This window comes from [Erwinia] mediterraneensis, assembly GCF_900604315.1.
GTDB classification, from domain to species: domain Bacteria; phylum Pseudomonadota; class Gammaproteobacteria; order Enterobacterales; family Enterobacteriaceae; genus Pantoea; species Pantoea mediterraneensis_A.
This window is the reverse complement of sequence record NZ_LR026978.1, coordinates 3,636,821-3,693,174: the sequence shown is the minus strand read 5'-3', so window position 1 is coordinate 3,693,174 and position 56,354 is coordinate 3,636,821. Positions and strand designations below refer to the sequence as shown.

56 protein-coding genes and 1 tRNA gene (2 of these 57 running past the window's edge) are annotated in these 56,354 nt (G+C 54.3%); 34 read left to right on the top strand and 23 right to left on the bottom strand.

What is annotated here, in order from left to right; all coding sequences use genetic code 11:
* The 3 genes from cmoB to E0E17_RS17405 form a co-directional block, all read right to left on the bottom strand.
* Window positions 1-381, bottom strand: the beginning of a protein-coding gene (gene cmoB, locus E0E17_RS17415; protein ID WP_130835253.1) for a tRNA 5-methoxyuridine(34)/uridine 5-oxyacetic acid(34) synthase CmoB. 588 nt of this gene lie to the left of the window's left edge; 381 of the gene's 969 nt are visible here — the first part of the coding sequence; it begins with the start codon at window positions 379-381; the stop codon falls past the left edge of the window.
* On the bottom strand, window positions 378-1,106 hold the full coding sequence (gene cmoA, locus E0E17_RS17410; protein ID WP_130835252.1) for a carboxy-S-adenosyl-L-methionine synthase CmoA: 729 nt from the start codon (window positions 1,104-1,106) through the stop codon (window positions 378-380). Before cmoA ends, cmoB begins: the two co-directional genes overlap by 4 nt.
* Window positions 1,107-1,297: 191 nt before the next feature.
* Window positions 1,298-2,119, bottom strand: a complete 822-nt coding sequence (locus E0E17_RS17405) for a DUF72 domain-containing protein (protein ID WP_130835251.1) — start codon at window positions 2,117-2,119, stop codon at window positions 1,298-1,300.
* A gap of 234 nt (window positions 2,120-2,353) precedes the next feature.
* Here E0E17_RS17405 and aspS point away from each other — a divergent pair, with 234 nt between their 5' ends.
* From aspS to ruvB, 6 genes are all read left to right on the top strand, one after another.
* Entirely contained in the window at window positions 2,354-4,144 is a 1,791-nt protein-coding gene (gene aspS, locus E0E17_RS17400) for an aspartate--tRNA ligase (protein ID WP_130835250.1), read from the top strand.
* Window positions 4,144-4,575 (top strand): dihydroneopterin triphosphate diphosphatase, encoded by a 432-nt coding sequence (gene nudB, locus E0E17_RS17395; RefSeq protein ID WP_130835249.1) that lies wholly within the window; start codon window positions 4,144-4,146, stop codon window positions 4,573-4,575. Before aspS ends, nudB begins: the two co-directional genes overlap by 1 nt.
* Window positions 4,576-4,792: 217 nt before the next feature.
* Window positions 4,793-5,536, top strand: coding sequence for a YebC/PmpR family DNA-binding transcriptional regulator (locus tag E0E17_RS17390; RefSeq protein WP_130835248.1), 744 nt, complete (start codon window positions 4,793-4,795; stop codon window positions 5,534-5,536).
* A gap of 43 nt (window positions 5,537-5,579) precedes the next feature.
* Window positions 5,580-6,107, top strand: a complete 528-nt coding sequence (gene ruvC / locus E0E17_RS17385) for a crossover junction endodeoxyribonuclease RuvC (RefSeq protein ID WP_130835247.1) — start codon at window positions 5,580-5,582, stop codon at window positions 6,105-6,107.
* 99 nt (window positions 6,108-6,206) lie between these two features.
* A complete protein-coding gene (ruvA, locus tag E0E17_RS17380; protein WP_130835246.1) occupies window positions 6,207-6,821 on the top strand; it encodes a Holliday junction branch migration protein RuvA in 615 nt (204 codons plus the stop codon).
* Window positions 6,822-6,829: 8 nt separating this feature from the next.
* Window positions 6,830-7,834 (top strand): Holliday junction branch migration DNA helicase RuvB, encoded by a 1,005-nt coding sequence (gene ruvB, locus E0E17_RS17375; protein ID WP_130835245.1) that lies wholly within the window; start codon window positions 6,830-6,832, stop codon window positions 7,832-7,834.
* Window positions 7,835-7,840: 6 nt separating this feature from the next.
* On the opposite strand, the gene znuB is transcribed toward ruvB, so the two are convergent.
* Both znuB and znuC read right to left on the bottom strand, forming a co-directional pair.
* A complete protein-coding gene (znuB, locus tag E0E17_RS17370) occupies window positions 7,841-8,626 on the bottom strand; it encodes a zinc ABC transporter permease subunit ZnuB (RefSeq protein WP_130835244.1) in 786 nt (261 codons plus the stop codon).
* Window positions 8,623-9,378: a zinc ABC transporter ATP-binding protein ZnuC gene (znuC, locus tag E0E17_RS17365; RefSeq protein ID WP_130835243.1), complete on the bottom strand. Its 756-nt coding sequence runs from the start codon at window positions 9,376-9,378 to the stop codon at window positions 8,623-8,625. Before znuC ends, znuB begins: the two co-directional genes overlap by 4 nt.
* A 77-nt stretch (window positions 9,379-9,455) precedes the next feature.
* On the opposite strand from znuC, the gene znuA reads away from it, so the two are divergent.
* The 3 genes from znuA to lpxM all read left to right on the top strand — a co-directional run bounded on the left by znuA (window position 9,456) and on the right by lpxM (window position 12,853).
* Window positions 9,456-10,415, top strand: coding sequence for a zinc ABC transporter substrate-binding protein ZnuA (gene znuA / locus E0E17_RS17360; RefSeq protein WP_130835242.1), 960 nt, complete (start codon window positions 9,456-9,458; stop codon window positions 10,413-10,415).
* Window positions 10,416-10,429: 14 nt separating this feature from the next.
* A complete protein-coding gene (gene mepM / locus E0E17_RS17355) occupies window positions 10,430-11,758 on the top strand; it encodes a murein DD-endopeptidase MepM (RefSeq protein WP_130835241.1) in 1,329 nt (442 codons plus the stop codon).
* A 123-nt stretch (window positions 11,759-11,881) separates the two neighbouring features.
* A complete protein-coding gene (lpxM, locus tag E0E17_RS17350) occupies window positions 11,882-12,853 on the top strand; it encodes a lauroyl-Kdo(2)-lipid IV(A) myristoyltransferase (protein WP_130835240.1) in 972 nt (323 codons plus the stop codon).
* A gap of 36 nt (window positions 12,854-12,889) precedes the next feature.
* Here lpxM and E0E17_RS17345 read toward each other — a convergent pair whose 3' ends face one another.
* The 3 genes from E0E17_RS17345 to E0E17_RS17335 all read right to left on the bottom strand — a co-directional run bounded on the left by E0E17_RS17345 (window position 12,890) and on the right by E0E17_RS17335 (window position 16,636).
* On the bottom strand, window positions 12,890-14,122 hold the full coding sequence (locus E0E17_RS17345) for an MFS transporter (protein ID WP_130835239.1): 1,233 nt from the start codon (window positions 14,120-14,122) through the stop codon (window positions 12,890-12,892).
* Window positions 14,123-14,206: 84 nt separating this feature from the next.
* A complete protein-coding gene (gene pyk / locus E0E17_RS17340; protein ID WP_130835238.1) occupies window positions 14,207-15,649 on the bottom strand; it encodes a pyruvate kinase in 1,443 nt (480 codons plus the stop codon).
* Window positions 15,650-15,757: 108 nt separating this feature from the next.
* The gene (locus tag E0E17_RS17335; RefSeq protein ID WP_207302096.1) at window positions 15,758-16,636 is read right to left on the bottom strand and encodes a MurR/RpiR family transcriptional regulator; all 879 of its coding nucleotides are present in this window, start codon (window positions 16,634-16,636) and stop codon (window positions 15,758-15,760) included.
* Between the two features lie 373 nt (window positions 16,637-17,009).
* Here E0E17_RS17335 and zwf point away from each other — a divergent pair, with 373 nt between their 5' ends.
* A complete protein-coding gene (zwf, locus tag E0E17_RS17330) occupies window positions 17,010-18,485 on the top strand; it encodes a glucose-6-phosphate dehydrogenase (RefSeq protein ID WP_130835237.1) in 1,476 nt (491 codons plus the stop codon).
* A 206-nt stretch (window positions 18,486-18,691) separates the two neighbouring features.
* The gene (locus E0E17_RS17325; RefSeq protein WP_130835236.1) at window positions 18,692-19,330 is read left to right on the top strand and encodes a bifunctional 4-hydroxy-2-oxoglutarate aldolase/2-dehydro-3-deoxy-phosphogluconate aldolase; all 639 of its coding nucleotides are present in this window, start codon (window positions 18,692-18,694) and stop codon (window positions 19,328-19,330) included.
* A gap of 38 nt (window positions 19,331-19,368) precedes the next feature.
* On the opposite strand, the gene purT is transcribed toward E0E17_RS17325, so the two are convergent.
* Complete coding sequence (gene purT, locus E0E17_RS17320) at window positions 19,369-20,547, bottom strand: formate-dependent phosphoribosylglycinamide formyltransferase (protein ID WP_130835235.1); 1,179 nt, start codon at window positions 20,545-20,547, stop codon at window positions 19,369-19,371.
* Between the two features lie 164 nt (window positions 20,548-20,711).
* Between purT and E0E17_RS17315 the strand changes: the two genes are divergently transcribed.
* The gene (locus E0E17_RS17315; protein ID WP_130835234.1) at window positions 20,712-21,374 is read left to right on the top strand and encodes a tellurite resistance TerB family protein; all 663 of its coding nucleotides are present in this window, start codon (window positions 20,712-20,714) and stop codon (window positions 21,372-21,374) included.
* A 114-nt stretch (window positions 21,375-21,488) separates the two neighbouring features.
* Entirely contained in the window at window positions 21,489-23,552 is a 2,064-nt protein-coding gene (locus tag E0E17_RS17310) for a prolyl oligopeptidase family serine peptidase (RefSeq protein ID WP_130835233.1), read from the top strand.
* Here the strand turns inward: E0E17_RS17310 and exoX are convergent.
* Window positions 23,546-24,214: an exodeoxyribonuclease X gene (gene exoX / locus E0E17_RS17305; RefSeq protein WP_130835232.1), complete on the bottom strand. Its 669-nt coding sequence runs from the start codon at window positions 24,212-24,214 to the stop codon at window positions 23,546-23,548. The two genes, E0E17_RS17310 and exoX, sit on opposite strands and share 7 nt — an antisense overlap.
* A 3-nt stretch (window positions 24,215-24,217) precedes the next feature.
* The gene (locus E0E17_RS17300; protein ID WP_130835231.1) at window positions 24,218-24,448 is read right to left on the bottom strand and encodes a DNA polymerase III subunit theta; all 231 of its coding nucleotides are present in this window, start codon (window positions 24,446-24,448) and stop codon (window positions 24,218-24,220) included.
* Between the two features lie 152 nt (window positions 24,449-24,600).
* Here E0E17_RS17300 and yobA point away from each other — a divergent pair, with 152 nt between their 5' ends.
* The 3 genes from yobA to E0E17_RS17285 are packed head-to-tail and all read left to right on the top strand — an operon-like array spanning window position 24,601 to window position 26,246.
* Complete coding sequence (gene yobA / locus E0E17_RS17295) at window positions 24,601-24,978, top strand: CopC domain-containing protein YobA (protein WP_130835230.1); 378 nt, start codon at window positions 24,601-24,603, stop codon at window positions 24,976-24,978.
* Window positions 24,978-25,859, top strand: a complete 882-nt coding sequence (gene copD / locus E0E17_RS17290; protein ID WP_130835229.1) for a copper homeostasis membrane protein CopD — start codon at window positions 24,978-24,980, stop codon at window positions 25,857-25,859. The genes yobA and copD overlap by 1 nt, the downstream gene beginning before the upstream one ends.
* A gap of 45 nt (window positions 25,860-25,904) precedes the next feature.
* Complete coding sequence (locus E0E17_RS17285) at window positions 25,905-26,246, top strand: YebY family protein (RefSeq protein WP_130835228.1); 342 nt, start codon at window positions 25,905-25,907, stop codon at window positions 26,244-26,246.
* Window positions 26,247-26,865: 619 nt separating this feature from the next.
* Here E0E17_RS17285 and E0E17_RS17275 read toward each other — a convergent pair.
* Entirely contained in the window at window positions 26,866-27,627 is a 762-nt protein-coding gene (locus E0E17_RS17275) for a glycosyltransferase family 25 protein (protein ID WP_130835226.1), read from the bottom strand.
* A gap of 1,422 nt (window positions 27,628-29,049) precedes the next feature.
* Between E0E17_RS17275 and E0E17_RS17270 the strand changes: the two genes are divergently transcribed.
* A complete protein-coding gene (locus E0E17_RS17270; protein WP_130835225.1) occupies window positions 29,050-29,307 on the top strand; it encodes a hypothetical protein in 258 nt (85 codons plus the stop codon).
* A gap of 232 nt (window positions 29,308-29,539) precedes the next feature.
* Here E0E17_RS17270 and E0E17_RS17265 read toward each other — a convergent pair whose 3' ends face one another.
* Complete coding sequence (locus tag E0E17_RS17265) at window positions 29,540-30,169, bottom strand: diguanylate cyclase (protein ID WP_207302064.1); 630 nt, start codon at window positions 30,167-30,169, stop codon at window positions 29,540-29,542.
* 190 nt (window positions 30,170-30,359) lie between these two features.
* Here E0E17_RS17265 and E0E17_RS17260 point away from each other — a divergent pair, with 190 nt between their 5' ends.
* The 6 genes from E0E17_RS17260 (at window position 30,360) to E0E17_RS17230 (ending at window position 33,401) form a co-directional block, all read left to right on the top strand.
* Window positions 30,360-30,572 carry a hypothetical protein gene (locus E0E17_RS17260; RefSeq protein ID WP_130835224.1) on the top strand — a complete coding sequence of 71 codons (213 nt, stop codon included), beginning with the start codon at window positions 30,360-30,362 and terminating at the stop codon, window positions 30,570-30,572.
* A 64-nt stretch (window positions 30,573-30,636) separates the two neighbouring features.
* Window positions 30,637-30,709, top strand: a tRNA-Ser gene (locus tag E0E17_RS17255).
* Window positions 30,710-30,934: 225 nt separating this feature from the next.
* On the top strand, window positions 30,935-31,150 hold the full coding sequence (locus E0E17_RS17250) for a YciX family protein (protein ID WP_130835223.1): 216 nt from the start codon (window positions 30,935-30,937) through the stop codon (window positions 31,148-31,150).
* Between the two features lie 534 nt (window positions 31,151-31,684).
* A complete protein-coding gene (locus E0E17_RS17245) occupies window positions 31,685-31,912 on the top strand; it encodes a YgdI/YgdR family lipoprotein (protein ID WP_130835222.1) in 228 nt (75 codons plus the stop codon).
* Window positions 31,913-32,269: 357 nt separating this feature from the next.
* Window positions 32,270-32,476, top strand: coding sequence for a hypothetical protein (locus E0E17_RS17240; protein ID WP_130835221.1), 207 nt, complete (start codon window positions 32,270-32,272; stop codon window positions 32,474-32,476).
* A gap of 277 nt (window positions 32,477-32,753) precedes the next feature.
* Complete coding sequence (locus tag E0E17_RS17230; protein WP_130835220.1) at window positions 32,754-33,401, top strand: metallophosphoesterase; 648 nt, start codon at window positions 32,754-32,756, stop codon at window positions 33,399-33,401.
* A gap of 5 nt (window positions 33,402-33,406) precedes the next feature.
* On the opposite strand, the gene rsmF is transcribed toward E0E17_RS17230, so the two are convergent.
* From rsmF to yebS, 3 genes are all read right to left on the bottom strand, one after another.
* On the bottom strand, window positions 33,407-34,834 hold the full coding sequence (gene rsmF, locus E0E17_RS17225) for a 16S rRNA (cytosine(1407)-C(5))-methyltransferase RsmF (RefSeq protein WP_130835219.1): 1,428 nt from the start codon (window positions 34,832-34,834) through the stop codon (window positions 33,407-33,409).
* Window positions 34,835-34,911: 77 nt separating this feature from the next.
* Window positions 34,912-37,551, bottom strand: a complete 2,640-nt coding sequence (locus E0E17_RS17220) for a PqiB family protein (RefSeq protein WP_130835218.1) — start codon at window positions 37,549-37,551, stop codon at window positions 34,912-34,914.
* A complete protein-coding gene (yebS, locus tag E0E17_RS17215; RefSeq protein WP_130835217.1) occupies window positions 37,520-38,764 on the bottom strand; it encodes a membrane integrity lipid transport subunit YebS in 1,245 nt (414 codons plus the stop codon). The genes E0E17_RS17220 and yebS overlap by 32 nt, the downstream gene beginning before the upstream one ends.
* Window positions 38,765-38,995: 231 nt before the next feature.
* Here yebS and E0E17_RS17210 point away from each other — a divergent pair, with 231 nt between their 5' ends.
* The 4 genes from E0E17_RS17210 (at window position 38,996) to htpX (ending at window position 43,469) form a co-directional block, all read left to right on the top strand.
* The gene (locus E0E17_RS17210; RefSeq protein WP_130835216.1) at window positions 38,996-39,496 is read left to right on the top strand and encodes a free L-methionine (R)-S-oxide reductase MsrC; all 501 of its coding nucleotides are present in this window, start codon (window positions 38,996-38,998) and stop codon (window positions 39,494-39,496) included.
* 96 nt (window positions 39,497-39,592) lie between these two features.
* Window positions 39,593-40,267, top strand: a complete 675-nt coding sequence (gene proQ, locus E0E17_RS17205) for an RNA chaperone ProQ (RefSeq protein WP_130835215.1) — start codon at window positions 39,593-39,595, stop codon at window positions 40,265-40,267.
* Window positions 40,268-40,286: 19 nt separating this feature from the next.
* Window positions 40,287-42,332, top strand: a complete 2,046-nt coding sequence (prc, locus tag E0E17_RS17200) for a carboxy terminal-processing peptidase (RefSeq protein ID WP_130835214.1) — start codon at window positions 40,287-40,289, stop codon at window positions 42,330-42,332.
* A gap of 255 nt (window positions 42,333-42,587) precedes the next feature.
* Window positions 42,588-43,469 carry a protease HtpX gene (gene htpX / locus E0E17_RS17195; RefSeq protein WP_130835213.1) on the top strand — a complete coding sequence of 294 codons (882 nt, stop codon included), beginning with the start codon at window positions 42,588-42,590 and terminating at the stop codon, window positions 43,467-43,469.
* Window positions 43,470-43,699: 230 nt separating this feature from the next.
* On the opposite strand, the gene E0E17_RS17190 is transcribed toward htpX, so the two are convergent.
* The gene (locus E0E17_RS17190; RefSeq protein ID WP_130835597.1) at window positions 43,700-45,079 is read right to left on the bottom strand and encodes an MFS transporter; all 1,380 of its coding nucleotides are present in this window, start codon (window positions 45,077-45,079) and stop codon (window positions 43,700-43,702) included.
* Between the two features lie 195 nt (window positions 45,080-45,274).
* Here E0E17_RS17190 and kdgR point away from each other — a divergent pair, with 195 nt between their 5' ends.
* Entirely contained in the window at window positions 45,275-46,066 is a 792-nt protein-coding gene (kdgR, locus tag E0E17_RS17185) for a DNA-binding transcriptional regulator KdgR (RefSeq protein ID WP_130835212.1), read from the top strand.
* A 35-nt stretch (window positions 46,067-46,101) separates the two neighbouring features.
* Here kdgR and E0E17_RS17180 read toward each other — a convergent pair whose 3' ends face one another.
* Window positions 46,102-46,338 (bottom strand): YobH family protein, encoded by a 237-nt coding sequence (locus E0E17_RS17180; protein ID WP_130835211.1) that lies wholly within the window; start codon window positions 46,336-46,338, stop codon window positions 46,102-46,104.
* Between the two features lie 220 nt (window positions 46,339-46,558).
* Here E0E17_RS17180 and E0E17_RS17175 point away from each other — a divergent pair, with 220 nt between their 5' ends.
* The 5 genes from E0E17_RS17175 to rlmA all read left to right on the top strand — a co-directional run bounded on the left by E0E17_RS17175 (window position 46,559) and on the right by rlmA (window position 49,712).
* A complete protein-coding gene (locus E0E17_RS17175) occupies window positions 46,559-46,834 on the top strand; it encodes a YebO family protein (protein ID WP_130835210.1) in 276 nt (91 codons plus the stop codon).
* A gap of 20 nt (window positions 46,835-46,854) precedes the next feature.
* Complete coding sequence (locus E0E17_RS17170) at window positions 46,855-47,859, top strand: MBL fold metallo-hydrolase (protein ID WP_130835209.1); 1,005 nt, start codon at window positions 46,855-46,857, stop codon at window positions 47,857-47,859.
* A gap of 530 nt (window positions 47,860-48,389) precedes the next feature.
* A complete protein-coding gene (locus tag E0E17_RS17165) occupies window positions 48,390-48,464 on the top strand; it encodes a DUF2627 domain-containing protein (RefSeq protein WP_130835596.1) in 75 nt (24 codons plus the stop codon).
* Window positions 48,465-48,546: 82 nt separating this feature from the next.
* A complete protein-coding gene (cspE, locus tag E0E17_RS17160) occupies window positions 48,547-48,756 on the top strand; it encodes a transcription antiterminator/RNA stability regulator CspE (RefSeq protein ID WP_130835208.1) in 210 nt (69 codons plus the stop codon).
* A 140-nt stretch (window positions 48,757-48,896) separates the two neighbouring features.
* Window positions 48,897-49,712, top strand: a complete 816-nt coding sequence (rlmA, locus tag E0E17_RS17155; RefSeq protein WP_130835207.1) for a 23S rRNA (guanine(745)-N(1))-methyltransferase — start codon at window positions 48,897-48,899, stop codon at window positions 49,710-49,712.
* On the opposite strand, the gene E0E17_RS17150 is transcribed toward rlmA, so the two are convergent.
* The 4 genes from E0E17_RS17150 to manX all read right to left on the bottom strand — a co-directional run bounded on the left by E0E17_RS17150 (window position 49,709) and on the right by manX (window position 52,928).
* The gene (locus tag E0E17_RS17150; RefSeq protein WP_130835206.1) at window positions 49,709-50,167 is read right to left on the bottom strand and encodes a DUF986 family protein; all 459 of its coding nucleotides are present in this window, start codon (window positions 50,165-50,167) and stop codon (window positions 49,709-49,711) included. The genes rlmA and E0E17_RS17150 overlap by 4 nt on opposite strands.
* 81 nt (window positions 50,168-50,248) lie before the next feature.
* Entirely contained in the window at window positions 50,249-51,094 is an 846-nt protein-coding gene (locus tag E0E17_RS17145) for a PTS mannose transporter subunit IID (RefSeq protein WP_130835205.1), read from the bottom strand.
* A gap of 15 nt (window positions 51,095-51,109) precedes the next feature.
* On the bottom strand, window positions 51,110-51,910 hold the full coding sequence (locus E0E17_RS17140; protein WP_130835204.1) for a PTS mannose/fructose/sorbose transporter subunit IIC: 801 nt from the start codon (window positions 51,908-51,910) through the stop codon (window positions 51,110-51,112).
* Window positions 51,911-51,971: 61 nt separating this feature from the next.
* A complete protein-coding gene (gene manX, locus E0E17_RS17135) occupies window positions 51,972-52,928 on the bottom strand; it encodes a PTS mannose transporter subunit IIAB (RefSeq protein WP_130835203.1) in 957 nt (318 codons plus the stop codon).
* A gap of 495 nt (window positions 52,929-53,423) precedes the next feature.
* Between manX and E0E17_RS17130 the strand changes: the two genes are divergently transcribed.
* Window positions 53,424-54,983 carry a TerC family protein gene (locus E0E17_RS17130; protein WP_130835202.1) on the top strand — a complete coding sequence of 520 codons (1,560 nt, stop codon included), beginning with the start codon at window positions 53,424-53,426 and terminating at the stop codon, window positions 54,981-54,983.
* A gap of 29 nt (window positions 54,984-55,012) precedes the next feature.
* On the opposite strand, the gene pdeD is transcribed toward E0E17_RS17130, so the two are convergent.
* Window positions 55,013-56,354: the 3' portion of a cyclic di-3',5'-guanosine monophosphate phosphodiesterase PdeD gene (pdeD, locus tag E0E17_RS17125; RefSeq protein ID WP_130835201.1), read on the bottom strand. 221 nt of this gene lie beyond the right edge of the window; only the last 1,342 of its 1,563 coding nucleotides appear in the window; the start codon falls outside the window, past its right edge; the stop codon is at window positions 55,013-55,015.

Sequence of the window (56,354 nt, the reverse complement as noted above, 5' to 3'; positions counted from 1 at the left end):
ATCCAGCACCAGACGACCCTCCAGCGGAGAGATATGCGGCAGTACCCGTTGCCATTTCCAGTCGGAGCGCCATTCGGTATCGATATGGGTGCCATACAGAGAAAAGGGGCCTTTACGCCACGGCATCAGATTGCGCAGCAGCTTCTCAATTCCCTGACGCTGACGATCACTCAGATCGTCGCGATCGGCGCTGACGCTGTGCAGCAGATCGAACTGCACGGGCGTGAGATCGGGCAGGTGATCCAGGGTTTTTTGCCACAGACGAAAGTGGCCGTGCAGGTTTTCCCGCTGCCAGGTGGCGATCTGCGCGGGCAACACTTCCAGCCAGCTGGCGAGCGGGCCGGTGGCGATCTGCTGATAAAATTTGCCAAAGTCGATCATTTCAACGCCACCAGAGAACCAAAGTTAAAGCACTGAAACCAGAGTTCAGCATGGGTAAAACCGGCCTGCTTCAGGCGCGCCTTATGGGTTTCCACGCTGTCAGTCAGCATCACGTTTTCCAGCATGCTGCGTTTCTGACTGATCTCCAGTTCGCTGTAGCCGTTAGCGCGTTTAAAATCGTGATGCATATTGAACAGCAGCTCGCCGACCTCGCCATCCTCAAAACTGAACTTCTCCGACAGCACCAGCGCGCCGCCGGGGTTCAGCCCCTGCCAGATTTTACTCAGCAACTGCAGGCGTGCGGCAGGCTCCAGAAACTGGAGCGTAAAGTTCAATACCACCAGCGAGGCGTTTTCGATGGGGATATCACGAATATCGGCTTCGAGCACATCAACCGGCGTATCGGCGCGAAAAGCATCAATATGAAGGCGGCAGCGCTCCACCATCGCCGGGGAGTTATCAACAGCAACAATGGTACAGCCCGGAACATGGATATTGCGGCGCACCGACAGGGTAGCGGCACCCAGCGAGCAGCCGAGGTCGTAAACGCGGCTGTTGGGTTGCACAAAGCGCTCGGCCAGCATGCCAATCATCGAAATGATATTGGAGTAACCGGGAACAGAGCGCTGAATCATGTCAGGAAAGACTTCAGCCACGCGCTCATCAAATGTCCAGTCACCCAGTCTGGCTATGGGGGCGGAAAATAGCGTATCGCGATCAGACATAACAAAAGATCCGAAGAGATGACGGAAAGGGCGCTATTCTGGCAGAAAGTGCCTGTTGCTGCACCCTTTCATCAGTGTAGCGTGAAGCCCCGTTGCCGGGGCCGTCCGACAGATTAAAACTTACCCGGCCGCGCAGGGCAATCCGCATCAGTCTGACGTGCTGTTAATACGGGGCTATCGGAAAGCCGTGGTCAGAACAGCGCGCTTTGCTGCGGCCAGGTGGGCGGCGCGCCGAGGTCAGGCACGATTTGCTGCAGCTGTGGCCAGAGCGCCTGCACCAGCGGGAATACCTGGCCCATATCGGGCGTATGAATAAACAGCATTGGGATGCACGCCTGTTGCCAGGCATCCAGCTTACTCAGCCAGGGCTGAAACAGCGGCACGCTCTCGTCAACACTGTCACTGCCGATAAAACGCACCATCGGCTGGCTGCCGGTGCGCACTACATGAGGCGGCACGCGCGGTTTTTTATTGCGCGCATCGATGGCTGCCGGACTCAGAGAGCGCGAAGCGTGTACCGGGCGGCTGTCGAGAATCACGCGATTGATGCCTCGCGCCAGCAGCCCGCGATTCAGCGCCTGTTCCGCTTCGCCCCTGGCGAAGAACTGCGCATGACGCACCTCCACGCCATAGGCGAAGCGGCGCGGCAGCGTATCCAGGAACGCCCAGAGCGCCGGCAGCTGGGCTGGCGCGAAGGTGGCGGGCAGCTGTAACCAGTATTGCCCGATGCGATCGGCGAGCGGATCGAGAGCGCGGAAGAAATCCGTCACCAGATCATCGGTATGTTGCAACCCGGACTGATGACTGATGGTGGCGGGAAACTTAAAGCAGAAGCGGAAATTGTCGTCCGTCATGTCGCGCCAGCGCTGCACCGTTTCCGCTTTGGGCACGGAATAGAGCGTGGTGTTGCCTTCCACACAGTTGAAATAACGCGCATAGTCAGCGAGGCTCTCCAGCCCCAGGCGTTTCCAGTGCGGGTGCTGCCACTGGGGTAAACCGATGCGGATTGTCAAAACCTTCCTCCTGGCGCCTCTCTGACCGGCAAGTTACCTTGTAAATACGTCGTTTTATTATGGCGATGCGGCAGGCGCGGCGCAAACGGCGATGAAATAGGCGCTTTGGCGCGCCTCTACTTATCCTTACCTGGTTTTTCCATTATAATGGCCGCCATTTTTGCGGCAGCATCTCAAAAGGTTATGCGGCCCGACGCGGCCAGGCTGCAGCGGCGAAGTTAAAAGGATAGCGTTATGCGTACAGAATATTGCGGACAGCTCAATCTGTCTCATGTAGGTCAACAAGTCACTCTTTGCGGCTGGGTCAACCGCCGTCGCGATCTGGGCAGCCTGATATTTATCGATATGCGCGACCGTGAAGGCATCGTGCAGGTCTTTTTCGATCCCGATCGCCAGGAGGCGTTTCAGCTGGCCTCGGAGTTGCGTAACGAATTCTGTATTCAGATCAGCGGAACGGTACGTGCGCGTGAAGAGCGTAACAAAAACCCGGAGATGGCCACCGGCGAGATTGAAGTATTCGCCACCGATCTCACCATCATTAACCGCGCGGAGCCGCTGCCGCTGGACTCAAACCAGAACAACAGCGAAGAAGCGCGTCTGAAATATCGTTACCTCGATCTGCGTCGTCCGGAAATGGCTCAGCGCCTCAAAGCACGTGCGCGCATCACCAGCTTTGTGCGCCGCTTTATGGACAGCGAAGGCTTCCTGGATATTGAAACGCCGATGCTGACCAAAGCCACGCCGGAAGGGGCGCGCGACTATCTGGTCCCGAGCCGCGTTCACAAAGGCAAGTTCTACGCGCTGCCGCAGTCACCACAGCTGTTTAAACAACTGCTGATGATGTCAGGTTTCGACCGCTACTATCAGATTGTGAAGTGCTTCCGCGATGAAGACCTGCGAGCTGACCGTCAGCCGGAATTTACTCAAATCGATGTGGAAACCTCGTTCATGAGCGCGCCGCAAGTGCGCGAAGTGATGGAACGGATGATCCGTGAACTGTGGCTGGAAGTGAAAGGAGTTGATCTCGGCGCTTTCCCGCAGATGACTTTTGAAGAAGCGATGCGTCGTTACGGTTCCGACAAGCCTGATCTGCGTAACCCGATGGAACTGGTGGATGTCGGCGACCTGCTGAAAACGGTAGAATTTCAGGTCTTCTCCGGCCCGGCGAACGATGCCAAAGGGCGCGTGGCGGCCTTGCGCGTACCAGGCGGTGCGCAACTGAGCCGTAAGCAGATCGATGAGTACGGCAAATTTGTCGAAATCTACGGCGCGAAAGGTCTGGCCTGGATGAAGGTCAACGTGCGCGCTCAGGGCCTGGAAGGCGTACAGAGCCCGGTGGCGAAGTTCCTGACAGGCGAGATTGTTGAAGCGATCCTCGCCCGTACTGGCGCGCAGGATGGCGATATCATTTTCTTCGGTGCCGATCGGGCAAAAGTGGTCGCGGACGCGCTGGGCGCGCTGCGTCTGAAAGTGGGCCGCGATCTGCAGATCACCAACGATAAAGCCTGGGCACCGCTCTGGGTGATCGATTTCCCGATGTTTGAAGGCGACGATCAGGGCGGCCTGACGGCGATGCATCATCCGTTTACCGCGCCGCGCGATATGAGCCCGGAAGAGCTGACCCAGGCGCCGGAAAACGCCATTGCGAATGCTTACGACATGGTGATTAACGGTTATGAAGTAGGCGGGGGGTCGGTGCGTATCCACAATGGCAAAATGCAGCAGGCGGTGTTCTCCATTTTAGGCATCAATGAACACGAGCAGCGTGAGAAGTTCGGCTTCCTGCTGGACGCACTGAAATACGGTACGCCGCCGCACGCCGGTCTGGCCTTTGGCCTCGATCGTCTGGTGATGCTGCTGACCGGTACCGATAATATCCGTGACGTTATCGCTTTCCCGAAAACCACGGCGGCCGCCTGTCTGATGACGGAAGCGCCGAGCTTTGCCAATCCGGCCGCGCTGGAGGAACTGGCTCTGCAGGTGGTGAAAAAAGAGAAAGCGGACGACAACAGCGGAAAGCAATAATGGCTTATAAGTACCCTGTGTCGGTATTGGTCGTGATTTATGCGCGCGATACGGGCCGGGTGCTGATGCTGCAGCGGCGCGATGATGCGGCGTTCTGGCAGTCTGTGACCGGCAGCCTGGAAGCGGGAGAGACGCCGCACCAGGCCGCACAGCGGGAAGTGATGGAAGAGCTGGCCATTGATGTACAGGCTGAGCAACTGGTGATTGAAGATTGCGGACGGCAGATTGAGTTCGAAATCTTTGCTCACTATCGTCATCGCTATGCGCCGGGCGTCACCCATAATCGTGAACACTGGTTTCGGCTGGCGTTACCCGCCGAGCGCGAGGTAACGCTGACGGAACACCTGGCAGCACGCTGGCTGCCCCCGGCAGAGGCCGCAGCATTAACCAAGTCCTGGAGTAATCGCCAGGCAATTGAGGAATTTATCTGACAGGAGATCGCGGCGCGCTTTTACCGCCCCGATGCCGGATAGCTTCCTTCTGCACGAACGGCGCAGGAACAACATGGCTGTTCACTACCTGAAACGGACGTTAACGCTCCCCGAAAAGGCGTTAACGTCGCACTTATAAAAGTCAGGGCAACCCGCGCAGCGACCCTTGTCTTGCGCAGGCCAGCCTGAACGATGCCAGGATCGGAGAAAATATCAGATGGCGGGACACAGTAAATGGGCAAATACCAAGCACCGTAAAGCAGCACAGGATGCGCGGCGCGGTAAAATCTTCACCAAAATCATTCGTGAGCTGGTCACAGCGGCGAAGCTGGGCGGCGGCGATCCCAACTCCAACCCGCGTCTGCGTGCGGCAATGGACAAAGCGCTGTCAAACAACATGACGCGTGACACCATGGATCGCGCTATCGCCCGTGGCGTAGGCGGTGAAGATAACGCCAACATGGAAACCATTATTTATGAAGGTTATGGCCCGGGCGGCTCTGCCATTATGGTGGAATGCCTGAGCGACAACCGTAACCGTACCGTGTCTGAAGTGCGTCACGCCTTCACCAAAACCGGCGGCAACCTGGGCACTGATGGCTCCGTCAGCTATCTGTTCAGCAAAAAAGGGGTGATCTCTTTTGCGCCGGGTCAGGATGAAGACAGCGTGATGGAAGCGGCGCTGGAAGCGGGGGCGGAAGATGTGGTCAGCTACGACGATGGCGCAATCGACGTCTTTACCGCCTGGGAAGAGCTGGGTGCGGTCAGAGATGCGCTGGCGGCGGCGGGTCTGAAAGCGGAAAGCGCAGAGGTGTCGATGATCCCTTCCACCAAAGCGGAAATGGATGCGGAAACGGCGCCGAAGCTGCTGCGTCTGATCGACATGCTGGAAGATTGTGACGACGTGCAGGAAGTTTACCATAACGGTGAAATTTCTGACGAGGTGGCGGCGACGCTGTAATGGCGCTGACCTGCACATCAGAAGTAACCCGTGGAGGCGCAGCATGGCCATAATTCTCGGCATCGATCCCGGCTCGCGCATCACCGGTTATGGTGTGATCCGACAAACCGGCCGCCAGCTGACCTATCTCGGCAGCGGCTGTATACGCACCAACGTGGCAGATTTGCCGTCACGCCTGAAGCTGATTTACGCGGGCGTAACGGAGATTATCACCCAGTTCTCGCCTGACTATTTTGCTATTGAGCAGGTATTTATGGCGAAAAACGCCGACTCGGCGTTGAAGCTGGGGCAGGCACGAGGGGCGGCCATCGTGGCGGCGGTGAATCTGGCGCTGCCGGTGTTTGAATACGCGGCGCGTCAGGTCAAGCAGACGGTGGTCGGTATCGGCAGCGCAGAGAAAAGTCAGGTGCAGCACATGGTGCGTACCCTGCTGAAACTGCCCGCCAACCCGCAGGCGGATGCGGCGGATGCGCTGGCGATCGCCATCACCCATTGCCATGTCAGCCAGAACGCTACGCGTCTGAGCGACAACAAACTGACCCTGGCGCGTGGACGACTGCGTTCCGGCTGATACCCCGTCAGGTAATCGCTTGTTTTCAGGCTGGATATTCATCCAGCCTTTTTTATGTTATAAATCGGGCCTCATATATCGTTTTAAGGAAGCCATCAGGTGATAGGTCGTTTACGTGGCAACATTCTTGAGAAGCAGCCGCCGCTGGTATTAATTGAAGCGAATGGCGTCGGATACGAAGTGCATATGCCGATGACCTGTTTCTATGAGCTGCCTGAACTGCACCAGGAAGCGGTGATTTTTACCCAGTTTGTGGTACGTGAAGATGCGCAACTGCTGTTTGGCTTTAACAGCAAACAGGAGCGCGCGCTGTTTCGCGAGCTGATCAAAGTGAACGGGGTCGGTCCCAAGCTGGCGCTGGCGATCCTTTCCGGCATGTCGGCGCAGCAGTTTGTCACGGCCGTGGAACGCGAAGAGGTCTCTACGCTGGTGAAACTGCCAGGCGTTGGCAAAAAAACCGCTGAGCGTCTGGTGGTGGAGATGAAAGACCGTTTTAAAGGCATGCATGGCGATCTGTTTGGCGGCGACGCGCCCTTTACCCTGAGCGCGCCTTCTGCCACCTCAGGAGCCAATGACGCGGAAGGCGAGGCGGTTGCGGCGCTGGTCGCGCTGGGTTATAAACCGCAGGAAGCCAGCCGGATGGTCAGTAAAATTGGTCGTCCCGACGCAGACTGTGAGACATTGATTCGCGAAGCGCTGCGCGCCGCCATCTGAGGTAAAACATGATTGAAGCCGATCGCCTGGTCTCCGCCGGCACCATTAATGAAGAAGAGAGTCTGGATCGCGCCATCCGGCCTAAATTCCTCGAAGAGTACGTTGGTCAGCCGCAGGTGCGCGAGCAGATGGAGATCTTCATCAAAGCGGCCAAAATGCGCGGCGATGCGCTGGATCATCTGCTGATTTTCGGCCCGCCGGGGCTGGGGAAAACTACCCTGGCGAATATCGTCGCCAATGAAATGGGGGTGAATCTGCGCACCACGTCAGGCCCGGTGCTGGAAAAGGCGGGCGATCTCGCCGCCATGCTTACCAACCTTGAGCCGCACGACGTGCTGTTTATTGACGAGATCCATCGTCTGTCACCGGTGGTGGAAGAGGTGCTCTATCCGGCGATGGAAGATTATCAGCTGGATATTATGATTGGCGAAGGTCCGGCGGCACGTTCGATTAAGCTTGATCTGCCCCCCTTTACCCTGATTGGTGCCACCACCCGCGCCGGTTCCCTGACATCACCGCTGCGCGATCGCTTTGGCATCGTACAGCGGCTCGAATTCTATAACGTGGCCGATCTGCAGCATATTGTCAGCCGCAGCGCCGCCTGTCTTGGCCTGACTCTGAGCACGGAAGGGGCGCGTGAAGTGGCGCGTCGCGCACGCGGTACGCCGCGTATCGCCAACCGTCTGCTGCGCCGCGTACGCGACTTTGCGGAAGTGCGTGCGGAAGGGGAGATGAGTGGAGAAGTGGCGGCCAAAGCGCTGGATATGTTGAACGTCGACAGTGAAGGTTTCGACTATATGGACCGCAAACTGCTGCTGGCGATTATCGACAAGTTCACCGGCGGACCGGTGGGACTGGATAACCTGGCGGCTGCTATCGGCGAAGAGCGGGAAACCATCGAAGATGTGATTGAGCCCTTCCTGATCCAGCAGGGCTTTATTCAACGCACGCCGCGCGGCCGGATGGCCACACAGCATGCGTTCCGTCATTTTGGCATCACGCGCGAAAGCTGATTTGCCTCAGGCTGCGGGTTTCCTGACCATACTGAGAATAAACAGCACGGCGGCGCACAGCACCACAGAAGGGCCCGCCGGCGTGTCATAAAGCGCGGAGAAGCTCAGGCCGCCGCTAACCGCGACGATGCCGAACAGCACGGCCAGTCCAGCCATCTGTTCCGGCGAACGGGCGAAGCGCCTTGCGGTCGCCGCCGGAATGATCAGCAGCGAGGTGATAATCAGCGCACCGACAAATTTCATCGCCACGCCAATGGTTAACGCCGTCACCAGCATCAGCAACATACGCGTGCGCTGAATATTGATCCCGTCCACCTGCGCCAGTTCCGGGCTGATGGTCATTGACAGCAGCGCGCGCCACTGCCACGCCATCACCACTAACACCAGCGTCACGCCAGCCGCCATCATCCCGAGATCCTGTGGCGTTACCGCCAGCAGATCGCCAAACAGGTAAGCCATCAGGTCCACGCGCACGTCCGCCATCAGGCTCACCACCACCAGACCGAGTGACAATGCGCTGTGCGCCATAATCCCCAGCAGCGTATCAATCGCCAGATGGGGGCGACGCTCCAGCCAGACCAACCCCAGCGCCAGGCAGACCGTGACCATAATGACCGCGTACCAGGGATTAATGTTCAACAGCAGGCCGAACGCCACGCCGAGCAGGGAGGCGTGGGCAAGGGTATCGCCAAAATAGGACATCCGGCGCCAGACTACAAACGAGCCCAGCGGGCCAGCCGCCAGTGCCAGCATCACGCCGCCCAGCCAGCCCGGTAACAACAATTCGATCATGATTGGCCCTGTCCTCTGCGTAATACAATGCGTCCCTGAAGGTCGTGACGATGATTATGATGATGGCGATAGATAGCCAGCTGCTGCGCGCCGCGGGGGCCGAACATCGCAATAAATTCGGGATGCTGGGAAACCGCCTCTGGCGTGCCTGAGCAGCAGATATGATGATTCAGGCAGAGCACCTCGTCAGTTTTCGCCATTACCAGATGCAGGTCATGGGAAACCATCAGAACAGCGCAATTCAGTTCCTGGCGCAGCTGATCGATCAGATCATAGAGGGCCACCTGACCATTCACATCCACCCCCTGCGTGGGTTCATCCAGCACCAGCAGCTGTGGCTGGTTCAGCAGCGCCCGCGCCAGCAACACGCGCTGGGTTTCACCCCCCGAGAGTTTTTGCAACGGGGCATGCAGCAGATGGCCCGCCTGCACACGTTTCAGGGCGGGCAGAATGCCTGAAGCTTTGCTGCCGGGGGAAAGGCGCATAAAGCGTTCCACCGTCAGCGGCAGGGTGGGATCGATATGTAGTTTTTGCGGCACATAACCGATACGTAGCCCGGTGCTGCGCTGGACGCGACCGCCCGTGGGGGCAATCAAACCCAGCACCACGCGTACCAGCGTAGATTTGCCGGCACCGTTGGGACCGAGTAATGTCAGAATGCGACCGGGCATCAGCGACAGGCTGATGCCCGCCAGCACCGGACGTTGGCCAAATTTGACCTGAACATTTTCAAGCGAGACGAGTGAAGGCATGTTATTTACAGGTTGCACTGAATTTAGAATGTTATAATATCACATTTCACCCACAAGTCACGATGGAATGAAGCATTATGTTACACATTAAAAAGCCACTCACTTTTACCCTTTTTGCGGTCACTTTAGCCGCTTCGCTTGCCACCCGCGCCCAGGCTAACGTTGTAGCCTCGTTAAAACCCATCGGCTTTATCACTGCTGCCATTGCCGACGGGGTAACGCCCGTGGATGTTCTGCTGCCGGATGGCGCTTCCGAACACGATTACGCGCTACGTCCTTCTGATATAAAACGCTTAAAAAACGCGGATTTAGTGGTGTGGATTGGTCCGGAAATGGAGGCCTTTATGACCCGTTCCGTCGCCTCGTTGTCAGCAGAAAAAAATCTTCAGCTTGCCGCTCTGCCTGGGGTACAACCGCTGCTGATCGCCGGTGCGGAAGAGGATGAAGAACATGAAGCGGGTCACACCTCAGAAAATTCTGAAGAATCTGCTGCGGCTCATCATCATCACGATCATGGTCAATACAATATGCATCTGTGGCTATCCCCTGAGATAGCAAGGCAATCTGCTGTTGCAATCCACGGCAAATTATTAGAACTTATGCCGCAAAGCAAAGCCAAACTTGACGCCAACCTGCAGCAATTTGAGGCTGGCCTGGCTAAGGCAAACGAAGCCATTAACACGCAACTCGCACCGGTCAGAAATAAGGGCTATTTCGTTTTTCATGACGCTTATCGTTATTTTGAAAAGCATTACGGTTTGTCCCCTACAGGCCATTTTACCGTAAACCCGGAAATTCAACCTGGTGCGCAGCGTTTACACCAAATACGAACAGCGCTGGTTGAGCAGAAAACCGTCTGTGTTTTCGCTGAACCACAATTCAGGCCGGCAGTCATCGATGCCGTCGCCCGCGGAACGCAGGTGCGTAAAGGCACGCTCGATCCGCTGGGTACGGGTATCAGCTTAACCAAAGACAGCTATGTGAAATTCCTCTCACAGCTGTCGAGCCAGTATGCGAGCTGCCTGAACGGAGCATAGAGGAAAAGGTCAACGTGCAGCAGATAGTCCGCTCTGTCGCCCTCGCATTTAATAATTTGCCGCGCCCCCACCGCGTTATGCTGGGGTCACTAACTGTAATAACGCTGGCCGTCGCTGTCTGGCGGCCTTACGTTTATCATCCCGCAGAAGTCGCGCCGGTTGTCCGCGATATCGAACTGGACAGCAATCAGCTGCGCACGGTGCTGCCGGAAGCGAGCGAGCCTATCGATCAGAGCACGCCTGAGCCAGAAGAGGAGCTGCCTGCTGACGATATCGATCAGGATATGCCTCCCACGCCCGGCATTCATGAATATACCATCTCCTCCGGCGATACGCTGAGCAGTGCCCTGAATCAGTACGGTATTGATTTAGGCGATATCAGCGCGCTGGTGAGCAGCGATAAAACGCTGCGCAACTTACAGATCGGGCAGACCCTGGCCTGGACACTCACCGATGAGGGACAGCTGAAAAGCGTGACCTGGGAAATGTCACGGCGTGAGACCCGCATCTATGAGCGCAACGCGAAAGGCGGCTTCACCATGCAGCAGGTGCTGCAGAAAGGTGAATGGAAAAACAGCGTGCTGAACGGGGAAGTGAGCGGCAGTTTTGCCAGCAGCGCGCGCCGTGCTGGCCTGAGCAGCACTGAAATTAACAGTGTGATTAAGGCAATGCAGTGGCAGATGGATTTTCGCAAGCTGCGCAGCGGCGATAAGTTCAGCGTGCTGATGTCGCGAGAAATGCTGGATGGAAAAAGCGAACAGAGCCAGCTGTTAGGGGTGCGCATCCGCGCCTCGGGCAAGGACTATTACGCTTTTCGCGCGGAAGATGGCAAATATTACGATCGCAACGGCGCAGGTCTGGCGCGTGGTTTTATGCGCTTCCCGACGGTGAAACAGTATCGTGTCTCTTCTAACTTCAATCCGCGCCGCCTTAACCCGGTGACCGGACGTATTGCGCCGCATAAAGGCGTCGATTTTGCTATGCCGATTGGTACGCCGGTGCTGGCGGTCGGCGATGGCGAAGTGGTGATGGCGAAGAACGGCGGCGCTGCCGGGAATTATGTAGCGATTCGCCATGGCCGTCAGTATATGACGCGCTATATGCACCTGAAAAAAGTGCTGGTAAAACCAGGACAGAAAGTAAAACGTGGCGATCGTATTGCGCTTTCCGGCAATACCGGGCGTTCCACCGGCCCCCATCTGCATTATGAAATCTGGATTAACAACCAGTCTGTGAACCCGCTGACGGCGAAACTGCCGCGTATGGAAGGCCTGACCGGTAAAGATCGCGCCGATTATCTGAAGCAGGTGAAAGAGTGGCGTCCACAACTGGCAATGAATTAACTTTTTGTTGCTGAACGCGCGAAAACCGACGGAAATCCGTCGGTTTTTTATTATATCAGGTCAGATGATTGCAAAATCAGTCGCCAACATTATCATTAGCCGGTCATTGATTGAGGCGAGTGCATGGAAACCAGAAAGAAAAATAACAGCGAATTTATTCCCGTTTTTCAAACTTCATTTTTACGGCCTAAATACTGGGGCAACTGGCTGGCGCTTGGCGCTCTGGCCGGTATGGCCTGCCTGCCAGCCTCTGTGCGCGATCCGCTGCTGGGTGGCCTGGGGAAAATGGCAGGTAAACTGGCAAAAGGCGCACGTCGTCGTGCCCGCATCAATCTTTTCTATTGCATGCCGGAATGCTCTGAGGCGGAGCGGGAGGCGATTATCGATCGTATGTTCGCCACGGCGCCTCAGGCGATAGCGATGATGGCGGAACTGGGCATGCGCGATCCGCAGCGCATTCTGCAGCACGTGGACTGGCATGGACGGGAAATCATCGACCAGATGCGCGCGGAAGAGCAAAACGTGATTTTACTGGTTCCTCACGGCTGGGGCATCGATATCCCCGCCATGCTGCTGGCGGCGGAAGGGCAGAAAATGGCGGCGATGTTCCATCATCAGAGCGATCCGCTGATGGATTATGTCTGGAACCGGGCGCGTCGCCGTTTCGGAGGTCGTCTGCATGCACGCAATGATGGCATCAAGCCCTTTATCAGCTCAATGCGTCAGGGTTACTGGGGCTACTATCTGCCGGATGAGGATCACGGCGCTGAGCAGAGCGAGTTTGTCGACTTCTTCGCCACCTACAAGGCAACTTTGCCCGCCATTGGACGCCTGATGAAGGTATGCCGGGCACGCGTGGTGCCGCTGTTTCCGGTGTATAACAGCGACACGCATCGGCTGGAAATCTATATCCATCCGCCCATGGATGATCTGCTGGAGGCGGATAATAACACCCAGGCGCGCCGGATGAATGAAGAGGTCGAAGCTTTTGTGCGTCCCCATCCTGAGCAGTACACCTGGATTCTGAAACTGCTGAAAACGCGCAAAGTCGGGGATATTGAACCTTACAAGCGCAAAGATATCTATCCGCGCTAAGCAGATAACGGGCCTTTTGTGACGGCCCGCTGTCTGTCAGGCCGCGTGCAGCTTACTGCGTCGCTTCCTTTCCTGCATAAACAGCAGAATTAACCCAAACCACAGCAGCCCGCTGACGAAATTGATGGCGCTAAACCAGGGCGGGCCGCCGTGGAAGTAGCCACTTTTCGCCAGCTCAATGCCTGCGGCCAGCACCAGGATACTCACCATACCCAGCATCGCCGCCACACTGCCTTTCCCTTCATTACTGGCGTAGAGCGTCAGGCGATAAAGACCGGCATTCACCATGCCAGCACCAAAGGCGTAGAGGCTCAGGCCCGCCGTGAGCAGCAGATAGCTGTGGCGGTCGAGCAGATTAGCGCCGAACGCCAGACTCAACCCGATCAGAATCGGCCAGGCGGCAAATTTTACCGGCTGCTCAATCGGCACCCGCCCGGCCAGTTTCCCCAGCGCCAGGTTACCCAGAATCATCGCCAGAAACACCGGCAACTGTAGCAGGGCATACTGCATGCGCGACAAGCCCTCATCATGGATCAGAATCACCGGTGAGAGCGCTACCCAGGTGAGTATCGGGATAAACACCAGCCCGATGGCGAGAGATCCGTACATTACCTGGCGATCCTTCACCAGACGACCATAGCTGCGCGCCAGATTGCCGAGGGCGATGGAGTGGCTGCGGTCTCCTGCGGTTTCTGGCATCACGCGCAGCAGCACAAAAAAGGCCAGCAGGCTGCAGGCGCTGAACAGCCAGAACATGCTGCGCCAGCTGGCCACGGTCAGCCAGGCTGCACCCGCCAGCGGTCCGGCCAGCGGGGCCAGCAGCGCCACGTTGGCCATCAGCGCCATCATGCGCACCGCCAGCGCTTCATCGAACGCTTCCTGTACGGCGGCATAGCCTACTGCGCCGATAAAGCAGAGACTGATCCCCTGGACAAAACGCAGCGTCACAAACTGCTCAATCGTTGTTACCCAGGTGGTGGCGATACAGGCCGCGGCAAAAAACAGAATACCGCACAGCATCACCGGGCGGCGTCCATATTTATCTGACAGCGGTCCCAGCAACCATTGCAGCACTACGCCACCCATCAGGTAGGCGGTGAGGGAAGTAGACACCCATTGCGGGCCCACCGCAAATTCATGGGTAACCATCAGCATGCCAGGCTGAATCATGTCATGGGCAATATAAGTGGCGAACTCAAACAGCACCAGTGCCAGAGGAAACAGCAGGGCGCGGCCGTTAAGACGGGATACAGGTTGATAACGGGCCATCCGGCCTCCTTGTCAGAGAAAATAAAACGCGACTGGCAGCAGTCGCGTTATCCATGAAGTTATAGCCGGTAAGCGGGCGTGATGTTAGTCGACGCGCAGCACTCGGGTGGTGTTGGTGGTCCCGGTGGTACCCATCACATCGCCCTGCGTTACGATCACCAGATCGCCAGAGACGAGGAAGCCTTTATCACGCAGCAGGTTGATGGCATCGTGCGCAGCAGCCACGCCGTCATTATCGCTGTCAAAATAGACCGGCGTCACGCCGCGATACAGCGCCGTCAGATTCAGGGTGCGTTCATGACGCGACATGGCGAAAATCGGCAGCCCGGAGGTGATACGTGAGGTCATCAGTGCGGTGCGGCCTGATTCTGTCATGGTAATGATAGCGGTTACGCCCTGCAGATGGTTGGCGGTATACATCGCCGACATGGCAATGGCTTCTTCCACGTTATCGAACTGTACGTCCAGACGGTGTTTGGAGACGTTCACGCTGGGGATCTTCTCAGCGCCGAGGCAGACTTTTGCCATCGCCGAGACGGTTTCCGCCGGATACTGACCTGCCGCGGTTTCCGCTGAGAGCATTACCGCATCAGTGCCGTCCAGCACCGCGTTAGCCACGTCCATCACTTCCGCGCGCGTCGGCATCGGGTTAGTGATCATCGATTCCATCATCTGCGTTGCGGTAATAATGGTACGGTTCAGCTGACGTGCACGACGGATCAGGGCTTTCTGGATACCGACCAGTTCAGGATCGCCAATTTCCACGCCCAGGTCGCCACGCGCCACCATCACCACGTCAGAGGCAAGAATGATGTCATCCATGGCTTCCTGTGTCGCCACCGCTTCCGCACGTTCAACTTTGGCGACGATCATCGCTTCACAGCCAGCTTCACGCGCCAGACGACGCGCATAATGCAGATCTGCGCCGCTGCGCGGGAAGGAGACCGCCAGGTAGTCGACGTTGATTTTGGCTGCGGTAATAATATCGGCCTTATCTTTTTCCGTCAGAGCTTCCGCAGAAAGACCGCCGCCCAGTTTGTTGATGCCTTTATTGTTGGAGAGCGGGCCGCCTACCGTGACTTCGGTAAAGACTTTCAGGCCCTGAATTTCCAGCACTTTCAGCTGTACGCGGCCGTCGTCCAGCAACAGAATGTCGCCTGGTACCACATCGGCAGGCAGACCTTTATAGTCGATGCCGACTTTTTCTTTATCCCCTTCGCCTTTATCCAGGGTGGCGTCCAGCAGAAAGCGATCGCCTACGTTCAGGAAGACTTTACCTTCTTTGAAGGTAGAAACACGGATTTTTGGCCCCTGCAGGTCACCGAGAATCGCCACATGGCGTCCCAGCTTCGCCGCGATTTCGCGTACTTTATTGGCTCGCAGCTGATGATCTTCTGGCGTGCCATGAGAGAAGTTGAGACGTACCACGTTCGCACCTGCGGCGATGATTTTTTCGAGATTATTATCGCGATCGGTTGCCGGTCCGAGGGTAGTAACGATCTTGGTTCTTCTGAGACGTCTTGACATGAAGGACTCCGTTGCTAAATAAAGGTGACCCTTGCAGCCAGCCACTGCCGGGACACGTAGTCTATATGAAGGTTATGCTGTGATGCGACTCACATTGTAAATGTGATGTTAAAATTTTCCCTGTGTATCTTTTTGCCAGTCGGCATTTTTTTCATAGCGTGATGCTTTTAACGCCTCTTTCACACGCTTAAGGTTGCCGCGAAAAGGGCTGCCGCGCTCAAGTGTAAAACCGGTCGCCAGCACGTCAATCACGGTTAACTGCGCGAGGCGCGAAACCATCGGCAAATAGACATCGGTATCTTCAGGGACATCGAGCGTCAATGCCAGCGTTGCTTCGGCAGCCAGCGGGGAATCCCCTGAGGTGATCGCCAGTACCGTGGAACCGTTTACACGCGCCAGGCGTGCCAGTTCTACCATATTTTTTGTGCGCCCAGTATGTGAAATAAGGACAAACACCTCATTCGGGCGACTATTTATGCAACTCATGCGCTGGATCACAATATCATCTGACCAGATGACCGGCACGTTAAAACGCAGGAATTTATTGGTGGCGTCGTGGGCCACCACCGCCGAGGCGCCCAGACCAAAAAAAGCGATTTTATCGGCCCTGGCAAGCATGGTGACCGCCTGCTGTACCTTAGCGGGATCAAGCTGATTGCGTACCCGCTGCAGACCGGCCAGAGCGGAATCAAAAATCTTGTGTCTGTAACGTTCAACAGAGTCATTTTCATCAACATCGTGACTGACCCAGTTAACATTTTGCGCCAGGCTCTGCGCCAGCTGCAGCTTGAAGTCGGGAAAGCCACGAATCCCCAGCCGATGACAAAAACGGTTTACGGTCGGTTCGCTGACCTCAGCCGAACGCGCCAGCGAGGCGATGCTGACGCGAATTGCCTCCTGCGGCGCAGCCAGGATCTGCTCGGCCACTTTGCGTTCCGACTTGCTCAGCCTGCTGAGCTGTGACTCAATTTTTTGTAGTATGTTGATAACCTGTTGAGTGTTCGTCACATTTATCACTTTCATCGTCTGCAGAAATCGATGTGAACTTGTAGAGAATATACCGTGCCGCACGGTATAACAGGCAAGAGAGGACAAATGATGCCGCGCTTTTTTTGTCATACTTTGACGGCAGTTAAGTTTCAGACAGAAAAGGGCCGAAACGGCAAAAAAATCTGGTTGACGCACACTACATCATACGCTGATACGTGAATGCGGCCATAGTTAGCAGTGAGGATCTCTCCGCTCGCCGGTTTACCCGGGACGGGGAAATAAGTACATTGTATTGAAAGAAAATGACAATCAGGACCTGGTGGTTGAAGGTACTCAACTACCGGGTAAGTCCTGCAACGAGGAGAGTAAAATGGCGGTAACACAAACAGCCCAGGCATGCGATCTGGTGATTTTCGGTGCCAAAGGCGATCTCGCTCGCCGGAAACTGTTGCCTTCTTTGTATCAGTTAGAGAAAGCGGGCCAGATTCATGATGATACCCGTATTATTGGCGTTGGCCGTGCTGAGTGGGATAAAGCCGAATATACCCGGGTTGTGCGTGAAGCGCTGGAAACCTTTATGAAGGAGAAAATCGACGAAGCGCTGTGGGACAAGCTCAGCGGTCGTCTCGATTTCTGCAACCTCGACGTCAACGATACCTCGCACTTCCCGAAACTGGGCAAAATGCTCGATCAGGAAAAACGCGTCACCATTAACTACTTCGCGATGCCGCCGAGCACCTTTGGCGCTATCTGTAAAGGTCTGGGCACGGCGAAGCTGAATGCCAAACCGGCGCGCGTGGTGATGGAGAAGCCGCTGGGCACTTCGCTGCAAACTTCGCAGGAGATCAATGACAGCGTCGGCGAATATTTTGAAGAGTGCCAGGTCTTCCGTATCGACCACTATCTGGGGAAAGAGACGGTTCTTAACCTGCTGGCGTTGCGCTTTGCCAACTCGATTTTCGTCAACAACTGGGATAATCGCACCATCGACCATGTGCAGATCACCGTGGCGGAAGAAGTCGGGATCGAAGGACGCTGGGGCTACTTTGATAAAGCAGGCCAGATGCGTGACATGATCCAGAACCATCTGCTGCAAATCCTCACTATGATCGCTATGTCGCCGCCGTCAGATTTGAGCGCCGACAGCATTCGTGATGAGAAAGTGAAAGTGCTGCGCTCACTGCGTCGTATCGATCACACCAACGTGCGGGAAAAAACCGTGCGCGGTCAGTATACCGCTGGCTTTGTCCAGGGGAAAAAAGTACCGGGCTATCTGGAAGAAGAGGGGGCGAATAAAGCCAGCGCCACCGAAACCTTTGTGGCTATCCGTGTCGATATTGATAACTGGCGCTGGGCTGGCGTACCGTTCTACCTGCGTACCGGTAAACGTCTGCCGACCAAATGTTCCGAGGTGGTGGTCTATTTCAAAAACCCGGAGATGAACCTGTTTAAGGATTCCTACGCTGAGCTGCCGCAGAACAAGCTGACCATCCGTCTGCAGCCTGATGAAGGCGTGGATATTGAGATCCTCAACAAGGTGCCGGGGCTGGATCACAAGCATAAACTGCAGACCACCAAGCTCGACCTCAGTTACTCAGAAACCTTTAACCAGTCACATCTGGCCGATGCCTATGAACGTCTGCTGCTGGAAACCATGCGTGGTATCCAGGCGTTGTTTGTGCGTCGTGATGAGGTGGAAGCAGCCTGGGGCTGGGTAGACTCGATTATCAACGCCTGGGCGGGGGATGCCGATGCGCCTAAGCCTTATCAGGCGGGCACCTGGGGCCCGGTCGCCTCGGTCGCGATGATTACCCGCGACGGCCGTTCCTGGAACGAGTTTGAATAAGCGCTGATAAACAGCCCGCGTAACGCGGGCTTTTTTTTGCCGGTACGTTCGCTCTGCTGGATCTGAACCCGCGTTTTAAAATTGTGAAAAGTCAGATAGACGGCGATAAAAGTCATCCTGTATGGTAGTTGCGCGATGTAAACAGGGCAGGGCGATGCGCCCGCGTGCCGGGCCTTTTATCCCGGGCAGAAGAACAGAGGGGAAGTATGAAAAACTGGAAACAGAGTGCTGAACAGATTTTAACCACTGGCCCGGTTGTGCCCGTGATTGTGGTGAACAAACTGGAACATGCCGTGCCCATGGCAAAAGCGCTGGTTGCGGGCGGCGTGCGGGTACTGGAAGTGACGCTGCGTACCCCGGTCGCCATGGATGCGCTGCGCATGATGATTAAAGAGGTGCCGGAAGCGATTGTCGGGGCCGGAACGGTGATTAACAGTCAGCAATTGCAGGAAGTGACCGAAGCGGGCGCGCAGTTTGTCATCAGCCCGGGAATTACCGAGTCGCTGTTAAAGGCAGCGATAGAGGGTCCGGTTCCCCTGATCCCTGGCATCAGCACTGTATCCGAATTGATGACCGGTATGGAATATGGGCTGCGTGCATTTAAATTCTTCCCGGCAGAAGCTAACGGTGGCGTGAAGGCGTTGCAGGCGATTGCCGGTCCGTTCCCGCAGGTGCGGTTCTGCCCGACCGGCGGCATTTCACCGCAAAACTACCGTGACTACCTGGCACTGAACAGCGTGCTCTGCATTGGCGGTTCCTGGCTGGTGCCCAGTGAGACTTTAGAGGCGGGAGACTGGGATCGCATCACCCGGCTGGCGCGCGAAGCGGTGGAAGGGGCGAAATAAGTTAACTGGCGGTGAGCAGCAGGCTCACCGCCAGCGGATTAGCCCTGAACCTTCACGGCGGCTGCGCTGGCAACCGCGCGTGCCACCGCCGCGTCGGTGGTTTCACCGGTGGCGAGCGCTACGCCCAGACGACGTGAGCCTTCAATCATGGGTTTGCCGAACAGACGCAGCTGCAGGCCAGCTCCCAGAGCCGCCTCGACACTGGCGAACTGCACATTCTGGCTGGTCAGCCGGGGTAAGATCACCGCCGAGGCCGCCGGGCCATACTGACGAATCGCGCCAATCGGCAGGCCCAGGAAGGCGCGCACATGTAGCGCAAACTCAGACAAATCCTGTGAAATCAGCGTCACCATACCGGTATCGTGCGGACGCGGCGAAACTTCGCTGAAAATCACCTCATCGCCACAAACAAACAGCTCAACACCAAACAGCCCGTGGCCGCCCAGCGCCTTCACCACCTTCTCAGCGATAGCCTGCGCGCGCTCCAGCGCCAGTGCGCTCATCTGCTGAGGCTGCCAGGATTCGCGGTAGTCGCCATCTTCCTGGCGATGGCCTATCGGCGCACAGAAATGGATGCCATCCACGGCGCTGATGGTGAGCAGGGTGATCTCAAAATCAAATTTCACTACGCCTTCCACGATAACGCGGCCAGCACCGGCGCGGCCGCCCTGCTGGGCATACTCCCAGGCGGCGTCCAGCTGGCTGGCGTCACGGATAAAGCTTTGCCCTTTGCCGGACGAGCTCATAACGGGCTTGACGATGCAGGGAAAACCGATCGCATCGGCGGCCTCAATAAAAGCGGCTTTGCTGTCGGCAAAACGGTAGCTTGAGGTGGGCAGTGACAGCTCTTCGGCGGCCAGACGGCGAATGCCTTCGCGGTTCATGGTCAGACGCGCCGCGCGTGCGGTGGGGACTACCCGCTGACCCTGCTGTTCCAGCTCAACCAGTTTCTCCGTGGCTATCGCTTCAATCTCCGGCACCACAAAGTCCGGCTTCTCCCGGGCAATCAGTGCCGCCAGCGCAGCGCCATCCAGCATATTAATGACGTGGCTGCGATGGGCAACGTGCATTGCCGGAGCATCGGCATAGCGATCCACGGCAATCACTTCCACACCGAGACGCTGGCATTCCAGCGCTACTTCTTTACCTAATTCACCTGAACCCAGCAGCATGACACGCGTTGCACCGGGGCGCAGCGCAGTTCCAAGAGTCGTCATAACAAATCACCTTAACAGTCAAAAGCGCGCGCAGTATATACGAAAACGTTTGCGCACTCACGCTTTGCCTGTTCCGACGCGCTTTTCCTTTTTTTTCCCGCACTGACGCTTCTTGACACCCGTTGCGTCAGGATAAGAGCTGTCCTGTCTTAAAGGAGTTGATAATGAATAACTGGCTGCAACAAATTCAGTCTGTGCTGACGCAGAAGAGCAGTAGCGGTAAGCAGAACGGCGAGGGGCTCAACAGTATGCTCTCCTCCGGGGCGCTGGGAGGACTGGCGGCCATGCTGATTTCCAGCAAATCGGCGCGCAGCATGCTGACTAAATATGGCGGCAAGGCGCTGGTTGTAGGCGGGGGCGCGGTGGCCGGAACGGTATTATGGAATAAATACAAAGATCGGATACGCGAAAGCCATCAGGCGGAGCCGGAATTTGGTCAGCAGGCAACGCCAGTGGATCAGCGCGCTGAACGTCTGGTCACCGCACTGGTTTTTGCGGCGAAAAGTGACGGCCATATCGATGCCCGGGAACGGGCCGGCATTGAACAGAATATTCAGCAGGCGGGCTATGGCAAAGAGGCCGAGAAACTGATTCAGCAGGCGATGGATCGACCACTTGATCCCGCATGGCTGGCCAGCGGGGTGAAAAATGAAGAGGAGGCGCTGGAGCTCTATTTTCTCAGCTGCGCCGCCATTGATCCCGACCACTTTATGGAGCGCAGCTATCTCAATGCCTTAGGCGATGCCCTGAAAATCCCTCAGGATGTGCGCGATGGCATTGAGCAGGATATCAAACGGGAGAAAGTCGCGGGATCCGCTGCGGGTTAATCTGTGTGACGCCCCAGGGAGGGGGGTTCAGGTCCGCTCATTTCTTGCTTGCGCTTGGCTTACCGGTCGATAAATGCCACGCTTACAAGATGTTGTATTCAGGGAGACGAGCGAATGAAAAGACCTGCAGCAAAAAAAATTCCACACAGCATGAGCCTTCATGGTGATACGCGCATTGATAATTACTACTGGCTGCGCGACGATCAGCGTGAGGACAGCGAGGTGCTCGATTATCTCCGGGCGGAAAATGACTATGGCCGCCAGGTGATGGCGTCGCAGCAGACGCTACAAAATCGGGTGCTCAAAGAGATGGTCGATCGCATTCCCCAGGAGGACAGCACCGTACCTTATGTCAGAAACGGCTATCGCTACTACAGTCGTTATGAGCCTGGCAATGAGTACGCTTCCTATTACCGGCAACCTGCCTCTGCCGATCCCGATAAAGATGAGTGGCAGCTGTTGCTGGATGCCAATAAGCGCGCCGCGCACAGCGAGTTTTACACTATGGGTGCTCTGGCGGTGAGCCCCGATAACCGCGTTATGGCGCTGGCCGAAGATTTCCTTTCCCGTCGTCAGTATGGCATCCGCTTTCGTAACCTCGAAACCGGCAGCTGGTATCCGGAAGTGCTGAGCTGCGCTTCTCCCAGTTTCGCGTGGGCGAACGACTCTCGCACCGTCTATTACGTTCTCAAGCATGCGAAAACGCTGCTGCCTTATCAGGTCTGGCGGCATGAGCTGGGCACGCGACAGGATGATGATGAGCTGGTTTATGAGGAAGAGGATGACACCTTCTACCTCAGCGTCCATAAAACCACGTCTGAACACTTTGTTCTGATTGCGTTGTACAGCACCACCACCAGCGAAATCAGGCTGATCGATGCTGAATATCCCGATGCGCAACCGCAGGTATTCTGCCCGCGCCGCAAAGGGCATGAATACAGCATCGACCATTACGACCATCACTTTTATATCCGCTCTAATCGTGACGGTAAAAACTTTGGTATCTACCGCAGCGCCTGGCTGGCGGAAAAACGCTGGGAAGCCCTGGTTCCACCGCGTGAGCATGTGGTAATAGAGGATTTCCAGCTGTTCCGTGACTGGCTGGTGATTGAGGAGCGGCAACGTGGGCTTACCAGTCTGCGGCAGATTTGCTGGAAAACCGGTGAAACCTTCGGTATCGCCTTTGACGATCCTACCTATGTCACCTGGCTGGCTTACAACCCTACGCCAGAGAGCAATAAGTTACGCTACGGCTACTCCTCCATGACCATGCCAACCACCATCTTTGAGCTGGATATGGACAGCGGCGAGCGACGCGTGCTGAAGCGCACCCCGGTGTATGGCTTCAATGCCGAAAACTACAAGAGCGAGCATCTGTGGATTAAAGTCAGCGATGGTACTGAAGTGCCGGTCTCGCTGGTCTATCACCGCCACCATTATCAGCCTGGTAAAAACCCGATGCTGGTTTACGGCTATGGCGCCTATGGCAGCACAATGGACGCGGATTTCAGCGCCAGTCGTCTCAGCCTGCTCGATCGCGGCTTTATCTATGCGCTGGTGCATGTGCGCGGCGGCGGCGAGCTGGGACAGCAGTGGTACGACGCCGGGCGTCTGATGAATAAGATGAACAGCTTCACCGATTTTATCGACGTCACCAATGCACTGGTGGCGCAGGGCTATGGCGATCCCGCGCAGCTGTACGCCATGGGCGGTAGTGCAGGCGGGCTGCTGATGGGCGCGGTGATCAATATGGCACCAGAACGCTTTAAAGGGGTGATTGCTCAGGTGCCGTTTGTGGATGTGGTCACTACCATGCTGGATGAGTCGATCCCGCTTACCACCGGTGAGTATGACGAATGGGGCAATCCCAATGACGAAGCGTTTTATCACTATATAAAACAATACAGCCCGTACGATAACGTCGCAGCGAAAGCCTATCCGCATATGCTGGTCACCACCGGCTTACACGATTCGCAGGTGCAGTACTGGGAACCGGCAAAATGGGTGGCGAAGCTGCGTGAACTGAAAACCGATGATAATCTGCTGTTGCTCTGCACAGATATGGATTCCGGGCACGGCGGGAAATCAGGGCGTTTTAAATCTTATGAAGGTGTCGCGCTGGAATACACTTTCCTGATCGCCCTGACGCAGGAAAGCTTGCCGGGATCAAACTACTGAACATCCTTCAGGTATTTACGCAGCGCCTGACGTAAAGGAGGACGTAAATCGCGCACGTTCTCCAGCATCCAGACCAGGTAGCCGGGATCCTTCTTTGCCACGGCCGCCACCGGCTGGCCGCGGTATTTGCCAAAGGGCAGGATATCGCCCGACGCGGCGGCAGGGCGGCTCAGCGCCGCCATCTGTGCCGCATCCCAGCCGGAGGTTTCCATGATGCGAATCAGCAGCGCTGCGGTGACATAGCAGTCATACAGGGCACGGTGGGCGTGCAGATGCGCCGGTGGCGTCACTGCCAGCTGCAGACTGTGACGCAGCGCCTGATTGCTGTATTTCTGGCCCGGCCAGAGCTGGCGCGCCAGCGTCATGGTGCAGATCCAGTCACCGTGCATTTCCGGCAGCATACGACGATCAAAACTGGCGTTATGGGCAACGTACCAGGGACTCCCGTGATAGCGGCCAATCGCCTCCTCAATGGTGGGTTTCCCCCTTACCATCGCTTCGGTAATACGGTGCACCGCCATCGCCTGCGGGCTGATAGGGCGATCGGGAGAAATCAGATCGCTCATCGGATTGACGATCTGACCATCAATAATGTCCACTGACGCCACTTCCACCACGCCACCCTGTAACCCGCAGGTTTCGGTATCGATCACGCGTAACATAGATTATTTCTGCTTCGGTTCATAAGGCAGGCGAGAGAAGGCGAGCGAAGCCTGGCGATAATGCATCAGCCGCTGGCGGAACCAGTCGCGCAGCGCCTCAGGCTGCTCTCTTTCCACCGCTTCGGCGATCACCGGCATATTGTAGCGCTCTTTGAACGCGACGCCTGCGGCGGCCAAATCCACATTCACTTTGTCTTTCTCTTCTTGCGACAGCAGGGCAAGGTTCTGGCTCATGCTTTTCTCCTGATTACGAGGGGCAAAAGTAATGTTTTCCCCGGCGCGGATCAAGGAGAATGAATCGCAGCCTGAGCCTCGACACCTTTTCTGTTGCGGCGTATCCTTGCGCCACGTTTGCAGAAATCGCTGTAGTGAAAAAGGATGCTCTGATGAAAAAATGCGCGTTTCCCCGCCTTGCCGCCATACTGCTGGTGGCCTCAGCGTCGCTGGTCAGCCAGGCTGCGCTGGCTCATGCTCACCTGGAGTCACAATACCCGGCTGCCCGGGCTGTTATGGAAAGCTCGCCGCAGGCGCTGACGCTGACCTTCAGTGAGGACGTCGAACCTGCGTTTAGCAGCGTTGAGGTGCAGAACAGTCAACAGCAAAAAATGTCCACCGGTAAAGTGCAACGCAATGGCCGTGAGCATAATCAACTGATCGTGCCGCTGACGCAGCCTTTGCCTGCCGGGAACTATCAGGTGAACTGGCATGTGCTCTCGGTGGATGGTCATAAAACCAAAGGAAGCTACGATTTTAGCGTGAAGTGATGCTCCTCAGTATCCTCTGGATCCTGCTGCGCGCCACGCATTTTGCTGCTGTGATGCTGCTGACAGGCACGGTGTTCTATACCACCTTACTGGCCCCGGCCCGTTACCGCGATGCGCTGTCGCAGCGGCTGGCGGGCATCCTGCTTCACAGTACGCGGCTGGCGGCTGGCTGTGCGCTGGCGATGCTGGCGGTCCAGACCGGGCTGATGAGCGGGAGCTGGCAAAACATCGCCGATGGTGCCACCTGGCGGGCAGTGTTACAGACCCGTTTTGGCACGGTCTGGTGCTGGCAGATTGTGTTTGCCGTGGCTGCCGCGCTGCTGGCTGTCAGGCAAGAGCGCCGCTATCAGCTATTGCTGGGCATGACAGCCGTGCTGCAGCTTATCGCGCTGGCCTGCACCGGGCATGCTTCGATGCGTGACGGCTGGCCAGGCATTGCGCAGCAGGTTAACCATGCCGTTCACCTGCTGGCTGCAGCGTTTTGGGCCGGTGGTTTGTTGCCGCTGCTGATCCTGATGGGGGAGGCGCGCCGTATTGAACGACGTACCGATGCGATTCGCACTATGATGCGCTTTTCCCGCTATGGTCATCTGGCGGTGGCGCTGGCGTTGCTGACAGGCGTTATCAACACTTTGCTGATCACCGGCTGGCCGCTACCGTCGGGGCTCTCGCTTTACACGACATTACTGCTGTGGAAAATAGCCCTGGTAGCGTTGATGGTACTGATCGCCTTGCTGAATCGCTACTGGCTGGTGCCGCGTTTTCGCCTTGCGGGTGCCGGTGCGCTGCAACAATTTATCCGTATGACGCAGCTGGAGCTGTTGTTGTCGCTGGTGGTGGTCGGTCTGGTCAGCGTATTTGCGACGCTGCCGCCAGCCTGAATAGTAAATTTGTTCCTGATCGAGTCAGAAAGGTGCTCTATTTTGATGAAAAAAGTGATCCCCGCTTTCCTGTTGTTAGCCGCCTGCAGCAATGCCCTGGCGGCACAAATTATTACCGTCAGCCGCTTTGAAATCGGCAAAGAGAAGTGGGCCTTTAACCGTGAAGAGGTGATGTTGAGCTGTGAAAAGGATGGCTCTCTGTTCGCGATTAACCCCGGCACGCTGATGCAGTATCCGCTGAATGACAAAGCGGAGGCGCGTATGAAGGCCAACCAGGTGAAAGCCCAGCCGATCAGCGTGATTCAGATCGATGATAAAAATCGTCCCGGCGAGAAGATGAGCCTGCAGCCTTTTGTTGAGCGCGCTCAGGCGCTTTGTAATCAATAATTTTCCCCAGCCTGTGCGGGTACAGTCTCAGCTGCGCCCGCCGTCACAGATTTCTGCAAGAACGATCACAGAGTGAACAGCTTTTTTGCGTACCCAAAAGGGTTAGCTGGCAAATCTGCTGCACTGTTCTACCCTTAAAATGCAAGGCGACATAGCCTGCATTAATGCCAACTTTTAGCGCACGGCTCTCAAAGAGCCATTTCCCTGGACCGAATATAGGAATCGTATTCGGTCTTTTTTTATCTCCTTGTTTTATAACCAAAAAATAACACGTTGTCCAAAAATGTCCGAATTTCCAATATCCTGTTTAAGAAAAGCGTACTGCAATTCATGTGCGATGCGCTTTTCTGCGTAATAGCTGTTTAAATCAGATGGGTTTTCGCGTTGAGCCTATTTTATAGAAGCATCATTTCTGATTGCCAACGGCAGGAACTGAGATACTAACATACTCATCCGTGCGGAGATTGCAGGCGCCCATAGGCGCACTGTGACAACCGGTGCGCGCTGAAATACTGTTTGGGCACCACTTTTGATGTAAGTTTCGCGAAGCAGTACCCATAGTTAACGCATTGATTAACTTAATGGCGTATTATCGCTGCGCATAAACAGAACCGTACGGTTACCGCGGCCCTTTACCCTGATCTACAACCCTGTTAAAGATCGGATAAATGCTTCGACGTAATTTATTTTTCAGCTTTGCGCGAAAAGGTCTTGCTTTCATCAGTTGATTCCATATTTTCCTTTTACGAAATTGTAATTGCGGGTCTTCTTTTTGTGCATTAATAGTAGATTTGCTGGCAGCTTGCCCTAAATTTACAGGGGCAGGGATCACAGCTTCAACTTTAATTAAAGAGAGATCTTCAAACAGGTTCCATTTGTCGGCTGTTATCCATACAGGATATAAAGCTTGTGATAAATTCTTTGCAGCGCCGAGATTAATTATATAACTATGTGAAGTAGTTGCATGGTGCGCTTTGTGTATTTTAATATTGGGACTAACCTTCCTGACCGGACGCTTTAAATATTTATTTACCCGGCTGAGTAAAAGAACTTTTGGCTCTTCCTGTGCTATGGATACTTTCTCAAGAATGTTAGGTAAGTTATCAGGTAACAATACGTCATCTTCAAGTACCAGAGCTTCTTCTATGTTGTCAGTGAGCATTTTCTTGTAAATATAGATATGGCTTAAGCTACAGCCAATTTCACCAGGCAGGAAAGCGTAGTTGTTTAAACGGGTATGCTTTTTAACTTCTTCTTTACTAAAGTCTTTGCCATTGACTGCGTCGATAATCTCATACGATAGGCCCAACATTTCACATTGTGCCTGCATGGCAGATCTTCTTTCAAATGAATGTGCAAGGCTAATTATAAAAATTTTCATTATAAAACCTTTATATGCTGTTTAGAAGGTGGTTTACATTTTTCATCAAGCAGTGTTTTCTTGAACAACTCTATAGATTTAAAGTTATACTGACAGAATCCTTTGTTAAAGCATGAGAATATAATAAAATTATGCAATTTTACATAGTATTCTATTATTAATAGATTTATTTGCAACTTAATCAGTAAATATTTATCACAGAGTTATGGCAAGTAAACTTACTGGTTCGATGATGCAGAACATGGATATCTCGTCATTGTAGCCGTTGATGGAGAATTTACCGTTAAATGTCTGCAGCGGCGTAGCATCGTACTCGCCATTTTTGCCGTGAACAGTTTTTACCCATCTTGCGAACCGTTTTCCGGCCTGATTTTAAAGGCAGGCCGATTGTAGTGCTTCCAGCAATGACGGATTTTTCATTGCCCGAACCCCGAACCCCGGCAGCAAATCGGTATTAAACTGGGGCTCCGTTTTTGATATGTAGGGTTGAGTTGAGCCGACACAACGTTCAGGTATTCAACTTCAGGTATAACCTGTACGCAGGTATGTCGCTCAGAGTCATGACCACCTGGAAGAGCTGGCGCTAGCTGTGAAGGTATACTCAATTGACGAGGCTTTATGACTTAACCAGTGTCAGAAATTGTAAGTCGATGAAGCAGTTCGGTAGGAAAGTCCGGAAGTAAATATGAAGAGATACGCATCTGACCGTCGGGGCTGGCCTTGCGTAGAGGAAGACAATGGCACGGTTATCACATCATACCGCTAAATTCATGACGCAAGGTTCATGGGGCGGTTACTTTGTTCAGACATAATGGCTTAACCTGGAATCCCATAAACAGACGATTAAAAGATCTTTTTAAGGGCTTTGCCAAACAAAAAAATCATTAATATGCCCCGGGCACGCAAACAATGATTTATAAGGAATAAAAGTGGACGAAGTGGAACTCTAATGATGGCAAGGTAAGTGTATCCGGCGCTCAATTTCGTGTTGGCACAAAAACGTATGTAATGCAGAGTATGACATCGTTGAAAAAAATATAAATAAATTAACTGCGATTCTCTTATGTATTGTTGGGGGTTTTTATGCTGACTGGTCCAGGTATTGTTAGTAAAAGTACCTGGTGTTATTATACTGACACCTTATTTTGTGATATTCAAATTATTAAAGCCAGCGTACAGAGTTTACCCTAATAGCTCATCCGCTGAAGAGTAAAGACAATGGTGATATTGAGGAGATGATTAAAGGAGTCAATAAATTTGTTTCGCGTCGTGCATAAAGAGGGTGAGGGCATAAATCTCTCCTTTTTTAATGGCTTTTAAACAGGTATAATAGTTGCAGTGCATCACCTTTGTCTTTCAAAGGCTTATGGGGCGAAAGGCGTTTTTTTGACGGTGGGTTTTAACGGGTAACAGGATAAAGATATGGTAACAGTATTAGCACTTCTGGGGTTGATCTTAGGTGCATGGTCTGTGCGCAGTATTTGTATTAAGCAGCAAAGCAATACTAAAAAAATTTTTAAAGCATTATTTGCCGGATTTTACTTCCTCGCTTGTGGTGGTGCGGCTGGAAACGACGAGAGCAATATGTCTGTCGCTACAGCTCTGCTGCTGGCTGGCGCAGCAATACAACTGCTGTGCAATATAAGATATAAAAAGACTGGTGATAGCCTGAATATTTAACGTGAGCATGTGAACGCCGAAAGGCTTCGAACCTGATGTGAAAAAATGAACGGAAGAAGGCTCATCTTTCTTAAAGCTATGCAAAATCAAAACGCCTGTATGATATTGCCTTTAATGACGTCAATGCCGGGAAGGAGAATCGGTTTCCTGAAGATGATGTCTCAAGCTTCAAGGGGCAATATATGAAAGGTTACTGGCATTCTGCCCGGCGCAGGTAAATCGCAGGAAGGTCTTACCCTGAGATTGCAGATAGCGTAGCGCACTTTATATTATTTTGGGCTGGCGGACTCTTGCGGAGATACCCAAAGTCCATGTTTAGCCCACTAGCCCGTGCCTTGCGTTCCTCCTCAAGGTAAGGCAGCACTTCCAGCAATAAGATCCCGGTCATTACGGCAATAATATAAGCCTCTGGCAGAGGATCGGCTCTCAGCTTGAGTTCATAGCGCGCGGGCTCATCGCCTGCACCGAACAGCGCCAGAAACTGCGGCCAGTGGCGGGAAATCACCAGCAGCAGCGCCATCAGCGGCACCATCTCAAGAAAACTGTGTATATGCTGTTCAACGGGCGACACTCTGCGCGCGGTTACGGCGTAACTGACATCCCATAAGGCAGTCGCTTCGTGACAAAAAAACAGCACGATCATAAAACCGATCACCAGTGCGTTCACGTCCAGAAACAGCGCGGAGAGCAACGGCAAGCCCATCTCGAGAAACATTAAGATGTGAATCCAGGTCTCTTTCAAACCTGTGGTGGTCTCTATCTCCGTGGCCCGGTGACATAACCAGTCAGCAAAGCCTGCAATCAGCCATACGGGTAACACGAAATAAAGCAACAGTAACATCTGCGGATCAGGATTATGCATAAGAGGTTCTCGTGATAATCAATAGAAAAAGAATAAGCCCGGCCTCAAGCGTAGCTCAACGTGATGCGTGCCAGCGATCAGATCGTTGCTGATGGTCATCACCGTTTTGGCAAAGAACAGGTTTACTGCTCGGTCTCCTCTCTGTACGATCGGGGGCATTAACAGCGTCCGATCTCCACAGGAACCCATAATGAATAATGATACGCCCGTCACTGATGACCTGTGCCCGTTGCTGGTAGCGAAAAAGCTTGCCCTTGCCATTATCAATCTCAGCGAGAAGCCTAACGGGACGCTGGAGGACGCTAACGAGACAATCCGTATCATGGGTATGCTGGCGCGGGAGTTGTACAGTGAGGCGGGAAAGGTGGACGCTACCGTGACGCCCATTCAGCATGTCGCCTGAGCGGCCAGCTGTTACCTTTTCATTTTTGCATGCAGCCAGGTTTTTCCGGCTATAATAGCAGCATCCGCCGTTAGCTCATCCGGAAAGAGCAGCAGCTTACTCTGCTGCGGGTATGGGTTCGATTCCCTGACGGCGGTCCTGATTTACCTTTCCTCCTCTGGTCAGTTCTGGTCTTACTTTTGTCCGCCCGATAACCAGATAACGAAGCGCAATCACACCTTACGATGGCACAGAGTGCTTCTTCACCGTTAACGTCAATCTGATATTATAAATATTAAACTGATAATTCTAGGTTTAGTCCCAGTAACAGGTGTATAAATCACAACGATAATCTCTGCGTTAAAATTTGACGGAGATGTTGGATGGTAGATTTTTATTTTTTTATCAGGGGATTTCGAGCTATGTTGTCAGCATTACAGGCTAATGAATATGAAAGTGGCAAAAAACACGAAGTAAAGTCCAAAAAACAACAACCTAAGCCAGATGTGTTAGAGGGATGGGTGTTAACATCGCAGCAACGCAGTTTTATCGAATCGTTCTTTGAGGAGCCATTGCAGGCACCTGAACGTTTGGGTTAACACACTAACATTAAATGATAGATTAATTGAAAAGCCGCGTTGCGTTTGTTAACTGTCTCACCAGACTGTTACCAGCCACGCGGCTTTTTTTGATAAAAATTGCGTTAATCTGTCAAATGTAAATGTCTGATGGCAATACGGAAACCACATCTTTACCTTTACATTCGCTCCCCTGATGAGGTGCGACAAGCCCGCAGCACAGGCAGCAACGTTGCAGGCTAAGCGTGCCCGCACAAACAGTGTTTAGTTCAAAGCATGTTGCCAGTGATGTTTTTTACTCTTTCCCGGTTCGCAGAATATTAAATTATTAGTGATAATTAACCAGTTATCGGTTTTTTATTGTGGCTCGGGAGGTCTCTGTGAAAAAACGATTTTTTATGCTACCTCTGTTTACCTTTGTTCCTTGCCGAATGCGCCGGTGAGTCTGCAGTTTATCGTGAGAGTGGCAGGTTAAAATCGGAAAGTGGCAAAATCACTTATGATTATCCTGAGGCACAAGCCTCGGTCTCATTTTGATTATAGGGAGAAAAATTTATGAAAAAACGCCAGATAGCTGCGGGGTTACTATTGGTAATATCCATTTCTATGCTTTCCGCTTGCTCTTCAGATTACGCAATACAAACCAATGATGGACGCACCATTATCACTTCGGGCAAACCGAATATCGATGACGAAACCGGTCTGATAGAATATGAAGATGTCAGCGGCTTAACGCTGCAAATTAATCGCGACGACGTCAAAACCATGACTAAAATCAATTAAATGCCGGCTTAGCGATAGCATCAGCCGCCTTAAACGGTGGCTGATTTTCCAGGTTCTTTGTATCCTGAAAACTGGCAGCTTTTGCCGGTTTTGTCCTTGATCCGGCTCTCGTGGGGTTGGCTGCTACCGGTAACCTTTATACCGCCTTTTCTGGCCTGTTATTCCATTAAGAACGCAGCAGAGGCAGAATTGCTGCCAAAAACGACTAATAATGCACAGATCAGCGACATATCACCAACTTAAGCGCAGAATTAGCGGGCAGATGCAGTGTTTAATGACCGATAGAAAATTTTTCTGAGCGGCAGTATAGCGTCTGTAAAATTTTTACCGAATGGTCTGCATAAAGAGGTTGAGCGTATGGGCAATGTTTACTATCTCCGACCCGGCTGCGAAGTGATCCCGGTGACTGAGATTGATGCATTAGTAGAAGATTTGCAGAATATTGCGGTGAAATACCATGATTTTCAAAGCCTGCCGGCGATCATTCGTAAATGCCTGGTGGACTCATTGATGAATCGGGAAGCAGCGAACTGTTATCCGCAGAAAAGAGAACCCTTATCATAAGCGGAATCCTGCCGGGTCGGATTGCCGCTGCTGGCCCCTTACACTTTTTTCTCGCTACTGCTGTCATCCTCGCCAGATTTCAACAATGCTCTGACAGCAGAGAGGCCCAGGCTACATCTCTCCGTCAGTGACCGCATAGCGGATCGCGCATCCTGACTGTAGCGCCTTCCTGATACGCCTGTTTCGTCTCTGCATTATTATCTGCCTGTTATGACCCTGGCTATACTTGGGTTTGGCGCTCTGCCATTGCTCACCAACCCACAGTATGGATGCAGACATGCACTATCAGTATCTGAACGGCGAAAACTGGCAGCACATCTGGATTGTCGGTGACCTGCATGGCTGTCGCAGCCAGCTGGACGCGCTGATGCAGAGGCATAACTTTGATAAGCAGCAGGATTTGCTGGTGGCGGTCGGGGATCTTATCGACCGCGGACCAGACAGCCCTGGCTGTCTGCAGCTGTTAGAGGAGCCCTGGTTTCGCAGCGTGCGCGGGAATCATGAAGAGATGGCGCTGGACGCCTTAGCCGGGCAAGAATCGATGCTCTGGGCGATGAACGGTGGCGAATGGTTCTGGCAGTTACGGGGCGCCTCGCTGGTGAGCGCACGGCATGCTCTGAAGCGCTGTCAGGAGATGCCGCTGATTATTCATCTGCAACTCAGCGACAGGATCGTGGTGGTGGCACACGCCGATTATCCCTCCGATCATTACGCCTGGGGACAGGACGTTGACTGGCGTGAGGTGGTCTGGAATCGCGCGCGGCTCAATCGTTATCAGCGCGGCGATCGGGAGAGTATCACGGGCGCGGATGCCTTTTATTTTGGCCATACACCGCTGCAGCAGCCGCTGGATGTGGCCAACCTGCACTATATCGATACTGGCGCAGTATTTGGTAACAGGTTGACCATGGTTCAGGTGCAGTAGCTGTATCAGCGGAACAGGCGACCGTCGCGTACCAGTTCGCGAGGATAGCTGTTTTTCAGGCGGCTTCCTACCTTTTTCACCAGCCCGAGCGGCTGCTGGCAGAACGTAATAATCGCTTCATCCTGCGACGGTAACGTCTGTGGGTAAATATCGCGTCCGCGATACCACTCTTCGGCTTCCGCTTCGCTTAGCGCAAAGGCGAGCGGGCTGTCGGCATGCGCCAGCGCCATGATCGCTTCATGTTGCCAGCGATAACCTTTAGCGAAAGTCTCCGCCAGCTTCAGACCGATACGGGAAAAACGCACTTTGCCCAGCATTGGTTCAACGGCGCCGGGGAACAGCCAGATTTCTTTATCGCGCTGCCAGAGCGTTAATTGATCGTTCCATACCAGCCCGACCGCTGCCGCAGCCGCTTCGATTTCTGCGCTCAGCTTTCTGCTGACCGGGGAAAAGGGGAATTTCCCCACTTTATAGCCAGGCGCAGGCAGGGGCGGCACCGAAGCCGTTTTGTGCAGGCGGGCGACAAAAAAGCCTTCACTGTCAAACAGGTGAGGAAAGACATGCAGAAAACCTTCCGGCGTCAGCGCTTGTTGTGCTCCAGGGAATAGTCCGTCAAGGGGATCAATGCGCACAGCATCGGGGTAACGCGCCAGTAAGTCGTGAATCACCTGCTGATTTTCCAGCGTGTTCAGCGTACAGGTAGAGTAGACCAGGGTGCCGCCGGGCTTCAGGGCGTGAAAGGCGCTGTCAATCAATTCGCGCTGCGTTCCGGCGATAGCGGTGGTGCTCTCCAGCGACCAGTTGCGGAGTGCATCGACATCTTTGCGGATCACCCCTTCCCCCGAGCAGGGCGCATCCAGCAGGATGGCGTCAAACTGTTCCGGCAGGGCAGCACCAAATACCCGACCATCAAAATGCGTCAGCGCGCTATTGCTGACGCCACAGCGGCTGATATTGGCATGCAGCACTTTTACCCGGCTGGAAGAAAATTCATTGGCCAGGATCACCCCCTGGTTATCCATCCGGGCAGCCATTTGCGTGGTCTTGGAACCGGGCGCGGCCGCCATATCCATCACGCTCAGCGCCGTTGGTGCAGCATCAAACAGCGCGCTGACCGGCAGCATGGAGCTGGCCTCCTGAATATAAAACAGGCCGCTCAGATGTCCGGCGGTACTGCCCAGCGGCAGCGACTCATCGTCACGCTCGATCCAGAAGCCTTCCGTACACCAGGGAATCGGCGTTAAGCGCCAGCCATAATCGGCAGTCAGGTCAAGGAACTGCGCGACGCTGATTTTTAAGGTATTAACGCGCAGACTGCGACGCAGCGGCTGCTGGCTGATCGCCAGAAAGCGGTTGAGTTCTGCTTCATCCGACAGGATGTCGCGCATTAAAGCCAGGAAGTCAGGGGGGAAAAGGCAAGAGGAATCCGACACGGAGCAATATCCAGTAAAGGCAAAAGAAGCAGTGTAACACGGCAATGAAACAGGGGCAGCCTGGCTGCCCCTGCAAGTTAACGTTGTACCGGTTGAGGGATTGCGGTGCCCCAGTTGCGCCACTCTTTCGGCATTTCATCCAGCAACAGGAAATGCTTGTTGGGCGTCGCCTGCGGAGCGAGCGGCACGGTGGGCGGCGTAGCAAACTGAATGCCGCCACGAATAAATTGCTGGAAGGTGCCAGTTTTCACCACGCCGCCAACCAGACCAAAATCGAGGTTATAACCGGATGCCAGCCAGAACACCGAGTTATTGCGCACCAGATGCTGATATTTTTTGCTGATGCGCAGGGCGATCTGCACCCGATCCGCCATGGTGCCAAGGGTGGTGCCGGTGACGGTGCCAACCTCCACGCCGCGGAACAGCACCGGCGTGCCCACAGAGAGTGAACCCGCTTCGCTGGCATCAACATAGATATTTAATCCATTCAGGTAGCGCGAATCGGTGATAGTGGACTCCTGCAGCTCGAAAGTACGTGCCGGGCGCCCCTTACCGGGGTCAACATTCACATAGGGCTGCAGCAGCGTTTCCAGATGATTCACCCCGGCGGCGGAAATCTCCGGTGAGACTACGGAAAAACGGCTGCCGTTGCGGGCAAAGTCCTGCTCATATTCCGGATAAAGCACCGCTTTCGCCACCACCTGATTTTTATCTGCGCTCAGCGCCAGCGACTCAATCTGGCCGACATTAATACCGAGATAGCGAATCGGCATACCGGCGGAGAGTTTACTGCCATCGTAGGTCAGTAACTTAATCTGACTGCCCACGGCCCGTGCGGCGGTTTCAGAGGGGTAGAGGACGCGTTTTGTCCCTTTTGCCGTCTGGGCGCCGGGCATGTTGTCGAAGCTGATAGCGCCTTTCAGCGCCCGGTTAAGCGGCGAAGCCTGCAGCGTTAAACCGCTGCCGTTGAGCTGTACTTTAGCGCCGCCTTCCGACCAGAACACGCTTTCTGCGGTCAGCAGCTTGCGATATTCCGGCTTAATATGCACCGCCACATCAAAGGCGGTCGCGCGCGGCACCACGTCAACAATTTCGCCTACCTGAAATTTGCGGTACAGCACCACCGAACCCGCCTGAATATCGGGCAGGCTGCTGGCCGTCAGGGTCAGGGTAGTGGGCGGACGATCACCGGTGATGCCTTCTTCCGCTTTTTCTTCATTAGCATAGAGCGGATAGATGGGCTTCACGGGTCCCTTATTGCCCGGCACCAGACGAATACCACCATCAACCCATTCCCGCGCGCTGGCACCCAGTACCTGCATGCCGTTCAGGCCGAACTTTACGTCCAGACGGCTGTTAACAATAAACTTGCTGTCGCTGTGAACTAACTTCCGGTATTCCGGGTCGACCGCCACCGTGAAGTTAACACCTTTTTCATCGAGGTGACGCTCCATTATCTGGCCCACCTGCATCCCGTAAAGCATCAGCGGCTGACCAGCATCAATACCGTAACTCTCCGGCGCCGTGAGTTTCACTGTCAGCACGTTGGGCTTTTGCAGCAGGGACTTCACGGCGGCCAGCACGGTAAAATGACTCTGCGGCTGGCCATCGCCCGGAATTAACTCAAAGGTATTGCCGGTGAGCAAACCGCTGATATTGGGCTCGTTCAGCGTCACTTTCGGGCTGCGCATCTCAATACGCGTTTCGCTGCGCATCAGACCCACCACTGAAGGATCAATAGTCATTTCACCGGTGACTTTCCCCCCGTCATGCAGGTTGAGTTTAGTCAGGGTGCCGACCTCGAGTCCCTGATACATCAGCGGCGTGCGGCCCGCCTTCAAATTTTCACCACCGGGAAGATCAAGCGTAATCAGTACACCGCGCTGACTGTGCGCCAGGTCGGGATAGAGGTCGTAATTCTCATCGGTATGCGCCTGTTCGCTGTTCTCGGGCGAATCAAAGGCGATGGCACCGTTCACCAGCGCCGCCAGACTTTCCAGCTGCACTTTGGCCCCGTTCAGGCCAACATCGGCATTGATGCCGGATACATTCCAGAATCGGCTCTGCTGTTTTACCAGGTTGGTAAAGCGGCGCTCAATCAGCACATCAATAGTGACACCGTCACCATTGCCGTTAATGCTGTAGTCATATACCCGGCCTACCGGGATTTTGCGATAATAAACCAGTGAGCCGGTGTTCAGCGAGCCGAGATCGGGCGCATGCAGATGAATTAACAGCTCGCCGGTGGTCACACGGTATTTAGGCTGCGTATCGAGCGCCGTAAAATTCTCACTCGGCTTGCCTTTGCCCGGCATCATGCCGATATAATTGCCGCCCACCAGAGCATCGAGGCCAGATACCCCGGCCAGCGAGGCTTTCGGCGTAACCAGCCAGAACTGGGTATTTTCCCGCAGCGCATCTTTCATATCGCTTTTGATACTGGCTTTAATCTGAATTGTGCGATAGTCATCACTCAGATTAATGCCCTGCACGGTGCCTACCTCGACGCCCTGATAACGTATCGGCGTACGGCCCGGCACGATACCATCCGCGGACTGGAAATTGATGGTAATGATGGTGCCGCGCTCCTGATAGTTGGTCCAGAGCAGCCAGCCGGCAATCAGCAGGGCTATGATGGGCAATAACCAGAAGGGAGAGAGCTTACGCTTGTTTCGTAGGGTCGCGTTAGTCGGTGTAGTTGGCGTTTCCTGTTGCATGTGCATCCCAGATCAGGCGGCTATCCAGCCACTCAACAGCCATAATGGTCAGGATCACCGCCGCACCAAAATAGAAGGCGGCGGGTCCCATGGTAAAAGCCAGTAGCTGATCGCGATTGACCAGCGACATGGTTAACGAAATCACAAACAGATCGAGCATCGACCAGCGGCCTACCCAGGTCACTATCCGAAGCAGGCGAATACGGGTTTTCAGGCCATGTTCGCATTTGAAATGAATACTGAGCAGCACGGCCAGCAACACCAGTACCTTGGTAAAGGGCACCAGAATACTGGCAATAAAGACCACGGCGGCGACCGGAATGTTATCGGAGGCCAGCGAGAGAATACCGGAAAAAATGGTGTCCTCGCGGCGGGAGCCGTTCAGGTAAACCACGGAAATCGGCAACAGATTCGCCGGCAGCAGCAGGACGATGGAGGCAATCAGGGCCGCCCAGGATTTTTGCAGGCTGTGGCGGCGGCGGAAATCGAGGGGAGTATGGCAACGGGGGCAGCGGCCACGGCTGTCCGGCTGGCCCGTATAGTGACAGTTCAGGCAGACCTGCAGCTTTTCCGGCGCCAGGTCTGACAACGGCTGCGGATAAAAACGGTGCCAGAGCTGCTCCATATTAAGATGAATCAGCGTCAATAAGGTGAGCAGGGTCAGCAGGATATAGGCGAGCAGGCCGTAACCCGGCTCCAGAGTGGCATAATCCTGCACTTTAATAGACGCCACGGCGATGCCGACCAGATAAATATCCAGCATCACCCACTCTTTCAGCCGCTCCAGCATCAGCAGCACCGGGCGCAGGTTCATGCCAAGGGGGTGACCGATCCACAGGTAGCCAATGGCTGCCACCAGGGTCACGGGCGCGCCGATGGTACAGAAGGTCACCATCGCCGCGGTCAGAATATAGCCCTGCTGCGTCATCTGGATAATGCCTGCCAGCAGGCTGGCATCGATGCGCATGCCTAACAGGCGCACACTGATCAGCGGCAGCGTAAAGGCGAAAGGCATCAGCACCAGCATCGTCACGGCCATCGCTGTCAGTCGCGTCATCGACCAGTCGCGACCGCTGATAATTTGCGCATAACAGCGTGGACAATGTGCCGCCTGGTGCGATTTCACCTCTGGTAAAGAAAAAAGGGTATCGCATTGCGGACAACGCTGATAACGTGCGTGGGGCAACGCCTGGCTGATAGCGTGTATTTTCATAGGGTGATGCAATATTGGCCCATCATTCGTTACAGGTTCCGGCACTCAACGTGAGTGGATTAACAGCGCGTTACGCCACGAAAACGCCGACGCGATGTCGGTTTTCGATCCACAAGATGCTAAGGGTATAGTAACTAATAGAATGATTCACCTTGTGGCCCTGGATATTTAATGCTTATTTTAACGATCGATGGAACAAAGCGTCCTTGTGTTAATAGTTATGGTTAAACAATGAACAAAAAAGCCTTTTATGAAGATCTAAACCGCGACATGCGCGCTTTGCTGGCAGGGGAAACCTCTTTTCTCGCTGCGTTGGGTAATTGTAGTGCACTGTTGTATGAACGTCTTGAAGGTGTGAACTGGGCAGGTTTTTACCTGCTGACTGAACCGGATACGCTGGTACTGGGGCCTTTCCAGGGCAAAATTGCCTGCGTGCGGATTCCCGTCGGGAAAGGCGTCTGCGGTACCGCCTTTGCCGAAGAGAAGGTACAACGTGTCGACGACGTACATGCATTCCCGGGTCACATCGCCTGCGATGCGGCCAGTAATGCAGAAATTGTGATTCCGCTGAAAGTGAACGGTACCCTGGTGGGTGTGCTGGACATCGACAGTATTGTGTACAATCGCTTCGACAACGATGACGAAGCCGGGCTGGTCGCTATTACTGATGGGCTTTGCGAAGTGCTTGCGGGCAGCGAGATTGAAAAATTTCTTCAGCTGAAATGCAGCTAATCGACTGGATCACATGGCATTTGGCAATGTTGTCATTATAATGTCGCCTGTTCATGCCTGCACTGGTCGGCAATCCCGTTGTAATCAGGAAATTTCATGGAAAATCAACCTAAGTTGAACAGCAGTAAAGAAGTCATCACCTTTCTGGCGGAACGTTTTCCTCACTGCTTTAGCGCCGAGGGTGAAGCGCGCCCGCTTAAAATCGGTATCTTTCAGGATCTTGTGGAGCGCGTTCAGGGCGAAATGAACCTGAGCAAAACGCAGCTGCGTTCGGCGTTGCGCCTTTATACCTCGAGCTGGCGTTACCTTTACGGCATCAAGGCAGGGGCAACACGTGTCGATCTGGACGGCAACGCCTGTGGCGTGCTGGATGAGCAACACGTTGAGCATGCGCGTAAACAGCTGGAAGAGGCAAAAGCCCGTGTTCAGGCACAACGCGAACAGCAGAAGGCGAAAAAACGCGAAGCAGGAGAAGAGGGTGGTGAACGTCGTCCGCGTAAGCCTGCCGCACGCAAAGCTGCTGACGGCGAGACTGCTGCCGCGCGTAAACCGCGCGCTCAGGCACCGCGTGCTGCAACGCAAGAGCACAAGCCGGCTCCGCGTAAACCCATCACTGATACTTCAACGTTGCAGCCCGGCCAGAATATTAAAGTTAAAGCAGGCAAAAGTGCGATGGACGCCACCGTTCTGGAAGTTTCCAAAGACGGCGTTCGGGTACAGCTCGCTTCCGGCATGGCTATGATTGTGCGTGCAGAACATTTGCAGTTCTGAAGCGGAGGCTGACCCCGGCATGAACACCATTTTTAAGATCGGAATGATCGCTGGCCTGCTGTTAGCAGGCCAGTCATTTGGCGCAGACAATATTACGCGCGCCGACCAGATTCCACAGCTTCATGAAGAACCGCAGGGCCCTACCGTCTCTGAACGCGTCACCTCCCGTTTTACCCGTTCTCACTACCGCCAGTTCGACCTGAATCAGGAATTTTCCGCGAAAATTTTTGACCGCTACCTCAATATGCTGGATTACAGCCATAATGTGCTGTTAGCGTCTGACGTGGCGCAGTTTGCGGATAAAAAAAGCACGCTGGGAGATGAACTGCGTAGCGGCAAGCTGGAGCTCTTTTATCAGCTCTATAATCTGACGCAAAAACGCCGCTTTGAACGCTATCAGTATGCGCTGAGCGTATTAAGTCGCCCGATGTCTTTTGATGGTAATGACACCATTGATATCGACCGGGCGAAAGCGCCCTGGCCAAAGAACGAAGCAGAGCTGAACGCACTCTGGGATGCCAAGGTAAAATATGATGCGCTGAATCTCAAACTCACCGGCAAAGATGAGAAAGAGATCCGCGACATTCTGACCAAACGCTACAACTTTGCGATTCGTCGCCTGGCGCAGAGCAACAGTGAGGACGTTTTCCAGCTGGCGATGAACGCTTTCGCCCATGAAATCGATCCCCATACCAATTATCTGTCACCGCGTAATACCGAGCAGTTCAACACCGAAATGAGCCTGTCGCTGGAAGGCATCGGTGCTGTGCTGCAAATGGACGAAGATTATACGGTGATCAACTCGATGGTTGCTGGTGGTCCGGCTGCCAAGAGTAAAGCGATCAGCGTAGGCGATCGTATTGTCGGCGTTGGCCAGCCTGGCAAGCCGATGGAAGATGTAATCGGCTGGCGTCTTGACGACGTGGTCGCCAAAATTAAAGGGCCGAAGGGCAGCAAGGTTCGTCTTGAAATTCTGCCAGCGGGTAAAGGCACCAAAACCCGTACCGTGACGCTGACACGTGAGAAGATCCGTCTGGAAGATCGCGCCGTGAAAATGACGGTGCATAACGTCGGCAAAGAAAAAGTCGGCGTACTGGATATTCCGGGCTTCTATGTCGGTCTGACCGATGATGTGAAAGTGCAGTTGCAGAAACTGCAGAAGCAGAACGTCAGCAGTGTGGTGATCGATCTGCGTACTAACGGCGGTGGCGCGCTGACGGAAGCAGTGTCCCTGTCCGGTCTGTTTATTCCGGGCGGTCCGGTGGTGCAGGTGCGTGACAACAATGGTCGCGTGCGTGAAGACAGCGATAATGACGGCGTGGTCTACTATAAAGGCCCGCTGGTGGTGCTGGTGGATCGCTTTAGCGCCTCGGCCTCAGAAATTTTTGCCGCCGCGATGCAGGATTATGGGCGTGCGCTGGTGGTGGGCGAACCTACCTTCGGTAAGGGCACAGTGCAGCAGTATCGCTCGCTGAACCGTATTTACGATCAGATGCTGCGCCCGGAATGGCCTGCGCTGGGCTCGGTCCAGTACACCATTCAGAAATTCTATCGTATCAACGGCGGCAGCACCCAGCGTAAAGGCGTGACTCCCGATCTGCTGATGCCCACCGGTGTTGAAGCGGCGGAAACCGGCGAGAAGTTTGAGGATAACGCGCTGCCCTGGGACAGCATCAATGCGGCAACCTACGTGAAAACGGGTGATATCAAACCGCTGCTGCCGCAGCTGATTAAAAATCATCAGGAGCGTATCGCGCAGGATCGCGAGTTCCGCTACATCATGAAAGATATTGCGCGTTTTAACGCTATGAAGGACAAACGCAACATTGTTTCTCTCAACTTTGCTCAACGCGAAAAAGAGAATCATGAGGAAGATGCGTTACGCCTTGAGCGCATCAACGCGCGCTACCAGGCAGAAGGCAAAAAACCGCTGAAAAGTCTGGATGAGCTGCCGAAAGATTACAAAGAGCCGGATCCTTATCTTGATGAAACGGTAAAAATTGCTCATGACCTGGCGGGACTGGAAAAATCGCAGCCGCAGCCAGAGAACGACAGTAAAAAGTAATCGCAGTTGTCCGCAAAAAAACAAGCACCGCAGCGCGGTGCTTTCTTTTGTTCAGCGATCGATCACCCGAAATACCCGATAGTGTTAAGCAAGGCTTATACCTGCATGGCGGGGTAAATAGGCGGGGCTGTGACAAAGTGTAAAGTTATGTCTTTTTAGGCACTTAATCGTTAAGGTTGCTTGAAAACCTAAGGTTTGACCTTAGGATGTAGATCCGCGTATAAGCGCGTGTATAACTGAGGAAGATTAATTTTTATGATGCGTATTGCTCTTTTCCTGCTCACCAACCTGGCTGTGATGTTGGTATTCGGACTGATTCTCAGTCTGACAGGAATCCGGTCAAGCAGTGTTCAGGGCCTGATGATTATGGCAGGCCTGTTTGGCTTTGGCGGTGCGTTTGTTTCACTGCTGATGTCAAAGTGGATGGCTTTGCGTTCTGTTGGTGGTGAAGTCATTGAACAACCCCGTAATGAAACCGAGCGCTGGCTGATGACCACCATCGGACATCAGGCGCAGCAGGCCGGGATCGCGATGCCGCAGGTGGCAATCTATCACGCGCCTGATATCAATGCGTTTGCCACCGGCGCCCGGCGTGATGCCTCGCTGGTTGCGGTTTCTACCGGGTTATTGCAAAACATGAGCCGTGATGAGGCTGAGGCGGTACTGGCGCATGAAATCAGCCATATCGCCAATGGCGATATGGTCACCATGACGCTGGTGCAGGGGGTGGTGAACACCTTTGTGATCTTTATTTCACGCATTATCGCGCAGGTGGCGTCAGGCTTCCTGTCCGGCAATCGCGAAGATGAAGAGAGCAGCAACGGCAACCCGATGGTCTATTTTGCGGTCGCCATGGTGCTGGAGCTGGTGTTCGGTATTCTGGCCAGCATTATCACCATGTGGTTCTCGCGCTACCGTGAGTTTCATGCCGATGCCGGGTCAGCCAGACTGGTAGGGCGTGAAAAAATGATCGCGGCGCTGCAGCGTTTAAAAACCAGTTATGAGCCGCAGGAGCCGAGCAGCATGATGGCTTTCTGCATCAACGGTAAAGGGAAATCCCTGAGCGAGCTCTTTATGTCGCATCCGCCGCTGGATAAGCGCATTGAGGCGCTGCGTAGCGGCCAGTACCTGAAGTAATTCGCGTAAGCACAGACAAAAAAGGCGACAGTAATGTCGCCTTTTTTATTGCCAGCTTAAAACCACGTCCTGCGGGCGTGGTCATCAATACGTTTTGGCTCTGCCTTATCGTCTCTGGATTTGAATCTTACGGAACAGGCAGAGACTGCTTTTTTAGGATTTTGGTACCCCCTATGGGGGGCAATCTAAGCCGCCTTCTATGAAGGCGGATTTTTACTGTCTCTGATACGTCAGCCCGCCGGGTGGCGCGGCTGCGTCATCCGGCTGGTACTGACTACGGCGGCTACGGCAGCAAATCCCCCGGCAAGCAGCAGAGAGGCGTGCGTGCCATCGTCATGAAACAGATTAAACATCAACGCCACCAGCGCGGCGCCGCAGCTCTGGCCCAGCAGGCGAGCCGTACCCAGCATACCGCTGGCGCCGCCGCTGCGCTGCCGCGGTGCAGAAGTGATAATGGTATGGTTGTTCGGTGACTGAAACAGGCCGAAACCGGCACCACACAGCATCATGCGCCAGATAATATCGCCATCGTCCGGCTGCGACGGCAGGAAGGCGAGCAGAAACAGTCCGGCAGCAAACAGCGCCAGTCCCAGACCACCAAGCAATCCGGCATGGACACGCTCGATCAGACGCCCGGCGATGGGGGCCAGTATCATGGTGGCCAGCGGCCAGGGCGTCAGTAACAGCCCGGTGGCAACCTCATCCCGCCCGAGAACATTCTGCAAAAAGAAGGGCAGTGATACCATTGCCAGCATCTGGGCGCAGAACGAACAGACGGAGGTGCAGATCGACAGCGAAAAAAGCGGAATGCGCAGCAGATCGATGGGCAAAAGCGGCACCGTCATGCGCAACTGACGCCGGATAAACAGATAACCCACCAGCAGAAACAGTATGGCCTCCGCCCCGACCAACGGATGACTTTGTCCCTGCGCAAAGCCGCTCAGCGCAGCAATCAGCAGGCCAAAGAACAGGGCGTTCATTATCGCGCCCGGCACGTCAAAGCGCTGTCCCTGCGTTTTCTGCGTATTGTCAGGCAGGTAACGCAGCGCCAGCCAGAGCGCAATGGCTCCCAGCGGCAGGTTAATCAGGAACAGCCACGGCCAGCCGGCAACCGATAAAATCGCGGCGGCCACGGTAGGCCCGGCGGCGGTCGAAACGGCGACAACCAGTGAATTGAGGGCCATGCCGCGCCCGAGATAACGCTGGGGAAAAATAATGCGGATCAATGCGGTATTGACGCTCATCAACGCCGCGCCGCCAAAGCCCTGCAGCACGCGCGCCACGGTCAGCATTTCCAGCGAAGTAGAGAGCGCGCAGAACAGTGACGTGGCGATAAAAAGCGCCAGTCCTGCCTGATAAACACGCCGATAACCGAGCATATCGCCCAGAAAAGAGAGCGAGAGCAACGATATCACCACCGCGATCTGATAAGCGTTTACGATCCAGATCGATTCCGCCGGACTGGCCTGCAGTTCACGCGCAATGGTCGGCAGGGCGACATTAGCAATCACCCCATCCAGTACCGCCAGAGTAATACCGAGTGCAATGGTAATAATTGCACCATAACGCTGAGGAAGGGGTAATCCATCCTGAGGAGAGAGGGGAGCCATAACGCCGACAGTGAAAGTAAAGTGAGTGAATATCATTATGCTAATGAATTCACTTGTGGAAAGCATCGCATTTCGCAGGAAAAAATCATCAGGGAATATGTCAGCATTGCGTTGTCATTGCCGCTGTCCCCGACCTGAACGTATACTGGCAACCTTGTTCCAGTTTTTCTAAAACAATTTCGAAAGGATTGCGCTATGGCCAGCGGCGATAATGAGAAACAGCCCGATTCAGTCTCCTCGGTACTCAAGGTATTTGGCATTTTGCAGGCGCTGGGTGAAGAGCGCGACCACGGCATCACCGAACTGGCGCAACGGGTGATGATGTCCAAGAGCACCGTGTACCGCTTTTTGCAAACCATGAAATCTCTGGGCTACGTGGCGCAGGAAGGGGAAAGCGAAAAATATTCGCTTACCCTGAAGCTGTTCGAACTGGGGGCCAAAGCGCTGCAAAACGTGGATCTTATCCGCAGCGCGGATGTGCAGATGCGCGAGCTGTCGCGCCTCACCAGAGAGACTATCCATCTCGGCGCACTGGAAGAAGAGAGCATTGTCTATATTCATAAAATCGATTCGCTTTACAATCTGCGCATGTATTCGCGTATCGGTCGCCGCAACCCGCTGCATACCACCGCGATTGGCAAGGTACTGCTGGCCTGGCGCGACCGCGCTGAGGTTGAAGATATTCTGAAAGAGGTCGAGTTTAAGCGCAGCACCGCCAATACCATTACCAGTCAGGAAGCGTTGTTAAAGGTACTGGATCAGGTGAAAGTGCAGGGATTTGGTGAGGACAATGAAGAGCAGGAAGAGGGATTACGCTGCATTGCCGTGCCGATCTTTGACCGCTTTGGCGTGGTGATCGCCGGGCTCAGCATCTCTTTTCCAACCATCCGTTTCTCTGAAGAGGCGAAAAAGGATTACGTTGCCATGCTGCATCGTGCCGCGAAAGCAGTCTCAGAGCAGATGGGTTATCACAACTACCCATTCTGAAAAAAAGCGGGTTATGCGTAACCCGCCTTATGCGTTTAATTGTCGATCACTTCGCCACTTTTCTTCAGCAGCGGGCATTCCGTAACGCCAATTATACCGCTTTCGGTATGCAGATACTGGGCGGTAACCACACCGCGTGCCGTCAGGTAGTTGCACTGTAATCCCAGCCCGACAGCATTTTTGCTGCTGCCCGCCAGCACCCCGTAGCCAGTGAACAACATCGCCACCCAGAGGGCGACCATCATCATTACCACGCTGATAAATATTTTCATTTTGTCTCCATGTGATCCAGAACGCCGCTCTCCGCGCTGCGCTGCTGTTGTACGGCGGTTATCTTGCATCGCTTTTTCCCCGCGATCGATCAGAGATACCCGAAAGCGCACTGGCCGGGATTATCTGCATTCAAAGTGATCCCATTATCTTTTTGGCGCGCAGCAGGTAGAATCAGCTCTTCACAGTTACGAACTGATGTAAACACATTCTGAGGCAGTTATGAACGAGATGGCAGCGGGAGCATCCAGCCTGGTTGCACCTGGCGTGGTGGCAGGAAGCATTATTATTGGGCTCATTGTCTGGTTTTTTGTAAACCGGGCCAGCGTGCGCGCCAGCGAGCAGATTCGTTTACTCGAAAGTCTGCTGGAAGAACAGAAAAAACAGAATGCGCTGATGCGCAGACTGATTGAAGCGCAGCTTCCCGATTCAGCAGAGAAGCGAAACGAGGAAGAGAGTGAGAAGCGTGACTTTATCCGGCTGATCCCTGAGCGCTGATTTAACCACAAGGAGACGGTATGGCGTGGCGTAATCCCTGGTACGATGCGAGCAAGCCTCATCATGCGCCTGATGGCTTCCGTAATCCTGAAGGCGATCAGCGTCAGCAGGGCGATCTGCAGCGCTGGCGCAAAGAGCGCAAGGCGCAGGGATTACCCTGGCCGCCGCAGGAGGGATATCCTGCTTTTGTGGCGCGCTGGTGGCAGCAGGCGGATCTCAGCGGCGAGGACGATCGCCTCTGGTGGCTGGGGCACGCTGCGCTGCTGTTTCGCGTTAATCAGCGTTATCTGCTTATCGATCCGGCGCTTTCCCGGCGCGCTTCACCTTTACCTTTTGCCGGGCCGGAACGCAAAACGCCCGCTCCTTTGCAGATCACGGCATTGCCCCGTCTTGACTATGTGCTGATCTCACATAATCACTATGACCATCTGGATAAGCCTACCGTCAGACGTATTGTGCGTCATTTCCCGGACGCTACCTTTATTGTCCCGCTGGGGCTGGAACCCTGGTGCAGGCGCAACGGCGTCCGTCACATCAGACAGCTCGACTGGTGGCAGCATATGCAAGCGGACGGCATCAGAATTGATGCCGTCCCGGCACGTCACTGGAGTATGCGCACGCTGCATGACCGTAATCGCTCCCTGTGGTGTGGCTGGGTGATTCGTACGGCCAGTGTACGCTTCTGGTTTGTCGGCGACAGCGGCTATTCGGAAAATCTGCTGGAGGTTGCTGCCAGGCTGGGGCCTTTTAATCTCGCCGCGTTGCCGGTAGGCGCGTATGCACCAAAATGGTTTATGCGCGGCCAGCATATGGACCCGGAGCAGGCGGTGGCGCTCTGGGATGCGATAGGTCAGCCGCTGACGCTGCCCATTCACTGGGGCGTCTTTGAGCTGGCAGATGAATCGCTTGATGAGCCGCCGCGTGAGTTAATGCGCGTTATCAGCGCTGCGGGATATAAGCGCGACCGCTTCCTGCCCTGGCGAATAGGGGAAAGCCGTAGCCTGATTAATATTAACCAGGATTAATCCTAAACGCTGAAAGAAAACTATGTTTTCTTAACAGAATTTTTAAACAACAATTTTCGCGCCTGGCAGAATGCCAGCACACATTGCGTAAATAACGCTTTGCTTATATTTGGGGCATGGCGCGGCTTATTTTCATGATTTTGGTGCAAATGCCTTTTTAAATTGTACCTGGTGACAAAGGCTGTACAGGATCACGTTTACAGATAATGCTCATACTGAGGTGAGTAAACACATTAAAAATTTTATCGTTGTAATAAATATGCGATATTTTTTCGTCCGGGGCTGAGGATTAAAAATGGCATCTGGACGGTGCAGTCCGGATGCGCTACAGTATTCTTTACTCGCAAGGTCTTTGAGGTATAAGCTTTTTATGCCTCTTAAGCGGTACAGGTTAGCCAGTAAAAAAGGCCAACAATGCGATAGCATTAACAATAATGCGCACCGTATCGTTTGACGTTTAAAAATGGCTTGCCAATAATTTGCGAATATGTGATAACAATTCGTGGGTTAAACGAGGTACAGTTCTGTGTATGTATGGCATCTTCAGTAAAGAAGTTACGAGTAAAAACGTGAACGTTGAATACCGCTTCCTTGCCGAACCTTAAATTAGTGCCTCATTCAGTAACGTCTCTGGTTTCTCTGTAAGTCAGCCTCCGGGCAATATAAACACTCTAAGGAATTTGCAAAATGGCAAAGATTAAAGGTCAGGTTAAGTGGTTCAACGAGTCTAAAGGCTTTGGTTTTATTACTCCTGCTGATGGCAGCAAAGACGTGTTCGTACACTTCTCTGCAATCCAGGGTAACGGCTTTAAAACCCTGGCCGAAGGTCAGAGCGTAGAGTTCGAAATTCAGGATGGCCAGAAAGGCCCGGCAGCGGTTAACGTTGTAGCTATCTGATTTCGTCTCCTGTCAGGGTGCTATGCACCACTGAAACGAATCCTAAAGCCCCGGTCATCTGACCGGGGCTTTTTCTTTGCGCTTTCTGTGCCTGGCAGAACAGGGTAAACTGCGGCGCGTTTTTCTCCCGGGAGCTTAGTATGTGTTTGATCTGTCCGCTGTGTCAGCAGCCGCTACTGCTGCAGCACGCCAGCTGGCGCTGCCATAATCATCATCAGTTTGACCAGGCGAAAGAAGGTTATGTCAATCTGATGCCCGTTCAGCACAAAGGTTCACGTGAGCCCGGCGACAGTGCAGAGATGATGCAGGCACGGCGTGCCTTTCTGGATGCCGGACACTATCAGCCGTTACAGCAGAAGGTTGCGAGCTGGCTTCAGCAGTTGCTGCCTGCAGCGGAGCCGCAGCTGCTGGATATCGGTTGCGGTGAAGGTTATTACACGGCTGCGGTTGCAGAGGCGCTGCGCGGGCGCGAAGGCGCACAGGTGTATGGTCTGGATGTGGCCAAAGTGGCGATACGCGCTGCCGCAAAACGTTATCGCGACATTCAATTCTGCGTCGCCTCCAGCAACCGCTTGCCGTTTGCCGACGCCTCGCTGGACGCGGTACTGCGTATTTATGCGCCCTGTAACGAGGAAGAGCTGAAACGCGTGGTAAAACCGGGGGGCTATCTGCTCACGGTGACGCCCGGCCCACATCATCTGCAGCAGTTTAAGGCGCTTATCTATCGGGACGTCCGCCTGCATAGCGCCGAAGAGAAAACCTACGCAGGCTTCCGGCGTGGCGACCAGCAGGCTATACGCTACGAGATGGCGCTGTCCGGCGCAGAAGCGGCCACGCTGCTGCAGATGACGCCCTTTGCCTGGCGGGCACGGGAAATGGTCTGGCAGCAACTGGAGAGTGTGGATCTTTTCCTCTGCGAGGCGGACTTCTGTCTGACCCTCTGGCAGCGTGATTAGCGGATTTCCACCAGGGTGTGATAAATACGTTCCAGATCGTCAAGCTGGCGTACGGCTATCAGCAACCGGCGCTGCTCCAGCTGCACCAGCAAAATGCCATCTTCAGACAGATTCATGCTCTGGATGCGGTGATAAGCGATCCAGGCATTGGCATAAAACATCCCCTGATCCTTGAGCAGCAGTCTGGGGCGTCGGATCCAGAACAGCCAGACGGCAAGAAAGGTGAGGACCAGCAGCAGCGTGGTGGTAAGTTGCGGCCCCTGATGACGAAGATTATTCCCCAGCAGGATCACCAGCAGCGCGATAAAAATCAGGCTATCGAGTTTGTTGCCTCTTTTCAGCACAACCAGCAAACGCGTGGGGCCTTTGCGCTGCGGCATAATCACTTCATCATAGAAGGCATAGGCCGCCAGCAGCACGATAAACAGCAGAATAATCATTTCAGTCAGCGACATCTTTTTTCCTCAGCGCGGTTTCTTTCGCAGAGAGCCTGAGTAGCGCGGGTAAAGCCGGGAGACGATCTCCCGGCCAGCCTTTTACAGCCCCAGCACGCCAAGCCAGTAGCCGACAATACCAATCACAAAGAAGCCGACGATAATCCACAGCGCATTAACCTTACGGCGTAACAGCCACATACAGGCGAAGGTCAGCAGCAGCGGCACGATACCGGGCATCAGCTGATCGAGAATGGTCTGTACCGTGGTCACCGTGGTTTTCCCGGTGGGATCGGTGATGCGTGACACCACCAGCGGTATATTGACGTGCGTCCACTTGTTAACCAGCGCCCCCATCACAAACAGCCCCAGGATGGAGGCGGCCTCGGTGAGTTTCTGCAGAAAACCGCCCCCCATATCGCTGACGATATCGACGCCTTTACGGTAGCCGTAAGCGACGCCGTAGTAGCGGGTGAGTAAGCGGGCAATGTTAAACAGGATAAAGAAAAGCAGGGGACCGAGCAGGCTGCCGCTCATGGCAATCCCGGCGCCCAGCGCAGCAAACACCGGACGTAACGTTCCCCAGTAGATAGGATCGCCCACGCCCGCCAGCGGCCCCATCAGACCCACTTTGATACCGTTGATCGCCCCGTCATCAATAGGCGCGCCGTTAGCGCGTTGCTCCTCCATGGCAATGGTCACGCCTAATACGGGAGCCGCCACAAAAGGTTGGGTGTTGAAAAACTCCAGATGACGGCGGATGGCCTGCTTACGCTCCTCGTTATTTTCCGGATAAAGACGACGGATAACGGGCACCATGGAGAAACAGAAACCCAGCGCCTGCATGCGTTCAAAGTTCCATGAACCCTGAAACAGATTGGAGCGTATAAACACACCGCGAAGATCGCCCGGTGTGACTTTTCTGGAAGAGCCGGTAGTATCAACCATATTGTCACCTGTTCCTTAATCGAGTTCGTTATCGAGATCGTTATTCGACCGGCCAGCTGCCGGGTCACCCGCGACACGGTTATATTTGGGGCTGAGCTGAATGTAGAGCACTGCCATCACCACGCCAATCACCCCCAGCGCCACCAGGTTGAAATCGGTGAACGCGGCGGTAACAAAGCCAAGGTAGAAGAAAGGCATCAGATAGCCGGCACGCATCATGTTAATCACCATGGCGTAACCGACTACCACGATCATGCCGCCAGCAATATTCAGACCGTTGGTAACCACTTCCGGAATCGAGTTGAGCAGATTATGCACGGCCTCCGTGCCCACGGAGATCGCGACGATTAGCGCCGGAATGGCGACACGCATCGCCTGCAGCACCAGCGCCGAGACATGAATCCATGAGATGGCCGTCAGGTTGCCCTTATCCGCCGCCTTATCCGCCGCATGCTGAAAGGCCACGGTAATGGTACGCACGATAATGGTCAGCACCTGGCCGGCAGCCGCCAGCGGTATTGCCAGCGCAATACCGGCCCCGATGTTCTGCCCACCGGCAATAACCAGAATGGTCGAGATAATCGAGGCGAGGGCAGCATCCGGCGCCACCGCGGCCCCGATATTCATCCAGCCCAGGGCGATCATCTCCAGCGTTCCGCCGATGATAATCCCGGTTTTCATATCACCCAGCACCGCGCCCACCAGCGTACAGGCAACCAGGGGACGGTGAAACTGGAACTCATCGAGTATCGAACCCATACCGGCAATACAGGCCACAATAAATAACAGTACAATTTGAAGCGTGGTTATCTCCATTGCACTTCTCCTCACAAAGTAGCGGAAATTTACCCGTCCAGACGGGCGAATGCGTTGGCTGTCAGGTATTCACTTTCGCGATCAGATCCATCATTTTTAATTTGGGATCGTTGGAAACCTTACGCACCTCCAGTTCGATTCCGCGCTCGTTCAGTTTGCGGAAGGCCTGAATATCTTTGGCATCGACCGATACCGCGTTGTTGACCTGCGTTTTCCCCTGGCGGTATGCCATGCCGCCAATATTCACCGACTTAATCTCCACACCCTGTTCGACGATACGCAGCACATCGGTGGGATTGGTGAACAGCAGCATCACCCGGTCCTGACCATATTTGGGGTTATTCCAGACGCGCACCATCTTATCGACATCGACCACATGGGCCGTGACGCCCGGCGGCGCGACCTGAGTGAGCAGGGTTTTACGCATCTGATCCGCCGCCACTTCATCACTGACCACGATAATGCGCGAAACGTTAGTCTCTTTAGTCCAGCGGGTAGCGACCTGGCCATGGATCAGACGGTCATCGATACGCGCCAGGCCGATTTTCATATGCTCGCCAGGGACAAGGGGTTGTTGAGGGGCGGCGGGGGCCGGTTTGCTGCGGGCGGCAGGTTTGGGCATCTCGGTTTTCAGCGCCTTCACGCCTTCCTGGCCGGTTTCGATCGCCAGCGCAACCAGTTCCGTAAAGGAGGGATTATCATCTCTGGCCATCAGCGTTTCGACCAGCATGGGAATGTTGACCCCGGCGACGACATCATAATTTTCTTTTTCTGCCACTACGCGGCTGGCAGCGTTAAACGGGCTTCCGCCCCAGGTATCCACCAGAAAGAGCACCCCTTGTGAGGTATCCAGTTCCTTCAGGCGCGCCTGGTATTTTTCGATAAGGGTTTCTGCATTTTCTCCCGGCACGAAATCGATCCATGCGACATTTTCCTGCTCACCTAACAGCATTTCTGCTGTTTTAAGCAGTTGTTCTGCCGCCCAGCCATGTGTACCTATGACAAGAGCAATGGTCACCTGCTACCTCCAGTCGCATCATGATCTTAAACAGGACGCTAAGATCGGTGAAAGTTATTGTTGTTACCTGAACGGATATGACAAAACGACAATACACAGTAGTTTCATTGGCAAACAGTCAACGGGCGAAAGGTTCGGATTTATTTTAGTAAGTAAAAAAATATTTTATGTGACATTGCTCTGTTATTGAGTGTATCGCTGCGCATCGGTATGGCCGATAGCGCTGAAACGCCGGCAAGCTATTTGTAAATATAAGAAAGTTTTTTGACGCCGCTGTTACAACTGCTACAGTAATCCTCTGTTTATTATTCAGGAGTAGCGGGCCCCAGCCCACCCTATGGATCGTCACCGACGTTGCTTTCACTTTTCCCTGCGCCAGCTGGCGCGTGCTGTTATCCCTTTCTGCGTGTTATTTCCTGTTCCGCTTGTCCGGTTGTCAGGCCGCCCTGTATGGGTGCGGTATCCTGCAGCCTGCCGCTGGTTAAGGAGTCATTAATGGAATTCCTTCTCGACCCCTCAATATGGGCGGGTTTATTAACCCTTATCGTGCTGGAAATCGTACTGGGTATCGATAACCTGGTGTTTATTGCCATTCTGGCTGACAAACTGCCGCCGAAACAGCGTGATAAAGCGCGCCTGATTGGGCTTTCACTGGCGCTGGTGATGCGTCTGGGACTGCTCTCCTTAATCTCCTGGCTGGTCACCCTGACGCGACCCTTATTCAGCCCAGGCGATTTTAGCTTTTCCGGTCGGGATCTGATTCTGCTGGTGGGCGGGGTGTTCCTGCTGTTTAAAGCCACCATGGAGCTGCATGAGCGGCTGGAGAACCGGCCGCTGGAGCATCAGGGTAATAAAAACTACGCCAGCTTCTGGGCCGTGGTGATTCAGATTGTGGTGCTGGATGCGGTCTTTTCGCTGGATGCGGTGATTACCGCCGTGGGGATGGTGAATAACCTGCCGGTGATGATGACTGCAGTGGTCATTGCCATGGGCGTGATGTTGCTGGCGTCCAAACCGCTGACGAGTTTTGTTAATGCGCATCCTACCGTCGTGGTGCTTTGTCTCAGCTTCCTGCTGATGATCGGTCTGAGTCTGGTAGCAGAGGGCTTTGGCTTTCATATTCCCAAAGGTTATCTCTACGCAGCCATTGGTTTCTCGATCGTTATCGAGCTGTTTAACCAGATTGCGCGCCGTAATTTTATCCGCCATCAGTCACGTCGTCCGATGCGTGAGCGTACCGCAGAAGCGATCCTGCGCCTGATGGGCGGCCGCCAGCGTAACGTTTCGGCCAGCAGTGAAGATAACGCGCTGACGGAAGTGATGCCGCAGGAGACCTTTAAGGATGAAGAGCGTTATATGATCAACGGCGTACTGACGCTGGCATCCCGCTCTATTCGCAGCATTATGACGCCACGTGGTGAAATTTCCTGGGTCGACGCAGAACGCCCGCAGGATGAGATCCGTATGCAGCTGCTGGATACGCCGCACAGCCTGTTCCCGGTGTGTCGCGGCGAGCTGGATGAAGTCATTGGCGTGGTGCGGGCCAAGGAGCTGCTGGTTGCGCTGGATCAGGGCAAGGATGTCGCGACTTATGCCGCCGCAATGCCGGCGATTATCGTGCCGGAAACCCTGGATCCGATTAACCTGCTGGGGGTATTGCGCCGGGCAAAAGGCAGCTTTGTGATTGTCACCAATGAGTTTGGCGTGGTGCAGGGGCTGATTACCCCGCTTGATGTGCTGGAAGCGATTGCCGGTGAGTTCCCGGATGAAGACGAAACGCCCGATATCGTTGCTGATGGCGATGGCTGGCTGGTGAAAGGCGGCACCGATTTGCACTCGCTGCAGCAGCTGCTGGATTATCATGAGCTGGTGAAACCGGAAGATGACCACGCTTCGCTGGCGGGGCTGTTAATTGCGCAGAAAGGCATACTGCCGCAGCCGGGTGAAATCATCGATATGCCGCCGCTGCATTTCCATATCGTCGAGGCGACTGATTATCGTATTGACCTCGTGCGGGTGACCAAAGATCAACCGCATAATGAGGATGAAGAGTAATCCCCGAAACGGCGCTACGGCGCCGTTTTTTATACCTCACTGGCTTGCTGATACTGCTTTAGCCAGCCGGGAAAATCTTCCAGCGGCATCGGCCGGGCGTAGAAGTAGCCCTGCAGATGATCAACACCGCGCTGACGCAGATACTCCGCCTGTTTCGCCGTTTCTACCCCCTCTGCCACCAGACCGATATTTAACCGTTGCGCCAGTGAAATCACCATATCGGTGACGGTGGCGTTAATCGCATCGGTGCCAATCGCCGCAGTAAAAATCTTATCAATTTTCAGCACATCAGGCCGTAAATCTTTCAGATAGGAGAGCGAACTGTGGCCGGTACCGAAATCATCAATGGCCAGGCGGACACCAATATCATGCAGCTGCGTCACCACCTTTTGATCAATCACCGGCAGCGCATCGCGTTCTGTCAGTTCGACCACCAGTCCGGGCTGCGGATTGGCGGGCCACCACAGGCGTTGCAGATCGTGCACAATCGCCCGCTCGTGAAAATGGCTGGCGGCAACGTTCAACGATATATGAAATCCGGCACAACGCGGCAGGTCAGGCAACTGCTGGACGGCGCGTCTGATCACAAAACGCGTTAACGGCACAATCAGGTTATGCCGCTCCGCAAGCGGAATAAAAACGTCGGGCGACACCCAGCCCTGACGCGGATTATACCAGCGCAGCAGCAGTTCGATGCCATCGCACTGGCCACTTCGGGCGTTGATCAACGGCTGACAGTAAACCATAAATTCATTGGCGCTGATGCCGTAACTGATTTGCCAGAAGAGGCTCATACGGTTGGCGGTCGCCAGCCAGACGATATAACCCACCAGCAGGCTTAACAACAGCCCCAGAGGCAGCTGCGCAGGTAAGGCGGTCAGTGCCAGGCTGATCGAAGAGGGACCATACAGCGTGATGGAGTAGGGATAACGTAATGAAGTCTGATGATAACGGACCTGGTTCTCTGCGGGGAAAGTTGGTTCAATCAGGGGGTTGCCATATTCCAGACTTTTATCGCCGACATTCAGCACCGCACGCTCGACCCAGGGCAACTGCGGCTCCAGCAGGTAATTACTCATCAGTTCGATATTCAACACCTGCAGAATACCAGCGCGATTATCCTCGCTTTTCGCTGTCCAGAGCAGCAGTATCGGCGATCCTTTGAGCAGAAAATCATCGCTGGTGAGCAGCATGCGCTGGTTATCGCGCGCCAGTGTCGGATAGCGCTGACTGAAAGGGATCGCCCGATCGCCATAGAGACTGGAGCAGTACAGGGTATCCTGATTGACCAGCATAATGGCGCGCACAGTTTGCAGCGCAGACACTTTTTCAATGATCGGATAACGGATGTGCGGGCAGGGCAAGCCCACC

Coding starts and splice junctions, on each gene's coding strand:
- cmoA (WP_130835252.1), bottom strand. CDS start 1,106: ATGTCTGATCGCGATACGCTATTTTCCGCCCCCATAGCCAGACTGGGT.
- aspS (WP_130835250.1), top strand. CDS start 2,354: ATGCGTACAGAATATTGCGGACAGCTCAATCTGTCTCATGTAGGTCAA.
- nudB (WP_130835249.1), top strand. CDS start 4,144: ATGGCTTATAAGTACCCTGTGTCGGTATTGGTCGTGATTTATGCGCGC.
- E0E17_RS17390 (WP_130835248.1), top strand. CDS start 4,793: ATGGCGGGACACAGTAAATGGGCAAATACCAAGCACCGTAAAGCAGCA.
- ruvC (WP_130835247.1), top strand. CDS start 5,580: ATGGCCATAATTCTCGGCATCGATCCCGGCTCGCGCATCACCGGTTAT.
- ruvB (WP_130835245.1), top strand. CDS start 6,830: ATGATTGAAGCCGATCGCCTGGTCTCCGCCGGCACCATTAATGAAGAA.
- znuB (WP_130835244.1), bottom strand. CDS start 8,626: ATGATCGAATTGTTGTTACCGGGCTGGCTGGGCGGCGTGATGCTGGCA.
- znuC (WP_130835243.1), bottom strand. CDS start 9,378: ATGCCTTCACTCGTCTCGCTTGAAAATGTTCAGGTCAAATTTGGCCAA.
- znuA (WP_130835242.1), top strand. CDS start 9,456: ATGTTACACATTAAAAAGCCACTCACTTTTACCCTTTTTGCGGTCACT.
- lpxM (WP_130835240.1), top strand. CDS start 11,882: ATGGAAACCAGAAAGAAAAATAACAGCGAATTTATTCCCGTTTTTCAA.
- E0E17_RS17345 (WP_130835239.1), bottom strand. CDS start 14,122: ATGGCCCGTTATCAACCTGTATCCCGTCTTAACGGCCGCGCCCTGCTG.
- pyk (WP_130835238.1), bottom strand. CDS start 15,649: ATGTCAAGACGTCTCAGAAGAACCAAGATCGTTACTACCCTCGGACCG.
- zwf (WP_130835237.1), top strand. CDS start 17,010: ATGGCGGTAACACAAACAGCCCAGGCATGCGATCTGGTGATTTTCGGT.
- E0E17_RS17325 (WP_130835236.1), top strand. CDS start 18,692: ATGAAAAACTGGAAACAGAGTGCTGAACAGATTTTAACCACTGGCCCG.
- purT (WP_130835235.1), bottom strand. CDS start 20,547: ATGACGACTCTTGGAACTGCGCTGCGCCCCGGTGCAACGCGTGTCATG.
- E0E17_RS17315 (WP_130835234.1), top strand. CDS start 20,712: ATGAATAACTGGCTGCAACAAATTCAGTCTGTGCTGACGCAGAAGAGC.
- E0E17_RS17310 (WP_130835233.1), top strand. CDS start 21,489: ATGAAAAGACCTGCAGCAAAAAAAATTCCACACAGCATGAGCCTTCAT.
- exoX (WP_130835232.1), bottom strand. CDS start 24,214: ATGTTACGCGTGATCGATACCGAAACCTGCGGGTTACAGGGTGGCGTG.
- E0E17_RS17300 (WP_130835231.1), bottom strand. CDS start 24,448: ATGAGCCAGAACCTTGCCCTGCTGTCGCAAGAAGAGAAAGACAAAGTG.
- yobA (WP_130835230.1), top strand. CDS start 24,601: ATGAAAAAATGCGCGTTTCCCCGCCTTGCCGCCATACTGCTGGTGGCC.
- copD (WP_130835229.1), top strand. CDS start 24,978: ATGCTCCTCAGTATCCTCTGGATCCTGCTGCGCGCCACGCATTTTGCT.
- E0E17_RS17285 (WP_130835228.1), top strand. CDS start 25,905: ATGAAAAAAGTGATCCCCGCTTTCCTGTTGTTAGCCGCCTGCAGCAAT.
- E0E17_RS17275 (WP_130835226.1), bottom strand. CDS start 27,627: ATGAAAATTTTTATAATTAGCCTTGCACATTCATTTGAAAGAAGATCT.
- E0E17_RS17270 (WP_130835225.1), top strand. CDS start 29,050: ATGGTAACAGTATTAGCACTTCTGGGGTTGATCTTAGGTGCATGGTCT.
- E0E17_RS17265 (WP_207302064.1), bottom strand. CDS start 30,169: ATGCATAATCCTGATCCGCAGATGTTACTGTTGCTTTATTTCGTGTTA.
- E0E17_RS17260 (WP_130835224.1), top strand. CDS start 30,360: ATGAATAATGATACGCCCGTCACTGATGACCTGTGCCCGTTGCTGGTA.
- E0E17_RS17250 (WP_130835223.1), top strand. CDS start 30,935: ATGGTAGATTTTTATTTTTTTATCAGGGGATTTCGAGCTATGTTGTCA.
- E0E17_RS17245 (WP_130835222.1), top strand. CDS start 31,685: ATGAAAAAACGCCAGATAGCTGCGGGGTTACTATTGGTAATATCCATT.
- E0E17_RS17240 (WP_130835221.1), top strand. CDS start 32,270: ATGGGCAATGTTTACTATCTCCGACCCGGCTGCGAAGTGATCCCGGTG.
- E0E17_RS17230 (WP_130835220.1), top strand. CDS start 32,754: ATGCACTATCAGTATCTGAACGGCGAAAACTGGCAGCACATCTGGATT.
- E0E17_RS17220 (WP_130835218.1), bottom strand. CDS start 37,551: ATGCAACAGGAAACGCCAACTACACCGACTAACGCGACCCTACGAAAC.
- yebS (WP_130835217.1), bottom strand. CDS start 38,764: ATGAAAATACACGCTATCAGCCAGGCGTTGCCCCACGCACGTTATCAG.
- E0E17_RS17210 (WP_130835216.1), top strand. CDS start 38,996: ATGAACAAAAAAGCCTTTTATGAAGATCTAAACCGCGACATGCGCGCT.
- proQ (WP_130835215.1), top strand. CDS start 39,593: ATGGAAAATCAACCTAAGTTGAACAGCAGTAAAGAAGTCATCACCTTT.
- prc (WP_130835214.1), top strand. CDS start 40,287: ATGAACACCATTTTTAAGATCGGAATGATCGCTGGCCTGCTGTTAGCA.
- htpX (WP_130835213.1), top strand. CDS start 42,588: ATGATGCGTATTGCTCTTTTCCTGCTCACCAACCTGGCTGTGATGTTG.
- E0E17_RS17190 (WP_130835597.1), bottom strand. CDS start 45,079: ATGGCTCCCCTCTCTCCTCAGGATGGATTACCCCTTCCTCAGCGTTAT.
- kdgR (WP_130835212.1), top strand. CDS start 45,275: ATGGCCAGCGGCGATAATGAGAAACAGCCCGATTCAGTCTCCTCGGTA.
- E0E17_RS17180 (WP_130835211.1), bottom strand. CDS start 46,338: ATGAAAATATTTATCAGCGTGGTAATGATGATGGTCGCCCTCTGGGTG.
- E0E17_RS17175 (WP_130835210.1), top strand. CDS start 46,559: ATGAACGAGATGGCAGCGGGAGCATCCAGCCTGGTTGCACCTGGCGTG.
- E0E17_RS17170 (WP_130835209.1), top strand. CDS start 46,855: ATGGCGTGGCGTAATCCCTGGTACGATGCGAGCAAGCCTCATCATGCG.
- cspE (WP_130835208.1), top strand. CDS start 48,547: ATGGCAAAGATTAAAGGTCAGGTTAAGTGGTTCAACGAGTCTAAAGGC.
- rlmA (WP_130835207.1), top strand. CDS start 48,897: ATGTGTTTGATCTGTCCGCTGTGTCAGCAGCCGCTACTGCTGCAGCAC.
- E0E17_RS17150 (WP_130835206.1), bottom strand. CDS start 50,167: ATGTCGCTGACTGAAATGATTATTCTGCTGTTTATCGTGCTGCTGGCG.
- E0E17_RS17145 (WP_130835205.1), bottom strand. CDS start 51,094: ATGGTTGATACTACCGGCTCTTCCAGAAAAGTCACACCGGGCGATCTT.
- E0E17_RS17140 (WP_130835204.1), bottom strand. CDS start 51,910: ATGGAGATAACCACGCTTCAAATTGTACTGTTATTTATTGTGGCCTGT.
- E0E17_RS17130 (WP_130835202.1), top strand. CDS start 53,424: ATGGAATTCCTTCTCGACCCCTCAATATGGGCGGGTTTATTAACCCTT.